The organism is Apilactobacillus xinyiensis, from assembly GCF_019656235.1.
GTDB lineage: Bacteria > Bacillota > Bacilli > Lactobacillales > Lactobacillaceae > Apilactobacillus > Apilactobacillus xinyiensis.
In genome coordinates this window covers 1-54156 of the sequence record NZ_BPLL01000008.1, presented here as the reverse complement: position 1 = coordinate 54156, position 54156 = coordinate 1, and the positions used below count along the sequence as shown (strand labels likewise).

Here is a 54156-nt window from a genome sequence, read left to right as displayed (position 1 = left end):
TTAGTTGAATATTTTGACATAAAAAAACCGCCTTAAAAAATTAGATATTATGTCTAACTTTTTTAAGGCGGTACAAATTCATTGCTTCTTTTTTATTAGTAATTATTTTCTTGGGCCGTTTTAAAATCAATAAATAAAATTATTATGAAGACAAACAGTACTCTAAAAATCTTTATAGGATCAATACTTTCATCAATTAAAGAAAAGAGATCATTTAAAATTAATGAGATGGCAAATATATTCGTAATTAGTATAAATGTGATTCTTATTTTTCTAGCCAATATAAAACATCCTTAAGAAAGTTAAATTTTGTATAATCATATATCTTTTGATTGTAAAATTCAAGTTTATCTGTTACATAATGTTGTTTTAGTATATTTATTTTTTATCTTTTATTAATTGCTGCATGGGGCTTTACGAGTGATTTTATATTTAATTAGTGTAAAATCAATGAAAAATATTGTTAATACATTTATTATATAGTTAGAAAATAAATAACGGGGGACTATTACGTATGATTAAAATAGTTACTGATTCGACTGCTTTGTTATCCAAAGAAAAACAAGATGAATTTAACATTAATGTAATTCCATTAAACATTAATGTAGGTGAAAAATCTTATAAAGATGGAATTGACATTAATGGACAGACATTAATTGATCAAATTGAAAATAATCCTAAAGATCCTTTTCCAATTACTAGTCAACCATCAATCGGTGATTTTGTTGATTTTTATAATAATTTAACTAATGATGGTAGTGAAATTCTTTCAATTCATATGACTGATTTATTAAGTGGAACTGTAAATTCAGCTAGCCAAGCGGCAGAGATTGCCGATGGTAAAGTTACCGTGGTTAACAGTCATTTCATTGATCAAAACTTGGGTCACATTGTCTTAGAAGCAGCTAAGATGGTGCAAGCTGGTGAAGATGATGTTTCAAAAATTGTTAGTGCTATAAAAGATATGGTTAATAAAAGTAAATTGTTTATTGGAGCCAGCACTTTAGACAATTTAGTAAAAGGTGGCCGTATTGGTAGAGCTAAAGGTTTAGTTTCTAAATTAATGAATTTGCATGTTTTATTCCAATTACAAGAAACCGAACTTGTTCTTCAAGTAAAAGGTCGTGGTAAAAAAACCTTTACCAAATGGTTTGCTAGTGAGTTAGAAGACATAAAAAATAAAGATTTATCATTTATTGGAATTAGTTATACTGGAAGTGATGAATGGCCTAAAACTATGCAAAAAGAGCTACAAGAAGTCTTTCCCAATTTAGAAATTCCGTTGATGTATACTTCAGCAATCGTTTCTACCCATACTGGTAATAATGCCTTTGCAATTATGATGTGTGAGAAGTAGTTATAAGAAACTAGCAACAATTAAACCAATAATACCGCCAACAATTGGTCCAGCTATGGGAATGATTGAATATTCCCGCTGGGCCATTTTTTTATCATAAGTTTTTGTAAAAAATAGTCTTGGTACTATGTCTCGAGTAGGATTTAAAGCTGCTCCAGTAATTGGTGCAACAGTAGTAATTACTGCCGTAATAAGAATTGATGACCAGATAGTTTTAATCCACCAAGCTAGTCTAACGTCATCCATAATTTGAGAATTAATTACGATTGTAAAAGTTCCAATAGCTTCCCAAGTGAAATTATTTAGCCACTTATTCAGATGACGGGGGACTGTTGCAAAAAAGTTAAGATTGACCGGCATGGTATTTAAATATTTAGACCAAAGTTTTTGAACAGTTGCTGATGCTAACCAAGCACCTAAAATTTGAGTAAGTACTTCGCCTAACATAGTTAACCATGATATTTGATGATTAAAAGCCTGTAAGAATGAAAAAATAGGGTTGAAGTTAGCAGTACCAAAGATTGCTGTACTAATAATTGAAGCTATAAAAATACTTAATCCCCAGTATGCACCAGTCAATAAACGATTCTGTGGTTTAGGATATAAATTATAATTAATGAAAATACTACTAACTAAACCTAGACCTAGCATTAAATATGTACCAACTAACTCACCAATTATCATAATCAATTTAAAAATCTCCTTTGACGTCTAAAATAAAAATGGCCATTGGAGGTCAGTTTTATTCTGCTTTCCAGTGGTCAAATTTTTCAATGTTATTTCCTAAATATATCATAGCTTCTTTAGCTAATTTATCAGATTCAGTACTAATATTTTCGGGATCTTCATGATATAGATCAGATATGTATCCCTCACCTATATCATAGCATTTTTCTTTACGTCCAAATCCATTATCCTTAAATAATTTATCCAGATTTTCTAAATTATCTTTTCCTGCTTCGTATACTCGTTTAGCGATGTCTTTGTTTTCATCGCCTAAAATCGAGGTACCATAAGTAATTAGAAAATCATTCATATCGATAATGATATCTTCACGTGACTTACGTTCTAATTTTTTATTCATATAAAAACACCTCAAATATAATTTTAGTTCAAATGAATTTAAATTAAAAAAAATTTGATTAAAAAAAGCCCATTCTTTTAAAAGAATAGGCTTTTAATTAATCTTTTTTATTTAGCATTTGGAAAGCTAAATTCATAACGACAGCTAAGAAACCACCAACCACAATTCCGTTATTAAGAATAATTTGAGCAGCTTGTGGTAAAGCATTGAAAATACCAGGATAAACTGTAACTCCAATTCCAAAACCAATTGATACCGCTACAATTAATAGGTTGCTGTTTTCGTTAAAGTTTACTTGTTGTAAAATTCTAATTCCTTGAACTCCAACCATTCCAAACATAACTACCATGGCTCCACCTAATACGGGACTTGGAATTACCGTAGCGAATGCACCAACTTTTGGTAATAATCCTAATAATAGTAAGAAGAAACCAGCATAGTAGATTGGACGCTTAGTTTTGATACCAGATAGTTGTACAACTCCAACATTTTCAGAGAAAGTAGAGTATGGGAAAGTATTAAAAATTCCACCTAACATGGCAGCAATACCTTCTGAACGATACCCTCTAGCTAGATCTTTACTGGAAATTTTACGGCCAGTAATATCACTTAATGCCAAGAATACACCTGTTGATTCCACCATAGTGGTTAATGAAACTAGAATCATAGTTATAATTGCAGACCAGTCAAACTTAGGAACCCCAAAGTAGAAAGGTTCTGGGAAATGTAACCAACTGGCTTGCGCAACTGATGCAAATGAAATCATACCCATCATAGATGCGATAATTGTTCCACAAGCCATTCCAATTAATACTGAAATAGACTTTAAAAATCCTTTTCCAAAAATATTAATTAAAATAATAATAGCCATGGTAGAGAAACCAATAATTAAATTATTAGCATCTCCAAATGATTTGGCTGCAGCATCACCACCACCCAAATCTTGAAAAGCCACTGGAACCAATGAAAATCCAATAATGGTAATCAATGAACCGGTAACTACTGGTGGAAATAGTTTTCTAATTTTAGAGAACAAGCCAGATATTAGGAATACAAATAAACCTGAAATAATAATAGCACCGTACATATATCCTAAACCTAACGTTCCACCAATTGATTTAAGTGGAGCCACAACTTGGACTGCACATCCTAAAACTACTGGTAAGCCAATTCCTGTTATTGGAGTTCGCTTTAATTGTAGTAGGGTAGCAATTCCACACATAAAAATATCAGCTGAAACTAAATAAGTTAACTGAGCAGCTGACAAGTGTAAGAAAGTACCAATTAATAAGGGTACAATCACATCGCCAGAATACATTGCTAACAAATGTTGAAAACCTAAAATAGCAGATCTCCCATGGGAAACTTGTTTGAGACCATCTTCTGAACTATTTTGCACAATAATCCTCCTAAATATTTTAAGTTTTGTTTATACAAACTAAAAAAGACCTTTTGCAAAACTAAAAGCAAAAAGTCCTTAACCTTATGCTTATAGTCTAGGATTAACGGTCCTAGGTAGAAACTAACCAACCATATTTTGGTATTATATAAACAAATACTATTTAACTTGATAAATAATATATTAGCATTAGAAGGAACTAAAAACAATCTATCATTTTAATATTAGATTGTTTAAAGGTGAAATTTTAATGTACAATTAAGATAAAATTAGGTTCTTAGGGGGATTAAAATCTTGAAAAATATTTTAGCTATTCATACTGGCGGTACCATTTCAATGTCACAAAATGAAAATGGTGAAGTCATTCAAAATGATGAAAATCCGATTGCTAAACAAACTATTAATCTAGGACAAGATATAAATATAATAAATGATAATTTATTTAATTTGCCTTCTCCGCATGTAACACCAGAAATTATGCTACAAATAAGTCAAAGAATAAGAAAAGCATACAATGAAAATATTGATGGGGTAGTTATCACACACGGAACAGATACACTAGAAGAAACCGCATATTTCTTAGATTTAACGTTACCTAGTAATATTCCGGTAGTAGTAACTGGCGCTATGCGTTCATCTAATGAAATTGGTTCAGATGGTCTGTATAATTTTATGAATGCCTTAGCGGTTGCCGCATGTGATGATGCTGCTGATAAAGGGGTTTTAGTAGTTATGAATGATGAAATTCATACTGCACGATATGTAACTAAAACACACACTACAAATGTTGATACATTTAGAACTCCAACCTTTGGTCCAATTGGAATTGTTAGCAAACATCAGCCAGCTTTTTATCAAGAATTAATTCAAAGTGAAGTTTGCGAAATTAATCACACTGTAGATGGGGTTTATTTAATTAAAGCATTCGCAGGAATGGATGGAACACTTTTTGATGCATTGAATAATGTTGATACTAAGGGGATTGTTATTGAAGGTTTAGGTGCTGGAAACTTACCACCTGCCACTTTGCCAGCAGTTCAAAGATTACTTGATGCTAATATTCCTATTTTCTTAGTGTCACGTTGTATTAATGGCTTTGCTCAAGATATTTATGACTATCAAGGTGGTGGAATTGAGCTAGAAAAAATGGGAATAGAAATTTGCCGCGGCCTTAACGGTCAAAAAGCTCGAATTAAGTTAATTGTGGGACTTAGTGCGGGTAAATCTGGAAAAGATTTAAATAAGTTTATGGCTAACGCTATATCATAATGTAAAGTGAGGAGTTTATGAACACTATTTATAGTGATTTGCAAAATGCATTTGAAAATCGAACATTAATCAATGTTTATCAAGAAGATGAAGATGTATTTTATACAGGTTATGTTAACCGTATTAATGATGATGAAACCTTATTAAGCACCTACGATAGTCTAGGTTTAGCTGATGGGATGGTATGTTTAAAGAATTCAGTTATTACGGAAGTTGAATTTGAAAGTGATGATTTAAGTGATATTAAATTAAGAATGTCAATTTCTGAAGATGATAACTTTATTGATTTTTATCCTAATTCACTATCTTTTGCTACTAATATAAATTTATTTGAGCAAATTATCATTCAATCGATGCTCGATAAACAAGTTATTTTAGTACAAGACTTAAGTTCTAATCATTTTATTGAAGGTCTAATTACTCATGTGAGTGATAATGATTTTCAGATTAAAAACGTTGATAAATTTCATTTTAGCAATAAAAAAGAAACTAAAATTAACTTTGCCAACATTAAATTGGTAGAGTTTCAAGGTCGCGAATTGACTATTTTAAGTCGTTGTTTAGATGTTTTTAAAAGAGATAGTTTACCAACTATAATAAAACGTGAACATCACGATATTTTAGATGGCTTAAAATTTGCTTATGATAATCAACAATTAGTTGAAATTAGATCTAGGTATAATAAACGATACTTTTATGTTGGCCAAATTATCTCATTGTCTGATTCACAATTAGTAATTAAAGTGGTTGATATGGCAGGGCAATTTGGTGGTTATGTATTAATGAAAAATTTTGCTGTACACAACTTAATTGTTCAATCTGATTATTTATTTTTAATTCAAAAATTTATTGATATGAATAAGCACTATCATATGGAATCGCAACCGGTTTTAAACTTTGAACGCGAGTTTGACTCACAAGATGATTTATTTTTAGATATTATTAATCAGTCTAAAAAATTAAAATATTTAATTCGCTTGCAATTAAGTAATGGTAATAATTTTATGGGATATCCAGTTAATTTAGATGACGAAAATGTCTACATTAATCAATTAGATGAGACTAAAACGTTTTTGATTTTGAATAAAAAAATTACGTTAACAGATATTGTTGAACTATCTTTTGGGTATGTTGATGCTTATTTAGTTAGGGAAATATTATCATTACGTGGTGAAATATAAAAAGCCTAATAACTTATTGTTATTAGGCTTTTTTTACATTCTACTTTTTATTACTCTTAATTCGTCTCTGGTGGGTCTTCGTTCCATGGATTTAATATCATGCAATTCTTCGACACTAAAATGTAAATTAAATGCTAATTGAGTATCTGTAAGATCATTATTTTTTTGGTAATCAACAATTTTTTCTGAAACATTACTTAATCTACGATTCATATAAAGCCTCCAAAATCTTATATAAAACATTACGACCCAATTCCATTATATACGTAATTGTATAATCTGGATAAATTCATGTTTATAAAATCATGATTAAATAAAAACGATTGATATTTGTAAAATCAGCAATATAAAAGTAGCTTTGGAATAATCTGATTTGTTTAAAGCAATTTTTTTATAATGAGTTCGGTAAGCTTGTTCACTAAATCCATGTGATTCCATGCCTTCAGATAGTAGTTCAGCATATCTAATTGCTGATAAAATAGCCTTGAAATATAAACTAGGTGACCAAAAATGTAAATTAATATTACGAAAATGAGCTGCCTGTTTAATATCTGCAATATCTTGTTTTACATAATTTATTAGATTAAACCCACCCATAAATCCATAAACAAACTTAGTAGGCATTTTTAAATTTTGTTCAAGTGATAGACCTAATTCTTGGATAGTAGTTGTTTTAGTAAAAGTTAGACCTAAAGTTATATAAGCATATAAACGAGTTACTAAAATATTTCCCATTGCAGCAGTTCCATACATGTTTTGTGACATAAAAATTCCGACTGTGGGAATGATAGCTAACAATAAAATTAATAGGGCATTCCATGTTATTTTATTGTTAATTAATAAATATAAAAATCCAATTAGGACAATTAAGATATTGGTAATGGTACTTTGAGTAAATGATATTTCTAAAGCAATAATTAAAACCGTAATCAGTTTAATTGAGGGGTTAATTAGAATCACTTCCTATTTCAATTAATTTATGATTTTTTAATTGAACTTGTTGATCAACTAGTTTTTCTAAACCTTTTGTTTGATGGCTTATAATAATCATATTTTGATTAAAATGATTTTTTGCATATGTTAATATGTCAACCATTTGATTAAATGATGTGTCATCTAATCCATTGAATGGTTCATCTAGTAACAAGATAGGATTTGACATGATTAGCATACTTATAATTTGAACTTTCTTTTTTTGACCTTCACTTAAAGTGTAGATAACACGATTTAGTATTCCATCCAAACCAGCTTTTACTAGCATAGTTTGAATTTGTTTATCGCTATAAAAGCAGTTTTTAGTTTGTTTGCTAGATAATTCCATTTCTTCTTTAACAGTTATTTTTATAAATTGAGTATCAGATTGCTGAAAAATTAATCCAATAGTTTTATAAAATTTTTTTGAGCGTATTTTATTAATAGATACTTGATTTATTAAAACTTCACCAATATACTTTTGCCTCTTTAAGATAGCTTTGAAAAGTGAAGACTTACCGGTTCCATTGTCACCAGTTAATAGAGTGATACCATTTTTAAAACTAAAATGTTTGATATTTAATAAACTTTTAGTTCCACTGGATAATTGGAAATTGTCTAAAGTTATTAGATCATTTTTATTTTGATTGTTTCTTTTTATAGTAAAGTTTGATACTTTGTTCAATTCGCTTTGATTTAATTCAGTTATTTTAAAGTTTAAATTTTGTTCATCAAACTTATAATAATAATCCGCAATGTGATTATACTTTGCAGCATTATGATCAACGATGATAATTGTTTTAGTTTCTTTTAATTCATTTAATTTATGAATTATAAACTTTTGTGAATTAATATCCACATTAACAAATGGTTCATCAAGCAAAATGATGTTACTGTTCATGGCATATATGATAGCTAATGATACTTTTTGCTTTTCGCCACCAGAGAGGGTATTTATCTTACGTTTCTTTAACGATTCAATATTGCAAAATTTCAAAGCATTTATTATTTTAGTACCAATTAAATTTGGTTCAATCTGCAGATTTTCTAAAGTGAAAATTAATTCTTCTTCTACGGTAGACATTGCAAATTGATAATTAGGATTTTGAAACATAATACTAATTTCTTTACAGAAATTATTTACGGATAAATTATTAAAATTTTGTACGTTATTCAACTTGATATTTCCACTAATTTTACCGTTGCTATGTTTGGGATATAATTTAGCGATACACTTTAATAAAGTACTTTTACCACATCCGGATGGTCCTTGGATAATTGAAATACTATTTTTAGGAAACTTTAAATTAACATTTTTTAAAATCCAATTTTTATTAATTTGATAGTTTAAATTTTCGATTTGCAACATAATGATATAGATACTCCTATTTTAAAATAGTACTTTTTTCTAATAAGTTAGCAATTAACTTAGTTAAGATACCATTGAAGACAAAGATAGAAACTAATCTAGTTATAAATAAGAGAATTAACATTTGATAACTATAAGCGCTGTAGCCGTTTCTAAACCAATCCCAAATGAAAGTGATAATGGTAGTTGTAATGGTGGTAGAAATTATACTAACCCATCCATAAATTTTATATCCTAAAATAGTAAAACCTAATTCAGATGCAATTCCTTGTTCAATACCAGAAATAACAGTTGAAGCACCCCATTGTCCACCCCAAAACATTTCAACAAAGGAGCCTAGAACTTCAGCGATCAATGATGATCCAGCTTTTTTGATTATGTATCCTGATAATGGTCCAGCCATTGTCCATAGTCCAATTAATAAGTCATTAGCCAGTGGAGCCAGTCCCATTGGAGTTAAGGCGATAGTAACGATATTATATAAAAATCCGGCAATCCAAAAAATAGTTCCACATATAATCGAAATTAGAGTCATTAAAATAATATTTTTTAAATTTAAGCTTTTAAACATAGTATTACTCCTTTGATTTTTTTGTATATTAAAAAAGAGGAATCTCAATTACAAAGTTTGAGATTCCTCTAAAAATTTATGTAAAAAAGCATACAAAAATAGAAGACTAATGTTTTCCTTCGCAAGTATTAGCTTGATCAGGTTCCATGGGTATTATCTCAGCCTAAAGGGCACCCCAAACAATGTAAGTATATTTTTCAATATATTTGGATTATAAGACACATATTAAATAAAAGCAACAAAGATTACTTTGTTGTTACATTTTAACCAATTCTATTGTCGGGGTTCATAATAGATGTTAGTTTATATTTAGTAATAACATTAATAAATAAGAGGATGTAAATTCATGAAAAAAAACTTAAAACATCTATTTTTAGCTTTAGTAGCAGCTTTAGGAATTATGACATATGTTCAATATGAAACAACAAACGCTTCTTCAGTTAAGAATGTTGTGTCTAAAACTAAAATACCATCTGCTAAATCTTTTAAACCTAATTATGAATTAAATAGTAACGAGAATTATATTGACAACCTAATTAGTGACAACAATACCTTTAAAGGAACTAAAAAGGCTAAGGCTTCAGTAGCCTTGGATGTTGACAAAAATACTTTTGTGTATGATAAAAATGGTAACAAGAACATGCGAATTGCTTCAGTGGCAAAGTTAATGACCCTTTACTTAGTAATTCAAAAAGCTCAAAATACTAATGATGGTTGGAATCAAGTAGTTAATACTTCCAGCGCTAGTTTAAGACGAATGGGTCAAAGTGCTGCTGTAGGTGGTTTTAAATTTAAAAAAGGTTATAACTATACAGTAAAACAACTTTATCAAGCAGCTTTAATTCAATCTTCTAACAATGCTACAATTGCATTGGGTGAATGGGTAGCTGGTAGTAATAAAGCGTTTATTAATATGATGAATAATCAATCTAAGGCTTGGAATTTGAACGCTACTTTCGTTTCAGCTTCCGGTTTAGAGAATCACGACTTAAGTCCTTATGGATATTGGGTTAAGGGTAAATATCGTGAAGGAAATATGGTTTCGGCTAGAGCTGTAGCGATTATTGCTAGTCATGTCTTAAAAGAATATCCAAGAATTGTAGATGACGCTAGCAAAACTAAGGCTACAGTTGCGGGTCAAACGATTAGAAACGTTAATAGAATGTTGCCAGGACAAACCTATTACAAAAAGAGTTTATATGTTGATGGATTAAAGACAGGATATACTCCTGATGCAGGGCTATGTTTTGTAGCTACTGGTCAAAAACCGGGTAAAGATCGCTTGGTAACAGTGGTTTTAAATGATAATGATGAATTTTCTGAGACTAAATCATTAATGAAACATATATACAGTGTTTCTGATTTATTTAAATAAAATTATTAATTAAAAGAGCTTTTTAAAGCTCTTTTTTATTTTTATTAATGAATATGTTATATGTTTTATAAAATATAATTTTGAGTTTTGATTCATTTAGTGTAAAATGTCAAATATGTTAAAAAAACTTAACTATATCTTAAAGGAGTTTTTTGTATGAAATCAGCCTGGAATTTTGTTGGCTTGATTCTTTGGTTGTTTTTACTATTTGATTTATTAATTATATTATTTTACCTTTTTATAACTATTCGAGATAATAAAAAAGATAATCAACCAGTATTCGAAAATTGTTCTAAATATTTTACACATATTATATTAAATTTGTGTTTGAGTTTAGGCATGGCTTATTTTGCTTTTAATAATAAATTAATTTTGAATTCAGTAATAACTACTAAGGCTTATTCACCATTAATTCTAGACACTAACGGTTTTAAATCTTACTATATTAAGGTTAATGCAGAAAAAAATGTAAACCATTTAAATAGCTATTCATATTTATCTAATGGTAAGAAAAATGTAGTTAATAGTAATCAAGCAATGGTACTTGATAATAACTTTGATAATTACAAAAGTTTATATAAAATAAGTAATAAGTATAGTAATCACGATTTATATAAAAGCGTTATCATTCAAGAATTAGACGCTAAAACACAAAAGGCATGGGTCGTAACGATGCAAAATCAGTATAAAAACAATTTAGTTAATGGAATTGGTTTTAAAGCTGGTAAATTATATGATCAGTATACAGTGATTAGAGTGCCTAATAGTTCTTTTATATATAATGAAAATGAATAAAGGAATCTCCAATTTGGAGATTCCTTTATTTTTATAATTCATTAACGATTTGATGACTTATTTTTTGAGCCATTAAAATATTTTCGTCATTTTTTGATGGGGTGGGGAAGGCTGAAGGAATGAAGTATTTTCCAGCAGTACTTAGTCCCCATACATAAATGTTGTGATTTAATTTTCCACTACTATCTTTGATATTATTAGTTTTTAAATCTATATCAATGGAATCAGTAGTTAAGTTTTTACCATCATCTGTTTGCAATGTATCCAGATGAATTAATTTTGATTCTATTAAATTTTCTACTAAAATATTTTTAGAATATTTTGTGGAAGCCTTTGGAATTCTAGCTTCAATTAAGTTGTTGGCGCTAAAAATTTCTTTTTTATAAAACATCGAACAGGTTTTATAAGTTTTGTCAGCCCCAATTAGCATCATTTGTGGTCCTAATATTTTAACTATGTCAGCTCTAATTAAGGCAGCTAACTGTTCACTTCTAATTACAGGAGCTCCCATTGATAGAAAACTGATTGTTGACATAAATTGTTTTTGAAATTTATTAACATAATCCTCGCTGGATAATAGTTGATTAGCAACAATCCAACGAATATTAGACCTTAAATCTCTTAACATTTCAATGCTAGCAGTGATAGGACCAGTTTTAGAACCTAATTTAGCATCTTTAATAATAAAATCTAGCCATTCAAGCAAATCTTTTTGATAGTCGTCAGTGGTAGTTATTTTTACTCCAGCTACTGGATTTAGCATTTTTTCCCAGTCAAATATGTCTGACTTATCAATGTTATATTTTTGTTCAAAATTAATCGTTCCATTATTTTGAATAAAATCATTTTGAAAAGCCTTTAATTCAATTTTTGAATATTTTCTATTGATTAATAGTGTGTAGTAACGGTATTCAATATCTAATTTTAAAAGCCTTACTAAATCTTCATATTTTAACTTACCATCTGTAAGTTTTTTCTTAATTACTGATGGAATTAAGAAATGACCTTCAAACTTTTCATCGTATGTTTTTTGACTAAGTGCTTTAGGAAAGTATGGAACACCTCGACGAGATCCAGCAATTATCTTAGGTTCTTTTCCAGAAGGAATGTATTTTAGACTATCACCGTTTTGTATGAATTTACCGCCTCGACCAATTGTTAATAAGGATACATAATCATTAAAACTTAAACCTAATCCGCGGATAATGACGTTTTCATTTGCAGGTATTTTCTCTACTGGTTGTTCTGATGGATAACCTGGTAGGAAATAATTTAAGTTATAATCTTTTGCATATTTGTATAGTGAGGTTTCATTCTCGGTCAAATGATTTTCTTGTTGGCCTAAACTGATAATAATTTTGTTAAAATCAGTTATTTTATCTTGATTACCTAAAATGATTGTATATTTTTGATTGGTGCTTACACTGATATTATCAACTAAACTGTTTTTCATAAATTTTATGCTTAGATGCTCATTTTGTTGAGTTAAAATATAGTTTTGGAAAAACCATTTACAGTAAACACCCAATAGTGCACGATCAGCATATCCATTTGATGATAAATTTTTAGCTGCATCGATGAGTTGTTGCTTATGTTCAATGGATGCTGTTTCCATAAATTTTTGACTATCATCGCTTTTGCACCATTCATACAAACTCTTTTTATAAGGATCATCATAATTAAATAACGTAATTTCAGTTGCGGGAGTATTCATAATTAGGTATGGAGATTGGTTGGCATTCCAAACTCGACCACCAATATCTTTTTTATCAAATAAATTAATTTCTAAATTTTCTCCAGTTTTTTGAAAATCTTTTAATAGATTATATGAAGCTATAAGTCCACGAGGACCGGCACCAATAATTGCCACTTTCATAACATAAGCTCCTTTATTTTGTATTTATATACTATATTATAGTTTTTATACGCCATATTTAAAAATATAATAATTATTATATTCATTTAATAATGTTAAAATAGTTTTTGAGGTGATTTTCATGAGTGAATTAATTCCAGAAGACATGGATGAAGTACGTTCTAAAGTAAATGAATTATCTAAAAAAGGTAAACATGTTTCTATAGAAACAGTTATTGAAAAATCATTGAGTGATTTGTTCCAAATGTATTTAGATAGTGCTGAAGAAGGCCATTACGATACTGGTGAACTCGATAAAAATACAATTACTGTATATGGGATTGGTCATGTTAAACAATATTCATTTAATTCAAAGGGAACATCTTTTGTAGAAGATTTTAAAAATAACTCAATTGAATTACTTTTAAGATTAGAAGATGAAGCTGATAAAATAGCTAGAAACTAGTCCTTACTTGAAATTTGTATAATTAATCATTATGATTAATTACAGATGCGTTCCTAGTGTAATGGATAGCACATGAGATTTCGGTCCTCATGATCCGAGTTCGATTCTCGGGGAACGCATATTAAAAACACGCTAATTTTTAGGGTGTTTTTTTATTTATGGTTGCAAAAAAAATATTTTCTATTAAAATAGTTAGTTAGCTAACAATTTAAGGAGGGATAATGTATGAGAAATAATTTTGGTATGCTATTAAAAATTGCGTGTACTCAAATGGTCAAACGTTTTGATGCTTTTGCACATGAATACGGATTAACTTCAACGCAAATGTCAGTGATAGATTTTTTAAGTCATCGACAAGATGTTGAAACTTTTCAAAAAGATATTGAAGAAGAATTTTATATTCAGAAATCTACCGCATCAGTGTTATTAAAACGAATGGAAAAACACAATTTAATTTTAAGAACCGCATCTTCCAAAGATTCTAGAAAAAAACAAGTCACTTTAACTAATAATGCTATGGCGCTGCAAAAAGTTATTAGTGATTATATGAATGATACGCAAATAGCTTTTGAAAAGCATTTTTCTGATGAAGAAATTAAACTTTTAAATCGCTCAATGCACAAACTAATAAAATTTGAAAAGGGGAAATTATAAACAATGGATAATCAAAAAATGTCTGCAAAAGTTGTTTTAGCGGTAATTGCTGCTGGAATTATGTCTTTTGCCGGAGTTGTGATTGAAACTTCAATGAACATCACTTTTCCAACGTTAATGCGTGAATTTGGAATTAATACTAGTACTGTACAGTGGATGACTACGATTTATTTACTTGTAGTATCAATTATCATTCCATTATCTGCAATACTTAAAAGAGGTTTTAAAACTAAGCATTTATTTATTGCAGCTAATTTATTATTTATTTTAGGAATTATTTTAGACATTGTTGCACCTAGCTTTAGCTTTTTACTATTAGGTCGAGTAGTTCAAGGATTAGGAACTGGAATTGCATTGCCTTTGATGTTTAATATCATTTTAGAGCAAGTTCCACTTTCTAAAATTGGATTAATGATGGGGGTTGGTAATTTAATTACAGCCATTGCACCCGCAGTTGGACCTACTTTTGGTGGATTAGTGGTTTCATCAATGGGGTGGCGTTATATTTTTGTATTATTATTGCCACTTTTAATACTATCATTATTTATTGGATTATTTTCAATTGAACAAAAGAGTGAAGTTAATAAAGTTAATTTTGATATTATGAGTTTACTTTGGATTGTTGTAACGTTTGTGGGCTTAGTTATTGGATTTAGTAGCATGGGATCCGGTCAAATAATGTCTGTTAAAGTTATTTTTCCAATAGTGATTGGTATAGTTGGAATGATTCTTCTTTACCATCGTTCTACGCATAGTGACAATCCAGTTATTAATCTAAATGTGTTAAAAAATCGAAGCTTTGCAGGACATGTTTTAGTATTTTTCATTCTACAATTTGAGACTTTAGGATTGTCGTTTATCTTGCCTAACTATATTCAAATTGTAAATAATAAATCTGCCACAATTGCTGGATTAATAGTTTTACCAGGTGCAGTTATTGGTGCCTTCTTTGCACCATTTTCCGGTAAAATTTTAGATAATTTTGGACCTAAACCACCAATGCTAAGTGGAATTGGATTTGGCTTGCTTGCATTAATTTTATTTGTAGCCTTCGGTATGCATTTAAATGATAGTTTAATTTTAGTTTTTTATATTATTTATATGCTCTGCATTGGTTTATCATTTGGTAATTTTATGACAAATGGGTTAAAACATTTGAAGCAAACTGAAAATAGTGATGGAAACGCTGTATTAACTACCATTCAGCAAATATCTGGTGCTATATCCACCTCAATCATTTCAGCTATTATTACTCTTAGTCAAGTTAGTCATAATAATCTAGGAGAAGTGAAAAGTACAGCTTTAGGATCACAAAATGCGTTAATTGTACTCCTAATTCTAATGATTGTAGCTGTTGGTTTTACTTTTAAATTGTTATTATTCAAAAAAAATGCAAAATAAAAAAGACGGTTTAAACCGTCTTTTTTTATTTGATAAATTTTAAAATGTAGTATCCTTGACTATCAGAAGTAACTGTATAGTTAGTATATCCGTCTTTTAACCAAGAACTTTGAGTTGCAGTGGCCCAATTCTTAGCATCTTCAACGGAACCAAATGTATGAGTAACATTAAAAGTAGAATCATTATACTTTTGTGGTACTTCATCATTGTCTGGTGCATTGTTTTTATCGTTATTATTGTCAGCAGTGTTATCATGCTCATTTTTAGAATTGTTTGCGGTAGAGCTATTCTTTTTACTTTCACTCTTTGATGTTTTTTGAGTATCATTGGTGTTCTTTTTATTATTACTACTTTCCGTTTTTTTGTAGTTTTGAGAGTAGTAATCGCTCTTTTTAGTTCCTTGAACTTCTCCACTAAATAACTTAACACTGGCTACAATAAAAGCTGTAATTAAAACGATTGCTAATATTATTTGCCAAACCTTAACTTTGCTTTTATTGGGCTTATTATTTAATTCACTGCGTTTAAAGTTGTATCGACGAATTCTTGAATCTGAATCGTTATTATTCAATTATGTCCCTCCTGTAAAAGGTAAATTTCCCCATACAGTATTATAACAAAATTAAATTTAATTGTATCGTTAGTTAATTTAGTCACTATTTTTCACTAAAAAATTTATATAAATCTTCTTTAGATAATTTTTTCTTTTCATCACTATTAAAATCATAAGCAATTGTTCCTTTGTGTAACACAATTAAACGATTTCCATATTTAAGCGCATCTTCTAATTGATGGGTTATCATCAGACAAGTTAATTTTTCATCCGTAATGGTGTCATTAGTTATTTTCATTAGTTTTTCCGAAGTGTTAGGGTCTAGAGCAGCTGTATGTTCATCTAGTAGTAAAATATCAGGACGTTTAATTGTCGCCATTAGGAAACTAAGAGCTTGCCTTTGCCCACCGGATAAATTTCCAGTGGGGGTATTTAAACGTTTATCCAAACTGTTATTCATTTTAGCGGTGATTTTTTTAAAAAGTGGAATTTGTTTTTTTAATCCTCTAAGATTAAAAAGGCGATGTTCACCACGTTTTTCAGCTAATAAAAGATTTTCGGCCACAGTCATTCGCGGAGCAGTGCCTAATTTGGGATCTTGAAATACACGACTTAAGAATTTAGTTCTTTTAACAACTGACATTTTATTTATTTTACTATTTTTGTAAATAACATCACCAGAAGTAGGGGTTATGTTACCAGTTATACTATTAAATAAAGTTGATTTTCCGGCTCCATTAGAACCTAATACAGTTATAAAATCACCATCATAAATATCTAAATTTAAATGATCCAAGATATTTAATTCTTCTGGAGTTCCAGTATTAACAGTTTTAGTTACATTTTTTAATTGAAAGATAGGCTTAGTCATTATTTTAGCCCCCTTTGAATAATTCGTTTTAAGTTATATTTCTTTTCCAAAATTGGTAATGACATGAATAATGCTAGTATTACAGAGGAAATTAAATTAAAGTCATTAGCATTAAAGCCAAGTTGAAGCACAATCATTAAGATAATTCGATAAATAATACTGCCCAAAATAACAGCAACTAATCTTTGATTCATGGTTAAATTACCAAAAATAACTTCTCCAATAATGATTGAAGCTAGGGCAACTACAATAATACCAATTCCCATATTTACGTCTGAATAACCATTATTTTGCGCAATTAAAGCACCACCTAAAGCAATCAATCCGTTAGATACACTAACTCCCATAATTTTCATATTATCAGTATTGATGCCAAGTGATTGAGCCATAGCTTCATTATCACCAGTTGCAATAAAAGATTGACCGAGGTTAGTTTGTAAGAAATAAATTAAAATAGCTATAATAATGGCTACAATTAAAATTCCGATAAAAATGCTGTCAAAATAAGGTGGCAATTTAGCAAATAAAGGACTGTTAAAGAGCGTTTTTAAACCAAGTAGAGATTGATTTGGTTTGCCCATAATTCTTAAATCAATAGAATAAGATGCAGTCATAACTAGAATTCCAGCTAATAAAACTGGTATTTTAGCTTTTGTATATAATAATCCAGTTACTAATCCAGCTAGACAGCCTACAATAAAAGCTAAAATTGTTGCGTTAAGTGGAGATACTCCATGAGCGATAGCAGTCACAGCAGTTGCAGCGCCCATTGGAAATGTTCCTTCTACTGTCATATCAGGAAAATCTAAAATTCTAAAAGTTAGAAACAAACCAACTCCAATAATTCCCCATAATAAACCTTGTCCAATTGCAGATACTAATATACTCATTTGTAAATCACTCCTTTGTGTTTAGCTTCTTCAATGATGTTTTCTGGTAAGTGAATTCCTAACTTTCTAATTTGTTGCAAGTTTATAACTAGTTTTGGATGCTTAGTAAAATCAATTGGAGTGTTTTTAGGATCAATTTGTCCTCTTAAAATTCCAGCAGTAATTTTTCCAGTTTGCACACCCATTCCATATTGGTCCACAGTGTAAGTAGCAACTCCACCAGCTTTTACCATTGTGTCAGAACCAGGGAAAACGGGAATGTTTTTAGCGTTTGCATTAGCGATTAAGGTTTGGATTGAACTAGCAATTGTATTATCAACGGGGACGAATACGGCATCTACTTTTTGTAGCATTTGTTGTGATACTTGATTTAAATCATTACTATTGGCAATGGTATAAGCTTTTAAATTAATATGATTTTGTTTACATAGTTTTTTAAACATTTGATATTGTGTTGTAGATGAATTGTCACTAGATGTATAAATAATTCCCAAATTTTTTAAATGGGGAACAGAAGCTTTGATTAAATCTAAATTAGGCTGTAATGGTAGTAAGTCAGATACTCCAGTAACATTACGTCCGGGATGCTGATTACTATCCACTAAACCAGCTTTTTGAGGGTCAGTGATAGCACCTAAAACGATAGGAGCATTCTTGATAGTATTTGCTAATGATTGTGCAGCTGGAGTAGCAATTCCAATAGCTGCATCTACATTTTCATTGGCAAATTTAGTACTCATGGTTTGTAAATTACTTTGATCACCTTCAGCATTTTGAAAATCAATCTTTATATTTTTATTAGGTATATAACCAGATTCTTTTAACCCGTCAATAATACCTTTGTGAATTTCATTTAAAGCCGGATGGTCAGTTAGTTGTAAAATTCCTACGATAGGGGTACGATTTTTATCCATCTTTTTGGGATTGCTTTCTTGAAAAAAAGCATATGTTAAAACTAAAAGTAAGATTACGATGGTTCCATACATTCTTTTCATATTATGCTCCTTAAATATATTTAGTTAATGGCAATAAAAAAGCGGACATATCTGAATGCTCAGAACAGTCCGCTGTTAATTTTTTGTGGCCTGGCTGGCATTTTTAATAAAATCCGCACAGGCATTTATTCGTGAGAAGATAGCCAGCACAGATGCATATCGATAATGATTAAACATCTAATTATCAAAGCCGCATCCGTGAATTAACATACTACGACTTTAATATTGCCAGCCTTGCCAACTACTAATATTAACTTTCTTTATATTTAAATTATTCATTGACAACCTCTCCTTTCTTAATAAACCAATTCTAAATATATAAATTATAAAAGTCAACCTTTTATCAAATATATAAAGAAAAAAGAGTAAACATTATGTTTACTCTTTCGACCATATATTATATTAATAATATTACTTCATTTGAACTTTATCATTAACTTCCTTAGCATTATCTAAGTTCTTAGTTACTACATAAGTTGAAATACCCCAGTAGTAACAAATTAGTGAAACAATGATAATCACAACGAAATCAAATGGATATGGAATTAAGTTAATTCCACCAAAATCAGAACTACCTAGGTAAGATATGATTGAAATGAAAATTAAGTATCCAATCATCCATAAACTACCTTTAAATTGATTACCTGTCTTATTCCAGTTAGTTTTCCATTCAAAGTAGAAGTAGAATGGTAATCCTAACAAGATAACTCCAATAACCTTGATAGTTGTTGGCCACATTGCCCAATAAGTAGCTAAACTAGCTAGAACGAATGCAAGTGGTGCCATAAATTCTAGTAATTTAATTCTAATTGGACGTTTAAAGTTAGGGGCCATGGTTCTTAATGATTTAACTGTAACTGGACCGGTTAAGTATGCAATTAGCGTAGAAGTAGAAATAACACTAGCTAGTGTTCCCCAACTTCTAAAGATAGCTACTAACAAGATACTTACTATCATGTTGATTACCATTGCAATACGTGGAACGCCCCAACGTTTATTAATAATACCGATGAATTTAGGCATATGACCATTATCTTTCATAGCAGCTAAAGTTCTAGCAGTTTGAGCTACGAAAGAAACACCAGTACCAAAAGGCGAAACGAAAGCATCTAAATATAATAGTATAGCTAACCAGTGTATACCTAATAAAATAGCTAAGTCAGCGAATGGAGATTCAAAGTCAACACCATGCCAACCATTTGCTAAATCGGCTGGTATAACTGATCCAATAAATGTAAATTGAAGTAATACATAAATAACTATACTAATACCAAGTGAAATCACAATTCCACGTGATATGTTCTTTTTAGGGTTTTTGATTTCTTGTCCCATATTTATAACCACTTGGAAAGCGTTATATGAGAAGATAATACCTGATGCAGTAGTTGCAGAGAAAATAGCAGCACTACCATAAGGCATGAAGCCACCCGCAGAAGTGAAATTACCAGAATGGAAACCTGATAATAGCAACATGATAATTGTTAATAGTGGAACACCCAATTTAAGAATGGAGATAACACTAGTAAAGCGGGCTAATAAGTTAACTGACCAATAATTCAATAGTGTAAAGACTAATATGAAAACGAAAACTACTAATAAACCTTGGTTAGATATTTCACCTTTTTCCATAAATCCGTGTGTCCAACTTGCCCATTTCCAAGGCCAAGTGTTCATATATTGAACAGCAGCCACAGCTTCAATTGGAATTAATGTTACTAATGAAACCCAGTTGGCCCATGCTGCTATAAATCCTAGCAGAGAACCGTGAGAGTATTGAGCGTATTTACTCATACCTCCACTTTCGGGGAACATTGAACCTAGTTCAATATAGTTGAAAGCAATTGCTCCAATGACAATTGCACCTACAATCCAAGATATAATGGCAGCTGGTCCGGCAACTCTAGAAGCTTCCCAGGAACCAAATAACCATCCTGAACCGATAATTGAACTTAAACCTAACATTACAATTTGAAATAAACCTATTTTCTTTGTTTTATTTGTATTTTTCATAAAACTCCTTTCATGGTCTCAAAGTATATTACCAAAAATTTTTTTTGATGTAAAATGATTTGAAGCCCACTATGGCAGTATTTAAGCGCTTTCATGTTTATAATAATGCTTAATTGGGGAGTTTGTAAATAAAAAATAAAAAAACTAAGTATATCAACAAATACTTAGTTTTTTTATTTTTTATACTCACATATTTCAATTAAATTACCTTCAGGATCGGTAATGTGAATAGAATTCATTAAACCATTTGATCCATGAATTAATTTTGGACCATCTACAATATTTACTCCGTAGTTAGCTAAATGAGCTTGAATGTCTTTTAAGCTATCTTTAGCAATTACACAAAAACTAGCTGAAGCAGCGGTTTCTTTATTAGGTTTTAAATCGTTTTTATTTTGTAGTACTAACTTTATCTTTTGCTTGCCAATTTGTAATAAAATGCTTTGTTCATTTTGCTTAACAATTGGTAAGTCCAAGACTTCATGATAAAAACGCATGCATCTTTCTAAATTTTCTACAGCAATAGTTATATGATCAATATCTTTGATTTTCATTTAAACCATTCCAGCTTTCATTTATAATTTTAAGTATTGATATGATAATAGTATATCATTTTTATATAATTGACGTTATTACTGAAAATATGGTAATTTTAGTACTGTATATTTAAAAAAGGAAACGAACTAAGGAGAGAAAATTTTGGCTTTACTTGATGTTGAAAATTTAAGTATGGGTTTTGCTGATAAAATGCTATACGACGAAGCCAGTTTTCAATTAAACAAAGGCGAACATATGGGAATAGTTGGCCAAAACGGAGTAGGAAAAAGTACTCTTATTAAATTGATTACTGGAGTTGAATTACCGCTTTCTGGTTCTGTAAAATGGCAAAAAAATACCAAAATTGGTTATTTGGATCAATATGCTGATATTCCTGAGGGAATGACATTAATTAAATTTTTGCACACCGCATACAAAGATTTATATGATATGTCTGAACATATGGAAAAGCTTTACGAACAGTATGCTGAAACCATGGATGATAAGCTTTTAGAACAAGCGGGGAGAATTCAAGAAAATCTTGAAGCTCATAACTTTTATGATATAGAAACGGAAATTGAAAGAGTTATTACAGGGCTTGGCTTAGATGACGTTAAACGTGATCAAGCCATTGCAAACATGTCTGGTGGACAACGTTCTAAAATTATTTTAGCTAAATTGATTTTAGAAAATCCAGATGTAATTTTACTTGATGAACCAACGAACTATTTGGACACGGCACATATTGCTTGGCTAGTAGATTATTTGAATGCCTTTCAAGGCGCTGCAATGATTATTTCTCATGATTATGACTTTTTGGAACAAGTTACTAATTGTATTATCAATGTAGCTTTTGGAAAAATTATGAAATATCGTGGTAGCTTTAAACAAGCTATGCGTCAAAGACATGAACGTGAAAAAGCTCAACAGCGTGAATATGAAAAGCAACAAGTCCAAATTGAAAAAGCTAAAAGTTTTATTCGAAAAAACAAAGCTGGTTCTAAATCTACGATGGCTAAATCACGTGAAAAAATGTTATCGCATATGGAAATTGTGGAACCACCTTCGACTAATATTCATGCATCATTTGATTTTCCATATCAAGATACAGGTTCACAAAATGCTTTAAGCGTTGAAGAACTTTCAGTGGGTTATGATAAACCACTATTAAGACCAGTTAGCTTTTCTGTTAATACAGACCAAAAAATTGGTTTTGAAGGATTTAATGGAGTTGGTAAATCTACCTTAATTAAAACCATTTTGGGAATGTTAAAACCAAAAGGTGGTTCTGCTCATTTTTCACCTTCAGCTAAAGTTAGTTACTTTAGTCAAGATTTAGTTTGGAGTAATGATAATCAGACGCCTTTACAAATAGTTCAAGAAAAATATCCTAAGTTAACTCAAAAAGATATTCGAACTAAATTAGCTAAATGCGGACTAGATGCTGCTAATGCTATGAAACCAATTGGTGAATTATCTGGTGGGGAACAAACTAAAGTTAAACTTTCTATGATGGAATTTGTACCTAGCAACTTCTTGATTATGGATGAACCAACTAACCATTTAGATGATGAAACTAAAGAATCATTGAAGCGAGCAATTAAAGCTTTCCCTGGAAATGCTATTATCGTTTCACATGAGGCTAGTTTCTATAATGGTCTGGTGGATAAAGTCTTAGATGTTGAAAAATTAAGTTTAAGAGAACAACCTAAATAATAAAAAAACACTATCAAACTAATTGATAGTGTTTTTTTATTAATCATTTCTGAAATCATTATGACCAAAGTATTCATATCCTGCTAGTAGTGGGCGATTTACAATTTGAGGTAGGGTTACAAAATGATAACCACGACTTCTCAAACTATTAATAATTGAAGGAACTGCCTGTACTGAAGTAGGGTGAATATCATGCATTAAAATAATTGAACCAGGATAAACAGTTTTAATAACTTGTTGCTCTGTTTGTAGAGCATTCAAAAACTTCCAGTCCATTGAATCAACAGACCACATCACAATTGGACATTGTGCAACTTTGCTAACTGTGCTATTCGTTGCTCCATATGGAGGTCTTAAATAGCTAGGTATTTTGCCAGTTGCTTTGTAAATAGCTGCATTAGTGGATGCGATTTGTTTGTTTATTTGTTCTTTAGACAATGAGTTAAGTTGAGGATGACTCCATGAATGATTCCCAATTAAATTACCAGATTCAGCAACTTGTTTACTGATATTAGGATATTTAGAAACATTACTACCTAATTCAAAAAAGGTAGCAGGTACTTTATATCTACGTAATATTTTTAGTAATTTAGGAGTTAGTGTAGGATCAGGACCGTCATCAAATGTTAATGCAACCGTTTTTGCATTGTTATTAACGTTTTTAAAACGATATGGTTTAGGCAAGTAACGATTTAAAATAATTCCACTCATCTGTCTTAAAGGAATTGCGACTTTACCTAGCTTATACTCATTATTTTTCAAATAAACGGTAAAATAATTTTTACTGATTTCAAAACCTTTACTTTTAAAATTAGCTGGCACATTAAAATTAATAATATTTTGAGCTTGTTTATTGCTTAATTTATTTTTTTCAGCAATACGGTTTCTTAATAATTGCTTAATAGTAGTTAGTTTATGTTCATCATTACCGATAATCTGACCATAATTTAACTTACTAATTCTGTTAGTGGGTTTTGTTTTTTTAGGTTTTGATTTGTTACTTTTATTAGCTTTAGAACTACTGTTAACTTTAGAACTACCATTATTTTTAGTTTGTTTTTCAGTATTTATATTTTCTTTTTTTACATTTTCATTAGCTTGAATAGAAAATGCATTAATAAATAATAATGCGATACTGATTGTTAACAGTAGAGTTATTTTAAATGATTTTTTACACATTCTCATTCATAATCGCCTCGTTCAACTTCTCGAATGAATGTTGCTAAATGGTCATAGTATACAGGAGCGTTGTCAATCATGTGATGATGACCACCATTAGGAGTAGAAACAAATTTAGCTTTTGGAATCATTTCAGCCATGCGTTTTCCAGTTTCTAGTGGCATAGATTCATGTTCACCAAACGTTACTAGAGTAGGAACTTTGTCATCCTTTAGGTTTTTAGTATTATGCCATTCACCTAATTTTCCAGTAATAACAAATTCATTGTCACCTTGGAAAGCATTGTAAATATCAGTATTTGCAACGCTAACTAAATGATCTAGTTTTGAAGGTTGCTTACGGTCAATATAGTCTTTATTTAACTTATCAACACATTTTTGGTATCTTTCATTATCATAATCGTTGTTAGCTTCGCATTCTTTCATGAAAGCTAAGTCTTCTGGGGAAAATTCTTTTTCACGAATTTCATCTAAATGTTTTGTATAATCGTCAATTTCGTCAACCATTGATGAAATAATAGCACCCTTCAAATGATCTCCGTATTTTTGAGAATATAATTGTACTAATAATCCACCCCAAGATTGACCAATAAGGTAGAAGTCTTCTAAACCTAACTTTTGACGTACTTCTTCAACTTCATCAACAAAGTAATCATATGAAAGGATTTTTTTAGCAGTTTCAGGATCACTTAAGTCTGGAGTGTCAGAGTACCAGGAACCTAATTGATCATACATAGTAACTTGAACATCTAAGCCTTGTTTTTTTAATTCATCAGCGGTATTTTCCCAGTATTCATGAGTTCCACCGGGGCCACCATGTAATGCTAGTAAATTAATTTTTCCTTCACCGGATGTATGTGTCCATAAGTGATATCCATTATCTAAAGTGATTATTTTTGTACCTTGTTTCAAATTAATCCCTCATTTCGTATTTTTGTCATTAATAATCGTAACACTTTTTATACTAATATAAATTATTTTTCAAAAATTGGTATTTCAATTGAAGATTCTTTTAAGTCAATTGAATAATTAACGTCTTGATTACCTCGGTTAGTCATTTCAAAATCAGTTGCATAAACTACCAAACCAATTTGATGACCTTTTACTAAATGATAAAAAGTAGGTTGCAGTTCCATTTCAACATCATAGAAAGTATTTGCTTCCATATCGTCTACAGAGTAGTTATTAGTCCTGTTTTGTAAGTTGATATGACCTTCAGTAATTTTTTTGTAATCAGTGGTGTTTTTTTGTAATTTGAACTCTCTTAAACTATCTTCACGCCATAGATAACCTTCATTAATACGTTTATATTCGATACTTTGCGGAGTTTCAGTTAATCGTTTAGCTGTACCATAATCAACTAGCATGAAACTAAGCATACCAAAGTTTTGATCAGATGCAGCTTTAACTTTTACGTTAACTTTTCCATCAATAATGGTATCTTGTGTTAGCGGTTTAGTTTTAAAAATTAAGCGATTGTTTTGCATTGCACTTTGGTCAGTTAATAAATCTTTACGCCATTTAGTATAATTTTGAGTGTATTTTTCAAATGTGTTTGTGTCTAAATGGTCATTAAACGATAATTGACCATCATTAGCTACATCGGTTAATGAATTGTCATGACCTAAGCAATATTCTATATTTTCATCAGCATTAGCCCAGTCTTCATACGTGTTCCATGTTTCAGGTTTTACATTGTCTTGAATAGTTACATCTGGAATAAGTTCATTAGCGTTATTTTCAACGCCTAAAAGTTTATTAGTTAACCATAAATTCATCATGTCAGTAAAATCAATTGATTGAAAGGCATTAATATAAATATGTTGACCTTGATGTAAGAATAATTTCTTTTCAACTGGAACTTTTTTCAAAGCTTGCCATAAGTTTTCAACATTTCTTGGCTTTACATTCCAATCATTTAAACCGTGCACCATTATCATATCAGCTTTTATATTCTTAATATTATTTAAATAATTACGTGCATCCCAAAAGGTATTATAGTTACCAGTTTCACGGTCTTGATACTTTGTGATTTGCTTAAGTTGTTTTAACCACTGATCTTTAACCTTCATGTAATCACCGGCTTCTTGCTGACGACTAAACGTTTCTTCTGCTAATACATCAGCATCTTCACCTTGAAAACCACCAGGTGCGACGACCAAACCATTATCTCGATAGTAGTCATACCAACTAGAAATAGCAGCTTCTGAAATACAAGTTTTTAAGCCTTCCACACCAGTGGTAGCTGCAGCGGTTTGTAATGTTCCTAAATAAGATCTACCGGTCATAGCGATGTTGCCATTAGACCACCAAGCTTTGATTTCAGTATTATCAACTTTATTAGTAAAGGCTGTACGATTACCAGCTAACCATTCAATTACTGAAGTGGTGGCAATTGTTTCTTCTGGTGAACCGGTAGTTCTTAAACCATCAGACTCTTTTGTACCAATACCAGCAGAGTAGACTACTGCAAATCCACGTGCTAAGAAATAATCATTTAAAGTGTATGATGCTTCGCGGTCAAAAGTTTGTTCAGCCTTACGAGTTTTACCTTCAACGGTTCTTTGTGCAGGCAAAGCTTTCTTTTCATCCTTAAATTTTATTTGATCATATTTATATTGGACTGGTTCTTTATGTTTTAATGGTACATTTACTTCATGGGTTAATTTTTCACCACTATAATCGTTAGTACCTTGATTGTAAGGACTGGCAGTAAATAGTACTGGAACTTGATTTTTATTACTTTCCTTTGGTCTTAATACTTCAACTTTTAATAAGTCTAGCTTGCCATCAAAATCGGTATCTTGGGGTGATTCTACATAAACAACTTCACGAATTAATTCATTGGTATCGTAAACTGGCATTGATTTACCGTTGAAAATTAATGGTTTATCAAACTTATTATAGTTTTGTGCAAAATAACCTGTAGAAGCTAAATAATCTATGTAAGTTTGGCCATATTTATTGTGAGTATTTAATAGTAAATACCATGCTGAAATGACTTCATCAGTGGACATGGGGTCTTTGGATTTATCAATTGGTAAATTCCATTCTTTCATTTTAGAAATAGAGTCATCAATTTCAAAATCAAGGCCGACTTGAAATCCTAGAAGTTGAAGTGCAATATTATAAAATGCAATCTTAGATAATGGTTCATTATCATCTAAGTAGCTAAGTGCATCTTCATCTTCTGAAGCTAAGATAGCAGATATTTTTTGACCTTTAATAGCATTACTTTGTGTATCTAAAAATGCTTTAAGCAAAAATTCTTTTAATAGCGTACAAGGCTTGTCTATTTTTTCTGTATCTGAATCTAAAAAATTTAACTTTGCTAATTCTAATTTTTTAGTTTTTAAATTATTTGACACGATTGCAAATTGATTATTTTTCAATATATTCAGCCCCTTTAAATTATTTTAATTATATCCTAATTTTCATCAATGTTATAATGAACAGATATAATTAGTCAATTCTGGAGGGATGATATTGGTTACTGAAATTGATGGTGGAGCAATTGTATATCGAATGGTCAACGATAAACCACGTTATTTACTAGAAAAAAGTGCTACCAGTGATTTTTGGGGATTTCCTAAAGGGCATGTAGAAGCTGGTGAAAATTTAGTTCAAGCAGCTGTTCGTGAAATTAAAGAAGAAACGGGAATTGATGCTACGATTGATGAAAATTTTAATTATGTAGTTGAATACGATATGAAAAATGGACATCATAAAACGGTAACCTTTTATTCAAGTAAAGTTGATACAGAAACAGTTAAGCTACAAAAAGAAGAAATTAGTGAATATGTATGGTTAGAATATGACCAAGCACGTAAAATGGTAACTTTTGATAATTTAAAAGTAGCCTTAGATGCTATTAATTCATATTTATCTAAAAAACATTCTTAATTTTAAGGAGTATTTTCAATGTCCAATAAGGTGATTGTAGTTACCGGTGCCGCTGGTTCTGGCAAGACGACTGTTAGAAATTATTTAGCCAAACATTTCAATATGACTAAAGTAATTACACATACAACTCGTGAACCTCGTTACAATGAACGAAATGGAGTAGATTACTATTTTGAAAGCGACTCAACTTTTGCTAACAAACATTATTTAGAAAGTGTAGAATATTCTGGTGCTAAATATGGTTCTTCATACGAAGGCTTACAATTAGCTTGGGATAAGTCGGCTGAAGCGGTAATTGTGCTAGATACGAAGGGTGCTATAACATATAAACGTAAACTAGGTAAGCAAGCTATTGTAATCTTTTTACAGGTCAATAATGTTGAAATGCTAAAACACCGAATGGTTAAAAGAGGCGATTCGATGCGCAAAATTATTCAAAGAATTAATAGTTTAGAATATAAAAGAGATCAACAATTACCTGCTGAATTGAATGGTGCTATCGTAATTAATAATGACAATTGGGATGTTACTAAACAAAAATTAAATCAAATATTTGATAAATAAAAAGAGTTCCTTATATTAGGAACTCTTTTTATTTATTAATAACATACTTTTCAAAACGATTTAAATCAGCATCAGGTAATTCAACTTTTATTTCAGTACCTTCAGCATTGTAATCAGTACTAATTACATTGGCATTTGAATTTAGATATTCAACTACTGAACCATCGCTAAATGGAATTAATAGTTTAACGGTAGCATAGTTTTTAAAGATTTTTTCTTTAATTATTTTAACTAACTCATCTATTGATGATGATTCTAAAGCAGCCATTGTAAGATTATTTCCAGCTCTAATAGGGCGTGGTTCATCCGCTAAATCAGCCTTGTTAAAAATAGTTAACATTGGGATATTTTCAATACCAATCTCTTTAAGGGTTTCGTTAGTAGTTTCCATCATTAATTGTTTGTTTTCATCTGATTCATCAACGATTTGGACAAGTAAATCCGCATTAGCAGCTTCTGATAAAGTAGAGCGGAAGGCTTTGATAAGTTGATGTGGTAATTTACTTACAAAACCAACCGTATCAGATAGCAACATTTTCTTTTGGTCAGGAAATGCTAATTTTCTAACGCTAGTATCCAAGGTTGCAAATAACATATTTTTAACCATAACCTGTTTTTCAACGTTTTCACCATATCGACTAACTAATTGGTTCATAACAGTTGATTTTCCAGCATTAGTGTAACCAACTAATGCAACATTTGGAATGTCGGATTTGGAACGTTGCTTTCTTTGAGTTTGGTCAGACTTTTCGATGGCTTTTAACTCTTCTTTAATGTGTGTAATACTTTTTTCAATAACTCGACGATTTAATTCTAATTGTGATTCCCCAGAACCACGGTTAGTAAAGCCACCGCCACCAGAACCGGTTTGTTGATCTAAGCGCTGACTAGCACTTGTGTGCAGTCTTGGCAATTGATATTGAAGTTTAGCTAATTGGACTTGCAATTTAGCTTCGTGAGTACGAGCACGATTAGCAAATATTTCTAAAATCAATCCGGTACGGTCAATAATTTTAACTTCAGTTTTCTTTTCCAAATTTCTTAACTGACTAGGTGATAATTCATCATTCACTACGACTGTATTTACATCGTTAGCGGCAGCAGTTTCTTTTAGTAATTCGACTTTTCCCTTACCAAAGTAAGTTGCGGAGTCAGGATGGTCTAATTTCTGAACTAATTCTTGAACTACGTGCATATTGTTCGCTAATGCTAACGCCGATAGTTCTTTCATAGAGTATTCAAATCGTTCATTATTTAAATTTAAGCCGATAGTAATTACCGGTAATAATTCATTATTCAATCAATCAACCCCCTTATGGTTGCTAATATTATAACATTTATAATTATAACAACGAACTAATTTTATTTATTAAAAATGAGTATTAAATTTGAAACATGTTAAAAAAATTAAAAGAAAATATTGATTTTAATCTATTTTTAATGTTAATATATTTACAACTTTTATAAAAGCAGATTTTTCAAATACGCGATTTGAAAATAAAAAAGGTGGGGTTTATTTTATGAAGTTAAGTTCAGTTGTAAAACTTAGTACAGTTGGATTATCATCAGCTTTACTTCTAGCTGCTTGTGGTAATTCATCTCAAGAATCAAAGAGTAAAACAATTCAATGGCAAGAAAGTGCTAACTTACCAACTTTAGATGTTTCTAAAGCCACTGATCATGTTAGTGCTGAAACTTTAAGTAACAGTAATGAGGGGCTTTTGATTTCTGCCAAAGACAGTAAAGTAGCACCTGGGGTTGCTGAAAGTTATAAAGTATCCAAAGATGGTAAAACATATACTTTTAATTTGAGACATTCAAAATGGAGTAATGGCAAACCAGTTACAGCTAAAGATTTTGTTTATGGATGGCAAAGATCAGTTGCACCTAAGACAGCATCTCAATATTCATACTTGTTTGATCATGTGAAAAATGCAACTGAAATTAGTAAAAATAAAGCTCCAGTTTCTTCACTAGGGGTCAAAGCTGATGGTGATTACAAGTTAGTAGTTACACTATCTAAACCACAATCATACTTTAAATACTTAGTTACAATGACACCATTCTTCCCACAAAGTGAAAGTGCAGTTAAGAAGTTTGGTTCAGCTTATGGAACTAACAGTTCTAACATGATTTATAATGGTCCATTTAAGGTAACCGGTTGGACTGGTACTAATGACAGTTGGACACTTACTCGTAACAAAGAATATTGGAATAATAAAGCTACTAAGATTGATGGTGTTAAGTTTAATGTTCAAAAAACACCAAGTACTGCTTTAAATGAATATCAAGCTGGTAAATTAGATGCTATTAAACTTGTAGGTGCTCAACAAGTTGGTCAATATAAGAATAGTAAAGAATTCTATAATGCAAAACAAGCTTCCACTTTCTACTTGGAATTAAACCAACAAAAAGATCCAGCATTTAGAAATGTGAATATCCGTAAAGCACTTTCCTTAGCAATTAACCGTCAACAATTCACTAAGAATACGTTAGGTGATGGTTCACTTCCAGCTGTCGGATATGTATCTCCAGGATTAGCATCAAGAAATGGTAAAGACTTTACCAAGGATGCTTATGTAAAATCTGGTGTAGATTACAACATGGCTGAAGCTAAGAAACTATGGGCTAAAGGACTTAAAGAAGTTGGCAAGAAAGGCTTAAATATTTCATTACTCGCTGATGATACTGCTGCTGGTAAAAATACTACTGAATATCTACAAACTCAATTTGAACAATTACCTGGCTTGAAAGTTACTAACCAAAACCTACCATTCAAGAGTCGTTTATCACGTTCACAAAACGGTCAATTCGATATAGTAGCAACTGGTTGGAATGGTGACTTTCCAGATCCAATTACATTCTTAACGCTATTTACTTCTGATAATTCATACAATAATGGTAAATGGAAGAATGCTGAATACGATAAGTTCGTTAATAATGCAGAAGGTCAAGATGCTAATAACACTGACAAGCGTTGGAATGACATGGTTCAAGCTGAAAAAACTTTGATGAATGATCAAGGTATTATCCCAATCTACCATCAAGCTCAACCATACGCTATCAACACACGTGTTCAAGGAGTTCAATTCTACCCAACTGGTTCAGGACTAGACTTCCGTAATGCTAGTGTTAAATAATTAAAAAGTATTAATATAACACTTTTTAATTTAATCTTGATATCATAGAAACAATAACAAAAAGTAAGTAATTTTCATTACTTACTTATACATATTAAACAATTAAGTTTGGTATTAATAAAATACAGAATGTGAGGAATATCATGGTAAAGTATCTAGCTAAAAGAATATTTTATTTGGTATTAACGTTATTTATCGTTACTACCATTACCTTCTTTTTAATGAAACTTATGCCAGGGACACCCCTGACTAACCAAGCTAAGTTGTCTCCTACTGAGCAACAATTAATTTTGCAACAATATGGTTTAGATAAACCAGTTTGGCAACAGTACTTGAGTTACTTAGCTAACGCTGTACATGGTAACTTTGGAACTTCTTTCCAATTTAGTGACCAACCAGTTTCATATCTAATTAGTAGTCGAATTGGACCTTCATTGTTATTAGGTTTCCAAGCAATGGTAATAGGTGTACTTCTAGGAATTGTATTAGGTGCATTTGGTGCCATTAGAAAAAATACATGGGTTGATACTACTACTACAATTATTTCAATTTTAGGTATTTCAATTCCTTCATTTGTTTTAGCAATCTTACTTCAATATTTCTTTGGATTGAAATTACGTGCTTTCCCAATCGCTGGTTGGAGCGGATTTATGTACACTATTTTACCAACGATTGCGTTAGCGGCGATGCCGTTAGCTGAATCAGCTCGATTTGTTAGAACTGAAATGGTAGACGTGTTGAATTCAGACTATATCGAATTAGCTAGAGCTAAGGGATTAGGTAAATTAGGTATTATTTATCATCATGCTTTGAGGAATAGTTTAATACCATTAATCACAATTATTGGACCTTTAGCGGTTAATATTATGACTGGTTCACTAGTTGTTGAAAATATTTTTGCTATTCCAGGAATTGGGGAACAATTTGTTAACTCAATTACCACTAATGACTATCCAACAATCATGGGACTAACCATTGTATATTGTTTCATGCTATGTGTAGTGCTATTAATAACGGATATTGTTTATGGATTAGTAGATCCAAGAATCAGAATTACAGGAAAGAGGGATTAATCAATGGCAGATAATGCAAACAAGTTACCTAAAGATGCTTTTGAACCGTTATCAGATGGTTCACATTTAGATAATGAAAGAATTGCTGCTCCGTCTTTAACCTTCTTAAAAGATTCTTGGCGTCGTCTTAAGAAAAATAAAGCAGCAATGATTTCAATGTATATTTTAATATTCTTCATCGTGTTGGCTTTTGGGTCACAATTGATTCCTTCAGTTAGAAACATTGCTACCCATCCAAACTTGAATAACTTACCTCCACGAATTCCTGGAATTGATATTCCCGGTTTTAATGGAACCTTAGTTCAAGGTGGACAAAGAGTGAATGCTTATACTGGTGATGCCGCTAATGTTCATTACTGGTTGGGTAGTGATTACTTAGGTCGTGATTTATTAGCCAGAACACTATCTGGTACAAGACTTTCTTTAATTATTGCAATGGTAGCGACTTTCTTTGATTTAACCATTGGGGTTACTTATGGTATCGTTTCTGGTTGGAAAGGCGGCCGTGTTGATACCTTTATGCAAAGAATTATTGAAATCATGCTTTCAGTACCAAACTTGGTAGTTATGATTTTGCTATTATTACTTTTCAAACCAGGAATTGGTTCAATCGTATTAGTATTAGCTTTTACAGGTTGGATTAATATGGCGCGTTTAGTTAGAGCGCAAACCTTGGAACTTAAGAATCAAGAATTTGTTTTAGCCGCTAGATCACTAGGTCAAAAACCTTGGAAAATTGCTTTTAAGCATTTATTACCAAACCTTTCTAGTGTAATTATTGTTAATACAATGCTTACAATTCCTAATGCTATTTTCTTCGAAGCCTTCCTATCATTTATCGGAATTGGAGTTCCAGCTCCAGCTGCTTCATTAGGTACATTAATTAGTGATGGTCAAAAATCATTCCAATACTTACCATACCAAATGTGGATTCCAGCAATTGTTCTTTCATTATTAATGATTGCTTTCAACATTCTTGGTGATGGTCTTCGTGATGCCTTTGACCCTAGAACAAGAGAGTAGGTGAGAAACTTTGGAAAATAAAGATGACATTTTAGAGGTACGAAATTTAAAAATTAATTTCAATACTTATGCAGGTAAGATTAAAGCGATTCGAGATGTTAGCTTTGATTTGAAAAAAGGTGAAACACTTGCTATCGTTGGTGAATCTGGGTCAGGTAAAACCGTTACAACGCGAAGTATTATGGGGCTAAATGCTTCTAATACTGAAATTGCTGGCGGTAGTATTAAATTTAAAGACGAAGAAATTTTGGGTAAGACTGAAAAAGAATTAAGTAAGTTTCGTGGACAACACATTGCTGAAATTTTTCAAGATCCAATGACTTCTCTAGATCCAACCATGAAAATTGGTCGTCAAATTGCAGAACCCTTAATGATTCACCAAAATATGAGTAAGGATAAAGCATTAGATAAAGCACTTGAGATGATGAAACTCGTAGGCATTACTAATGCAAAAGAACGATTAAATGATTATCCTTATCAATTTTCTGGTGGGATGCGTCAAAGAATCGTAATTGCGATTGCATTAATTACTTATCCCGAAATTATTATTGCTGATGAACCAACTACTGCTTTGGATGTTACTATTCAAGCTAAAATTTTGAAGTTAATGAAAGAATTACAGGATAAAATTAATACATCCATTATCTTCATTACGCATGATTTAGGGGTAGTTGCGGGAATGGCTGATCGAGTTGCAGTTATGTATGCTGGTAAAATTGTAGAATATGGAACTGTTGACGAAATCTTTTATAATCCTAAGCATCCATACACTTGGGGATTATTAAGTTCAATGCCAACTCTTGATACCAAATCAGAGGTACTTCCTTCAATTCCAGGAACTCCTCCTGACTTGTTGGAACCACCAGTTGGAGATGCTTTTGCAGCTAGAAATAAATATGCTCTAAAAATTGATACCATTAAACAGCCACCATTCTTTAAAGTTTCTGATACGCATTATGCAGCTACATGGTTATTGGATGACCGAGCTCCTAAGGTCACTCCACCAGATGAAATTGTAAAACGTCAAAAACATTTTAAAGCGATTAATACGAAATAAGAAATAATAGGTGGTAAAAAATTATGGAAGATAAAAATGCTCCTAAGATTTTACAAGTCGAACATTTAAAACAGTTCTTTAATGTGGGGAAACCCGATGAAGTTAGGGCTGTCAATGATATTACCTTTGATATTTACAAAGGTGAAACTTTTGGTCTAGTAGGTGAATCTGGTTCAGGTAAAACTACTACTGGTAGAGCTATTTGTCATTTATATACTCCCACTTCAGGTAAAATTATTTTCGAAGGTGGAGATGTATCTAAGTTAAATAGCAAGGACAAGAAAGTTAAATTTAGAAGAGATATGCAAATGATCTTTCAAGATCCATATGCATCATTAAATCCACGAATGAAAGTTAAAGACATTGTAGCTGAAGGAATTGATATAAACCATTTAGCTAAAGACGATGATGATCGTAATCGTCAAGTCGAGGATTTATTGGAAACAGTTGGTTTGAATAAAGAACATGCTAACCGTTATCCACATGAATTTTCGGGTGGTCAACGTCAAAGAATTGGAATTGCACGTGCGTTAGCTGTTAAGCCTAAATTCATTATTGCTGATGAACCTATTTCAGCGCTAGATGTGTCAATCCAAGCACAAGTAGTTAACTTATTAAAAAAATTACAACGTGAACGTGGGTTAACATATTTATTCATTGCTCATGATTTATCAATGGTTAAATATATTAGTGATCGAATTGGTGTAATGCACTATGGTAAGATGTTAGAAATTGCTGATGCTGATGAATTGTATAATCATCCATTACATGACTATACAAGAAGTTTGTTATCAGCTGTTCCAGTGCCAGACCCAGAGTATGAACGTAAGCGTGAAATTGTTGATTATGACGCTTCTAAAGAAGATGATGGTCAAGAACGTAGCTTAGTTGAAATTGCACCTAGACACTATGTTAGAGCTACTAAAGAAGAAGTAGCGATGTATAAAGAACGATTAAATAATGGTAAATAAAAAAGAAGAGATGAGAATCTCTTCTTTTTTTAATCTACTTTATTGAAAAATTCGACTTTAATATCATTATCACCATTAGCAACTAATTTAGTAACGCCACCGTTTTTAGGGGAATCAGCTACATTAATACTTTTATCGAATTGACTTACTAACCAGCGAATTAAGGTACCGTGAGCAACAATTAGTACGTTGTCATTGTCGTTAGCTTTACTAATTACATCTTTTAAGCCCGGCATAAAACGATCATAAATATCTTGATTAGTTTCAGCATCACCATATGGATCTGCTGCAGCAATCATATCTACAACCTTTTCCATTGAAAATTTATCAATCATTTCATTGAAAGTGTTAGCACCTTTAGGTGATCCAATCATGTGCCAAACAGATTGATCATCACTACCTTCAAAATAACCAAAGTTTTCTTCACGAAAAGCAGTGCTTACAGTTGGAGTTTTAATTGCAGATGAGTTTTCTTTTAAAATATATTTAGCAGTATCGATTGCACGTTGCATGTCACTAGAATAAGCTGCATTAAATTCAATCTGACTTAAACGTTTACCAGCAGCAATTCCATCATTAATTCCTTTTTCAGTAAGTGGGGCATTGCTTAACCCTTGAATGCGATGATACTTATTTAAAAAAGTTTGTCCGTGTCTAACAAAGTATAAGTTGATAGCCATATTTTTCCTCCTAAATAAAATCATATCTGGTCTAATTTTAGCATATAATGGAAAATGTTAAATTTATTAGGTATAAATAGTTAAAGAATGTTTAAATTTTTGTTATAAGCAAATATGTATGCTAAAATAGTTGATTAAAATTCCAATAATTAGGAGAAATAAATATGGCTGATTCAATTAAACAATATGAACAGGCACATCTTGATGAAGTCGTTCAAAAGATTAAAACTGCTGAAAAAGCAGCTGCAAAAAAGATTAGTAAAACTGAAAAAGATAAAGCAGATATTAATAAAAACTTCTATAATGATGTTCGTTTGAATACCAGTACTTATAGTGGAATGATGGAAACTTCAGTTTCTATTAGACAACAGCAACAAATGTTGGAAGAACGTGAAAATAGTTGGCAACATGCTACCGATGAATATGCCAAACTAAAGAAGATGGAAGATACGCCATATTTTGCACGTTTGGACTTTGAAGAAACCGGTGAAAATAAGGCTGAAACCATTTATATTGGATTAGGATCATTTACTGATAGTCCAGATCATTACTTAGTTTATGACTGGCGAGCTCCAATATCTAGTATTTATTATGACAGTAAAATTGGACATGTAACCTATGAAACTCCTATGGGAACCCAATCAGTCAATGTAACTTTAAAACGTCAATTTCAAATTAAAAACAGCGAAATAAAAACTATTTTTGATACTGACCAAGTGGTTGGTGATCAAATGTTACTGGATAATTTGAACGGTAAATCCAGTACTAAGATGAAGAGTATTGTAACTACGATTCAAAAAGAACAAAATCAAATTATTCGTGATACTAATTCAGATTTGTTGTTTGTTCAAGGAGCGGCTGGTTCAGGTAAGACGGCGGCTGTATTACAAAGAATTGCATTCTTGTTATATCGTTATCGTGGCAAATTAACTTCTAGTCAAGTTATTTTATTTTCACCTAATCAACTTTTTAATGATTATATCAACCAAGTATTACCTGAACTAGGTGAACAAAACATGGTTCAGATGACCTACTATCAATATAGTAGTATTCGAGTTCCACATCTAAAGGTTGAAAACTTATCGCAACGTTTCTTAGAAGATAATTCTGAAGACATGAACTTGCGTAACATTAATACACTTAAAAACAGTTTGGACTTCTTTAGAGCTGAAACAGCTTACGCAAATCATCTAAATAAAGAGGATATGCGTTTTAAGAACATTATGTTCAATAAAGAAGTGTTCATTCCAAAAGAAAAAATTGCTGAAATTTACTATAGCTTTAATGAAAACTACAATTTAAGAAATCGTTTATCAGCGACTAAAGAACGTTTAATTAAGATGTTAAACCGTCGAGTTAAAGCTGAAATGAAAAAGAAATGGGTTGAAGATGCGGTTCAATCATTAAGTCGTGAACAGATTCAAGCCGTTCAATCTACCCACCCAGACGAATTCCAAAATGCTGATAAAGAGTTTGACTTTTTAGCTAAACATATTGTTATTGGAGCTTTCAAACGAGTTAGAAAACAAATTGTACATTCGCGCTTTTTAAGTATTAATAACCAATTTGTACACTTTTTAAAGAGTTTGCCACATATTTTAGACCTTGCCAAATACAATTTAACACTTGATGATTGGCAAGCTAACATTGATAAGACTGTTAGTGGCATTAAAAAAGGTTCCATTTCAATGGCTGATGTTTCAGCATACCTATACTTATTTGATAAAATTAGTGGTAAACGTGCTAAAACAGATATTAGATATTTATTTATCGATGAAGTTCAAGACTATACAGCTTTCCAAATGGCTTTTCTTAAGTTTACATTCCCACGAGCACGCTTTACCTTGTTAGGGGACTTAAATCAAGCCATCTTTACGCATGAAAATAGTCATCAGTTACTAAAAGAATTAGGAACGATGTTCGATGCAGATAAAACTAACGTAGTACAACTAACTAAGTCTTATCGTTCCACTGAACAAATCACTGACTTTACTAAGCATATTTTAGGTGATGGTGAAGCAATTGAATCATTTGCTCGTGAAGGCGAAAAACCACTAGTTGAGGTATATAATAACGACCATGAGGCAATCTTGAACCTTAAAGCTAAAATTGCTTCTGATAAGCAAAAACACGATACTACGACAATTATCTGTAAGACTTTAGCTGATTGTAAAAAGTTATATGAAGAATTACAGCAAAATGACGTAGAAGCACATTTAATTCAAACTGAAAATCAACGTTTACTAAAGGGAACTTTAATTATTCCTTCATACCTAGCTAAAGGTTTGGAATTTGATTCAGTTATTATGTGGGATGCTTCAGACAACGTTTATAGTGATGAAAGTGATCGTCAATTAGTATATACAATTTGTACACGTGCCATGCATGAATTAACAATTATGGCTAAAAATAAAGTAACTACAATTTTAGACCGCGTACCAAAAGATTTATATATAATGAAATAAAAATCAAAGAGTTTGTTCAAAGTGGATAAACTCTTTCTTTATTTAAAATAAATTAAAATGGGGATGTAAAGTTGACCGAACCAATTAATTATTATTCTTTTTCCCAAGATGAATGGAAAAATTTTTATCATACTAAATCAGTTCCAATCACTCAAGCGAGCTTACGACGAGTTAAGGCTTTTAACGATAAAATATCATTAGATGATGTTCACGATATTTATATTCCAATCGTGCATCTTTTAAAATTAAAAACTAGTCACTTCAATGAATGGCAAAAAACTAAAGCTGATTTTTTGTCGAAACCCACTCGTAAAGTACCTTATATTATTGGTATCTCTGGAAGTGTAGCCGTAGGTAAATCTACCACAGCTCGCCTACTTAAAGTTTTACTATCATATTTCTTTAGTGATAAAAAAATTCAATTAATTACAACGGATGGTTTTTTATATCCCAGCAAGAAATTACGTGAAATGAATATAATGGATCGAAAAGGATTTCCTGAGAGTTATGATATGGAGAAATTAATTAATTTCTTAAATGAAGTAAAATCAGGTAAAAATAACGTTAAAGCGCCCGTATATTCACATGATGTGTATGATATCATTCCTAATCGATATGATATTATTGATCAACCAGATGTATTGATTATTGAGGGAATTAATACTTTACAGCTACCTTCCAATCAACAAATCTATGTTAGTGATTTTACTGACTTTTCAATTTATATTGATGCTAAAGATGATTTAATTGAAAATTGGTATTTGGATCGCTTTAAAAAATTGATGGATACAGCTTTTCAAAGCCCATCTAATTACTATTATGAATTAGCCCATACCGATCGTGCTAAAGCAATTGAGATTGCTAAAAAAGTTTGGGAAACGGTTAATTTACCTAACCTATTAGAAAATATTAAGCCAACTAAGACGCGGGCAGATTTGATTTTGCATAAAACTGATAACCATGATATTGACCAGGTTTTACTTAGAAAATACTAAAAAAATTTGACCGTAGTATTGTGATAGTTTATGATAGTAACAATTATTAAAGAGGGGTGTATGGCGTGACAAACATTGATCTATCGTCTTTTGATAAAATTTTAGTGCTTGATTTTGGAAGCCAATATAATCAACTAATTACTCGTAGAATTAGAGATCTTGGAGTTTATTCAGAACTTAAGCCACATGATATGTCAATTGATGACATAAAACGTTTTAATCCAAAGGGAATCATTTTTTCTGGTGGTCCTAACAGTGTTTATGCAGATGATGCATTAACCGTTGACCCTGAAATTTTTGAATTAGGAATTCCAATTTTAGGAATTTGTTACGGAATGCAATTGATGGCTTATAAATTAGGTGGTCAAGTTGCGGGAGAAGAACACGGTCAATATGGACATGCTGATATTGAAGTTACAGCTGAAGATACTTTGTTCAAAGGTTTACCTAAAGAACAACCAGTATGGATGAGTCATGGTGATTTAGTATCTAAAGTTCCAGAAGACTTTGAAGTAGTAGCTAAAAGTAAAGACTGTCCAATTACAGCAATGCAAAATGTAGCTAAGAACTTCTACGCTATTCAATTCCATGCTGAAGTTAGAAATACTAAGTACGGAAATGATATTTTAAAGAACTTTGCTTTTAACGTTTGTCATGCCGAAGCTAATTGGTCAATGGAAGACTTTATTGACCTACAAGTTGAACACATTCGTGAAGTTGTAGGAGATAAAAAAGTTATTCTAGGACTATCTGGTGGAGTTGATTCAAGTGTTACCGGTGTTTTACTACACAAAGCAATTGGGAACCAACTAACTAGTATCTTTGTTGACCACGGTTTATTACGTAAAAATGAAGCTGACGAAGTTATGGACAGTTTAGCTGGTAAGTTTGGTCTTAACATCATTAAAGTTGATGCTAAGGATCGTTTCTTAGGTAAACTAAATGGTGTTACGGAACCAGAACAAAAACGCAAAATCATTGGTAATGAATTTATTGAAGTTTTCAATGATGAAGCCCGTAAGCTAAAAGATATTGACTTCTTAGCACAAGGAACTTTATACACTGATGTTATCGAAAGTGGGACTGATACTGCCCAAACTATCAAGTCTCACCATAATGTTGGGGGATTACCAGAAGATTTACGTTTCCAATTAATTGAACCACTACGTTCATTATTTAAGGATGAAACACGTGAATTAGGTGAAAAACTAGGCATTCCAGCTAACTTGGTATGGCGTCAACCATTCCCAGGTCCTGGTTTAGGAATCCGTGTAATTGGTGAAATTACTGAAGAAAAATTACAAATTGTCCGTGATAGTGATTACATTTTAAGAAAAGAAATTGCTAAAGCTGGTCTAGACCGTGAAATTTGGCAATACTTCACAGTCCTTCCAGGATTTAGAAGTGTGGGAGTAATGGGTGATGGTCGTACTTATGACTACACCATTGCAATCCGTGCCGTTAAATCAATTGATGGAATGACCGCTGACTTTGCACAAATTCCATGGGATGTATTATCAGACATTTCAACTAAGATTGTAAATGAAGTCGGCGGAATTAACCGAGTAGTGTACGATATTACAAGTAAGCCACCTTCGACAATTGAATGGGAATAATTATTTATATTCCTAAAAAAAACGTTATCCATTTTGGATAGCGTTTTTTATTTGTGTTTTAAATTTATAAAAACCAAAAAAGTAATATAGATTACTGTGAATATTGTTATAATTATATAAACTATTGTTATATTGGAGGATTAAAAATGGCTACTTTCAAAGAGCTTATTAATCAAATAGATTCTACTATGAATAATCAAAGAGATCGCGGGACCGCTTTTGAAGAAATGGTAGTTTCTTATTTAAAGAATGAACCATTATATAAGCAAAAATACAAAAATGTCTGGATGCTAAAAGATGTACCTGAGCAATATCATATTCCTAAAAAAGATACAGGTGTTGATATTGTTGCTGAAAGTTATGATGGCAAGCTAACAGCTGTGCAAGCTAAATATTATCGAGGAAAAATTGGAAAGGATACAATTAATTCTTTTGTAGCAGAAGCCGGAAAAGAATATTATTACGATGGTTTAATAGTTTCTACCACTGATGAATGGAACAAGAATGCTGAAAATGCATTGGAAAATAATTCCAAATCCTTTGCAAGAATTGGTTTGTCACAATTAAGTCATGCTAACATTAACTGGCAAATGTTTTCTTTTGGTGATTCAAATAAAGATTTATCTATTAAAAAGCCTAAAGAGTTAAGAAAATATCAAAAAGAAGCTATTGATAATTCTTTGAAATATTTTAAAAATAATAATCGTGGAAAATTAATTATGGCACCAGGAACTGGTAAGACATTCACTAGTTTAAAAATTGCTGAATCTTTAATGAATGAACAAAAAAGGAAAAATTTTTATGTTCTTTATTTGGTTCCAAGTATTCAATTACTCTCACAAACTTTATTTAATTGGAATGATGATAAATCTGATAGTTTACATATGACATCTTTTTCTGTAGTTTCTGATCGAAAGGCTAATAAAAAGTCATATGGAAAGGATGACCTAGGAGCAAAGGACATTGGTTTTCCAGCAACTACTAATGTTGATGAGCTTATAAATAACTTTAATAATATTAAGAATCTTAATTTAAATAACAATATGACAGTTGTATTTTCAACTTATCAGTCTATTGACGTTATTAAAGAAGCCCAGAAAAATGGTTATCCAGAATTTGATTTAATTATTGCTGATGAGGCTCATAGAACTACTGGTGCTACAAAACTAAATGAAGATAGTGTTTTTACTGAAGTTCATTCTGATACTAATGTCAAAGGTAAGTTACGTCTCTATCAAACAGCAACTCCTAAGTTGTATGATGCTAATGCTAAGAAAAAAGCTAAAGAAAATAGTATATTAGTATCTTCGATGGACGACGAAGATAAGTATGGTAAAGAAATATTTAGGCTAGGCTTTGGAGATGCTGTTGCCCAAGGATATTTAACTGATTATAAAGTTACAGTTTTAGCGGTCAATGAATCTTATATAAATAAAGATATGCAAAAACTTATGGCAGCGGATAATCAATTAAAAGTGGATGATATTGGTAAAATAATTGGTGTATGGAACGCTATGGTTAAACGTGATGGAATTACTGGTGAAATTAAAGGTGCTCCAATGAAAAGAGCAATCGCTTTTACTGATACAATCAAGCATTCTAAAATTATTTCCAATGAATTTGAAACGGTAGTTAATGAGTACTTAGACGCCAAAGCAACAGGTAGTTTTCAAGTTGATGTTCATCATGTTGATGGTGGCCTTAATGCACTTCAAAAGAAAGATGAAATTGATTGGTTAGGCGATAATAATATTCAAGAAAATCATTCTAGAGTTTTATCTAACGTTAGATTCTTAACAGAGGGGATTGACGTTCCTAACCTTGATGGAATAATCTTCTTTAGCCCAAAAAAATCACAAGTTGATATTGTGCAAGCTGTTGGACGCATTATGCGTCGAGCTGAAAATAAAGAGTATGGTTACATCATTTTACCAATTGTTGTGTCCGATGGAGTTGATCCACACGCAGCTTTGGACAATGATTCAAAGTACAAAGAAATTTGGCAAGTGTTAAATGCATTGAGATCTATAGATGAAAGATTTGATGCTGAAGTTAATAAACTAGACTTGAATAAAAATAAATCAAAAAAAATTGATTTAATTGGTGTCAATTCTTCTCCTGATAATAAAGTGGATGAAAGTACTTCTAAAAATGAAGAACAAAATACAAAACAAATGGAATTACCATTGAATTTTCAAGAAATGCGTAACGCTTTCTATGGAAAAGTAGTTCAACATGTTGGTGATCGTCGATACCTAGAAGACTGGTCCAAAGATGTTTCTGATATTGCTAAAAGACACATTAGAAAAATCAATGATTTAATTGATAGTAATGATGGTGCTAAGATGGCATTTGAAAATTTTCATACCAGTTTGAAACATAATATTAACGATTCTATCTCAAGAGAACAGACTGTTGAAATGCTAGCTCAACATCTTATTACTGAACCTGTTTTTGATGCTTTATTTGGTGAATATAGCTTTGTTAAAAATAATGTTGTATCAAAATCTATGAATGATGTTATTTCTGCTTTTAAGGTTTTTGGTTTTTCTAAAGAACAGGAAGATTTAAAACCGTTTTATGATTCTATTAAATTAAGAGCTTCTGGTATTGATAACGCAGAAGGTAAGCAAAAATTAATTTTATCATTATACGATAATTTCTTTAAAAAAGGTTTTAAAGAAACTACAGAACAACTAGGAATTGTATTTACTCCAACTGAAGTGGTTGATTTCATTATTCATTCTGTCGACGATGCTATGCATAAATATTTTGGTAAAGGTTTAGCTGATAAAGGTGTTCATATTTTAGACCCATTTACTGGAACGGGTACCTTTATAACCAGAACTTTGCAATACCTTAAACAAGAAATGGATGCTGAAAAAATTACTTTTGATGATATTTTATATAAATATATGCATGAATTACATGCTAATGAAATTGTTTTATTAAGTTATTATATTGCAGCTATTAATATTGAATCAGTATTTGATGAAGTAAACGGTCCTGATAGAGGATACAAACCATTCAATGGAATTGTTTTAACTGATACATTTGAAAGTACCGAACGTAAAGATTCTTTTATGGATGAACTACTTGGTCAAAATAATGAACGTTTAAAGAAACAACAGGAAAACCCTATAACTGTTATTATGAGTAATCCACCTTATTTTGCTAAACAATCAAATGAAGACGATAATCAAACAAAAAGTAAATATGAATTACTTGATAATTCTATAGAAAAGTCTTATTCAAAACTATCTTCAGCACAAAATAAAAATGGATTAACCGATTCTTATATTAGAGCTCTTAGATGGGCATCTAATAGAATTAGTAATAATGGGGTTATTGGCTTTATTACCAATAATTCTTTTATAAACAGTTCTTCCGCAGATGGAATTAGGAAATCACTTATAAATGAATTTTCTGATATTTATATAATTAATTTAAAAGGAAAAAGTAGAGGTCTTACTAGTTTACAGGCAAAAAAAGAGGGTAAAAATATATTTAATATACGTGTTGGAGTTGCGATTACAATTTTAGTCAAGAAACAAAGTAATGATTATTCTGGAAAATTACATTATTTAGATATAGATAATTATTTGAATAAATCGGAAAAGTTAAAAAAAATACAAAAATGGCATAGTATTTTTAAAATTGATAATAAATTAAAAAAAATCATTCCCAACCACAAAGGTGACTGGATTAATCAGAGAAATACTAATTTTGATCAGTTTGTTAAAATTGGTTCTAAAAAAGAAAATAATACTCTATTCAATGATTATACTGGAGGTATAACTACGGGTAGAGATAATTGGTCTTGGGGATTTAGTAAGAAATCAGTTGAAAATAAAATAACTGAAAGTATAAATTACTATAATGATAATTTAGGTAATATAGAAGTTTATAATAAAAAAACTTCTAAAATTTCTTGGAATAAATCTTTAAAAAAACTTTTTGAATCAAAAAAACATATTAATTATGATTCTTCCAGAATTTATTTAGGCATGTATCGCCCATTTACTAAAAAATATGCTTATTATGAAGCAGACATGATTGATAGGCAGTATCAAATGTCTAAAGTTTTGCCTAAAAGCAATTCTAAAAATTTAATGTTATCAATGCCTAATAAAGCACATAATTTCAAGTTTACAACGTTAATAATAAATGTTCTTCCAGATAGAAATATCTTTTCTGGTGGATCTCAAAATTTTCCAAAGAAAATGTACGATAATATTGGAAGCTATTCTTCTATTAATTTTTCAATATTGAAAAATAAATATAGAATTTCTGAAGATGAAATTATTTATTACGTATATGGGCTTTTACACTCTAAAGATTATATAAATATGTATGATAAAGATCTTTCTAAGTCTTTACCTCGAATACCATTAGTTAAAAATAAAGAAAAATACATTGAAATTGGTAAAAAATTATCTTATTTGCATCTTAATTATGAAAATATCCCAACATATAAAAAATTATATATCAAAAATAATGATAAAAATTATATAGTCAATAAAATGAAATTTGATAAAGTTAAAGACAAAAATGGTAAATTAGTTAGAGACAAAAAGGGGAATTCCATTAAAGATAAATCTACAATCATTTTTAATGATGATATTACTATTAGTAACATTCCATCTAAAGCTTATGAATATGTTGTTAACGGTAAATCTGCTATTGAATGGATTATGGATCAATATCAATTTAAAACTGATAAAAAATCAGGTATAACTGATGATCCTAATGAATATAGTGATGATCCTAAATACATTTTTAATTTATTATTGAGAATTATTAATGTTTCTGTACAAACAGTTGATTTAGTTAATCAATTACCTAAATTTGAAGTTGATGAATAAATTAAATATATAATTAAATGTAAAATGCTCCTAAAACTTATTTAATAAACATATAAGTTTTAGGAGTATTTTTTAACTTTGTTAATAATTCATTGCATATCATGACATTAATCTAAAATAATACTTTTAATTTTTGTTTTATATTTATTAATATATGTAATATAATATTTATACTACTATAAAAAATAATGATAAAAGGTGTAGATATGTTTTATAAAAAAATAATTGTACTTACAGTTGCTACTTTAGGGATTTTTTGTGGTTTAAATGTTTATGCGGATGAAACACCAAGTGGAGACAATAACATTGTTAATCCGAATAATACCTCATCTGATGTTTCTAATGATACTAATAATCAAACTAACAGTTCTAATGATAATCAAAATAATGGTTCTGGTAGTCAAGGAAATAGCTCCAGCAGTGATCAAAATAATAATTCTAATAATCAAGGAAAAAGTCCTTCTGATAATAATGAACCAAATAATGGAAATCAAAATCCTAATGGGAATAATAATTCAACTCCCAATAATAATAAAGAACACTCAAATGGAGACAACAATAATAAAGAAATAGTTTTTGATAACCAAAAAACATTAAATTATAAAACTAGATTTAAGCGTAAATGGCACAAAAAGTATGTTAAGGGATATAAAGATAATTCTCAAAACAAATATGAGATTAATAGTAATGAAAATATTTACATAAATCGTCAAGGTCAGCTTAAATCAAAAACTTATTATCAAATTTCTTCTGGGGAGTGGATTAATGCTGATTATTTTGACCATAATGTTAGGTATATAAATAAAGTGCCTCTAATTGCTCAACGTCCACAACTTCCAACTGGATGTGAGATTACAGCCCTAACGATGATGTTAAAATATGCAGGTGTTCACAAAAATAAAATGCAATTAGCAAAAGAAATGCCTCGTTCATCTAATCCTAATAAGGGTTTTGTTGGAAGCCCATATTCTAAAAGTGGATGGTATATTTACCCTAAAGGTTTAACCAAAATTGTTAAAAAATATTTAGGGTCAGTTAAAAATATGACGGGATGTTCTATTTATAAGATTAAAAAGCAAATTAATATTAATCATCCGGTTGTTGTTTGGTTAGCACATATTGATGGATTTCCTAATCATGCATTAACTGTTTATGGATATGATGAAAACTATCTATACATGAATGACCCTTGGAAATATAAGCGTATCAAACTAACGTATAATAATTTTAAACAACTTCACAAAGCTGATGCAAAACGAGCTTTAAGTTACTAAATTTGGAAGGAAGTTAAGTATATGAAAATAAGAAAAATTTCAATTTTTTGTTTATCTTTTTTGGCTGTTTTAGTTTTAGGTATAAAAGTTAATGCTCAAAATTATCAAAACCCTAAAAAGTATTATCAAATTCAAAGTTCACAAATCAAACCATATGGAAAGGTTGGTTATAACTTAAATATTGGTTACGAGGGAATTAAGACATATAAAGTAATGCGCAGGTTAGGTACTTATGGTGGTTATAATAAATATAACTATGCGACTAAGTATGCTGTAAAGAATTTTCAGCGTAAGCATCATTTAAAAGCCAACGGAATCGTAGATGAACAAACATGGGTAAAATTGGGTTTCTCTAAATCAGATTGGTCTAATATTGACAGTTACGTAGCTCCTTTAGGCGCTAAAGATAACCAAGGTCGCAAAGCTCATATTGAAGCTGCTATTAAGCAAGCATACAAGTATTTGGGTAATCCATACATTTATGGAGCTTCTTCTAGTCCTAAATATGGAACAGACTGTTCTGGTTTGGTAATGCAGGCTTTATACGCTGGCGGAATTGATCCTAAACCAATTAGTTCAATTCATCATGCTTATCCTGGAAATGAATGGAATTCTCGTAACTTATTCGCTAGTCATAAGTTTAAACATGTTGCTTATAAAAATCGTAAACGTGGAGATTTAATTTTTTACTATCAACCAGGAACACATACCATTTGGCATGTTGCACTATACTTAGGCCGCAACCGAGTAATTGAAAGTTGGCCTCCTCGTATTATGGTGGCAGCTATTAGAAATGGTCAAAGATCAGATGTTGCTGGTGTAGCTCGTCCATGGAATTAAGGTAAGTTAGATTTGCTTAATGATATTTACAAGCTTTTGGTAGTTTTATGAAATATAGATATAAAATATTGATTCAAGTTGCTATGTTATTTTATCCTTTTTTCTTAATTATTAATGGTGCCATCGGCGTTGCAGAAAATGTTTCCTTACATCCAGATGATTTAATTTTTTTTGGAGTATTGATAATTGGAATAATTAGTATGTGCAACATAATAGCATTTTTAATTAGAATGTTTTTATTAGGTTGGCATAGTATAGATGTGTACTATAAAATATTTTTCTTTATTCATATAATTCTATTTATACCTAGTTTGATATCGTGGTTATTGTTTTTAGAAATCATTAATCTATAAATATTTTAATATAAACTTTTTGGTTAGACATTAGGTAATTAATTTCCTGTTTTACAGGTTTTTGATTACCTAATTTTACGTTATACTCATAAAAGTGTGTAATACAATGTTTATGTAATTATGTAAGAATTAAGGAGTTATATGAAATATAGATATAAAGTATTAATTCAAATTGCTGTTTTATTTTTACCATTTTGGTTAATGATTGAGGGAATTATAGGATTAATAAATAAAGAACTTTTTCATCCAGATGCGTTTGTGTTACTGGGACTTTTAACAACTGGAATAATTAGCACAATTAATATATTAAATTTTATTAATAGATTAAGAAATTCAGGCTGGCATGATTTGAATATATATTATAAAATCTTTTTCTTTTTTCATTTAATCTTATTTATCCCCAGTTTTATAGCATGGCTATCCTTCTTTGACATTGTTAATCTATACAGCTTTTTTTGATATACGATATTTAACTAATATTTAGGTAATTGATTACCCAATTGTACTTTCTTGTGGTTACATGTAATAAAACATTCATGTTAATTTGTAATTTTTAAGGAGTTATATGAAATAATATAGATACAAAGTATTAATTCAAGTTGCTATTTTATTTTTACCGTTTCTGTTAATTATTGATGGAATTATAGGATTATCAAATGGAGATCCTTTTCATCCAGATGTACTCGTTATATTTGGCTTTTTAATAACTGGGATAATCAGTGTATTTAATATATTAGATTTTATTACTAGACTAAAAACTTCAGACTGGCGTAATTTAGATATATATTACAAAATATTTTTTTGCTTTCATCTAATCTTATTTATACCTAGCTTTATGGTATGGTTATACATCTTTGGTATTGTGAATATATACAAGTTTTTTTGGTAATTATTTAATCAAGTTTTTATAAAAGTTAATACTAAAAAGTACTGCATAACTGTCTTAGCAATTATGCAGTACTTTTTTATTTATATAATTCTACTTTGCGTTCAAATAATGGCTGTATTTTACGATTGTTGTGTTTAAAATTATTATGAAACCACTGCAATTGACTTTCACTTACGGTGATTGCAGCATTGGTGATTACTAACCATTCAACACCTTCAGTTAGTGGGGGAGTAGTTAATGAACCTAGATAATGAAAGCCTTTGGCCAAAGATGGAATCCATTGATTAGTTGAGATATTAACTGGTTGTTCAACGTTATTATTGAAATGATTGATGATGGATTGAATGTCTGGATTACTATTACCTTTATTAACCATTATAGCGACCACAACGGTTTGACCAATTTCATTAGTGTGCACTAAGTGAATTTCTAAAGGATGCGTTTTACCATCAATAGTGTGTTCTGATGGTAAATGAAAATGCAATTGTTGAAAGGTAAACTTACGATTAAAAATTGTAGCATTACCATGTCCTAGTAATCTAATTGTGTTTCCATCATTAATTTCCTCGGTTAGTTGGTAGTACATATCACTACTAATCGCCAAATTATCATCATAATTAATACTATCAGTTGAGCTTAAATCTATTGGCGATTGATAGTGACCGAGTTTGTTAGGCCAACCATTTTGATTATCATAATTAAACATTATAACAACTCTTTTCCATTCAATTTGAAATGTTTTTAATTCTATATGTTAATATATCATAAGATTGGTAAATTATTAGAAATGAGGAATCAAGATGCAGTTTACCTTTTTAAATGACAAAGATGAAACCTATGGACTTAAAAAATTTTTAAATAATCATGGTATTAGTCATCGTATGTATAATGAACTAAAAAACTCCGGTGAAATTTTAATTAATCAACGTCCGCTGACTTCAGATGGTAAAATTCATCCCAAAGATGTGGTGAAGGTTACTTTTCCAGATGAAGGAAGCGATGATAATGTGCCAATTAGTAATAATCCACTTGAAGTGGTCTATGAAGATAGTAATTGGCTAGTCGTTAATAAGCCGGCTGGGTTAACCAGTGTACCAGGCCCTAGCAATCGTGATGATACTTTGGTTAATCGAGTTAAAGGATACTTAAAAAAACATGGTAGTAATGATTTAAAACCGCACATCATTACCCGCTTAGACCGTTTTACCAGTGGCTTAGTATTAATTGCCAAACATCGATTAGCTAATAGTTTAGCTAATCAACAATTAGCTAATCATCAAATTCAAAAGCAATACCTAGCCGTTATTTCTGGTAATTTGGATAACAATCATGGCATTATCGATGAACCAATTGGTCAAGTTAACAATGAATTTAGACGACAAGTAATTCCGGATGGGAAACCATCAGTGACTGAATATTGGGTTCAAAAAAACTTAAATCATAAAGCATTAGTAAAAGTTGAATTGCATACTGGCAGAACTCATCAAATTAGAGTTCACTTTACTTATTTAAAGCATCCCTTGTTAGGTGATCAATTATATAATGGACCTTTAGATAAAGGGATTGAACGTCAGGCTTTACATGCTTATTATTTAAAATTTTATGATGCTTTTTCTAATCAATATTTAGCATTTAAAGCTGCGCTACCTATCGATATGCAACAAATTGTGGAATAAATATAAGGAGTGTTGAAGATGGACAGAAATAAATCAGTTAAATGTTTAGTTGATGGTGATGTTTTCATGGAAGATGAGGGGTTATTCTTATCCGATTTGCATCCTGCAATCGTTAATTTGATAAAACATGATTATCCTAAAGCCAAGATTAATAGTTTTATTTGTAGTCATCATCTTTTAAAATATCGAATGGCTAGGGTAGATGCCATGATTAATTCGGATTTAAAGCAAAGTCAAAAAATTAATCGAAAACTAACTAAAGCACTACAAAATGATGATTATGAAATTACCGATGTGAACGTAGCGTTATCTAAAACTTTAACTTTTGGTCAACGTGTTTCCGATGCGGTAGCTCGTTTTGGCGGTAGTTGGAGCTTTATCTTTATTTTCGTAGGTGTGCTGTTGGGATGGATGTTGATTAATGGTTTATCATTGTTCGGTTTGCACTTTGACCCATATCCATTTATACTTTTAAACTTAGCGTTAAGTTGTATTGCAGCAATTCAAGCTCCTATTATTATGATGAGTCAAAATAGATCCGCTGATCGTGACCGCTTAGATGCTGAAAATGATTTTCACGTTAACCTTAAATCAGAACATGAACTAAGAATTTTACATGCTAAATTAGACCATTTGACTCAAAATCAATTACCACATGATTTGGAAATTGAAAAACTGCAGTTGCAAATTTTAGGTGAAGTGAGAACTGAATTGACTAACCTAAGAACTGAAAATGCCAAATTACGTTTAGAATTAAAAAATAAAGAACAGGAGATGTAATATTTATGGATGACAATATAAAATTGGGTAACGCCAGTTTTGATAACATGATGTTTGTATTGAAAAATGAAATTACGCAAAAAAACCACAAGGACTACAAATTCATGAATAATGAAATGCAAGAAATTGCCGATGATATTTGGGCAATGCCAGCCTACATGAAGGAAGACGATGACTACAGTTCATTTTTTATGTTCACTAAAATTGAATCTGGTGATACGGTAGTTGCATTTTCTGAAGGACAATTAGATGATGGTAATTTTGCATTAAGTAACCCAATGACTTCTGGTAAAGGGTTGAATCGTTTATTTAAACATGATGAAAAACGTGCACATTCGGTTTTACATTTCTTAAATATGATTTCAAAAGCCAATGAAGGTGACTGGCGAATCGTTGAATAAAAAAGAATTTCTGTTTTTATGCAGAAATTCTTTTTTATTTTAATTTTATTATTCAAATATGAACATATATGTATATAATAGAAGTGTAGATAGGAGTGAGTTAAATGCATAATGATCAACTATCGGGACAACGATTTTTAATCGTTACCGTTTTGAATGTTTGTATTACAGTTGCTGAGCTATTAGGTGGACTAATTGCAGGAAGTTTATCTTTAGTATCAGATGGTTTACATAATTTAGGTGATTCAGCTTCGATTGTTGGAAGTTACTATGCGCATCGAGTTAGTCAGCGTCCACAAACGCAAAAGAACACCTTTGGTTTTAAGCGAGCACAAATTATATCAGCTTTTTTAAACTCGTTATTTTTAATTGTAATTTCCGTATTTCTAATTATTGAAGCAGTACAGAAATTCTTTAAGCCCGAGCACGTTGATGGTGGCTTAATGATTGTAGTAGCAATTCTTGCTACGGTAGCTAATTGTATTGCAACCTTATTATTGAGTAAGGGTTCTAAACATAACCTAAATATGCGTGCTACATATTTACATCTTTTAAGTGATGCGTTGGCATCAATTGGGGTAATTATTGCCGGAATTTTAATTAAGTTGTTCAATTGGAATATTGTAGATCCAGTTATAACTTTAGTAGTAGCCGTATATATCATGTGGGAAACTTATCCCATCATTAAGAAAACTGTTAACATCTTAATGCAAGCAGCCCCACAAGTCGACTGTTATGCTATTCAAAAAGACTTAATGCAAGTTAAAGGGGTAACTGGTGTGCACCATGTGCATGTGTGGTCAGTAGACGAAAATAGCATTATTTTTTCAGCGCACATTAATATGCGAGATATGATGATTAGTGATGCTGAAAAAATATATGATCCAATCAGTAAGTTACTTAAACAAAAATATCATGTAACGCACGTTACGCTTCAGGCTGAAGTTGAGCGTGGTAAAAAAGAAGATTTATATTTTGATACTGGTAAAGATATAAAATAAAAAAGAGATGATTTTAATGTACCGCCTTAAAAAAGTTAGACATAATATCTAATTTTTTAAGGCGGTTTTTTTATGTCAAAATATTCAACTAA

48 protein-coding genes and 2 riboswitches are annotated in these 54156 nt (G+C 30.7%); of the genes, 28 read left to right on the top strand and 20 right to left on the bottom strand.

The features are described 5' to 3' along the window. Positions 1-514 precede the first annotated feature (514 nt). Positions 515-1357, top strand: a complete 843-nt coding sequence (gene fakB, locus K5Q11_RS03050) for a DegV family protein (protein WP_220728367.1) — start codon at positions 515-517, stop codon at positions 1355-1357. Here fakB and K5Q11_RS03045 read toward each other — a convergent pair whose 3' ends face one another. From K5Q11_RS03045 to K5Q11_RS03035, 3 genes are all read right to left on the bottom strand, one after another. Further along, positions 1358-2041, bottom strand: coding sequence for an aquaporin (locus tag K5Q11_RS03045; RefSeq protein ID WP_251067901.1), 684 nt, complete (start codon positions 2039-2041; stop codon positions 1358-1360). 58 nt (positions 2042-2099) lie between these two features. Beyond that, a complete protein-coding gene (locus K5Q11_RS03040; protein ID WP_220751186.1) occupies positions 2100-2441 on the bottom strand; it encodes a hypothetical protein in 342 nt (113 codons plus the stop codon). 97 nt (positions 2442-2538) lie between these two features. Beyond that, positions 2539-3840: a nucleobase:cation symporter-2 family protein gene (locus K5Q11_RS03035; protein WP_285289887.1), complete on the bottom strand. Its 1302-nt coding sequence runs from the start codon at positions 3838-3840 to the stop codon at positions 2539-2541. A gap of 73 nt (positions 3841-3913) precedes the next feature. Further along, a riboswitch (purine riboswitch) is annotated at positions 3914-4012 on the bottom strand. 122 nt (positions 4013-4134) lie between these two features. Here K5Q11_RS03035 and K5Q11_RS03030 point away from each other — a divergent pair. Beyond that, positions 4135-5109, top strand: coding sequence for an asparaginase (locus tag K5Q11_RS03030; RefSeq protein WP_220751185.1), 975 nt, complete (start codon positions 4135-4137; stop codon positions 5107-5109). Positions 5110-5126: 17 nt separating this feature from the next. Further along, entirely contained in the window at positions 5127-6290 is a 1164-nt protein-coding gene (locus tag K5Q11_RS03025; RefSeq protein ID WP_220751184.1) for a hypothetical protein, read from the top strand. Positions 6291-6323: 33 nt separating this feature from the next. Here K5Q11_RS03025 and K5Q11_RS03020 read toward each other — a convergent pair whose 3' ends face one another. The 4 genes from K5Q11_RS03020 to K5Q11_RS03005 form a co-directional block, all read right to left on the bottom strand. Continuing rightward, complete coding sequence (locus K5Q11_RS03020; protein ID WP_220728362.1) at positions 6324-6503, bottom strand: LBP_cg2779 family protein; 180 nt, start codon at positions 6501-6503, stop codon at positions 6324-6326. A gap of 96 nt (positions 6504-6599) precedes the next feature. Further along, positions 6600-7250, bottom strand: a complete 651-nt coding sequence (locus K5Q11_RS03015) for an energy-coupling factor transporter transmembrane component T family protein (protein ID WP_220751183.1) — start codon at positions 7248-7250, stop codon at positions 6600-6602. After that, positions 7237-8631 (bottom strand): ABC transporter ATP-binding protein, encoded by a 1395-nt coding sequence (locus tag K5Q11_RS03010; RefSeq protein WP_220751182.1) that lies wholly within the window; start codon positions 8629-8631, stop codon positions 7237-7239. Before K5Q11_RS03010 ends, K5Q11_RS03015 begins: the two co-directional genes overlap by 14 nt. Before the next feature lie 16 nt (positions 8632-8647). Beyond that, entirely contained in the window at positions 8648-9202 is a 555-nt protein-coding gene (locus K5Q11_RS03005) for an ECF transporter S component (protein ID WP_220751181.1), read from the bottom strand. A 97-nt stretch (positions 9203-9299) separates the two neighbouring features. Continuing rightward, positions 9300-9390: riboswitch (TPP riboswitch) on the bottom strand. Between the two features lie 158 nt (positions 9391-9548). On the opposite strand from K5Q11_RS03005, the gene K5Q11_RS03000 reads away from it, so the two are divergent. Further along, a complete protein-coding gene (locus K5Q11_RS03000; RefSeq protein ID WP_220728358.1) occupies positions 9549-10577 on the top strand; it encodes a D-alanyl-D-alanine carboxypeptidase family protein in 1029 nt (342 codons plus the stop codon). A 156-nt stretch (positions 10578-10733) separates the two neighbouring features. Further along, positions 10734-11372, top strand: coding sequence for an LVIS_2131 family protein (locus K5Q11_RS02995; protein WP_220728357.1), 639 nt, complete (start codon positions 10734-10736; stop codon positions 11370-11372). Positions 11373-11403: 31 nt separating this feature from the next. On the opposite strand, the gene K5Q11_RS02990 is transcribed toward K5Q11_RS02995, so the two are convergent. Beyond that, positions 11404-13248: an FAD/NAD(P)-binding protein gene (locus tag K5Q11_RS02990; RefSeq protein WP_220728356.1), complete on the bottom strand. Its 1845-nt coding sequence runs from the start codon at positions 13246-13248 to the stop codon at positions 11404-11406. 121 nt (positions 13249-13369) lie between these two features. Between K5Q11_RS02990 and K5Q11_RS02985 the strand changes: the two genes are divergently transcribed. From K5Q11_RS02985 to K5Q11_RS02975, 3 genes are all read left to right on the top strand, one after another. Beyond that, positions 13370-13693, top strand: coding sequence for a hypothetical protein (locus tag K5Q11_RS02985; protein ID WP_220728355.1), 324 nt, complete (start codon positions 13370-13372; stop codon positions 13691-13693). Between the two features lie 225 nt (positions 13694-13918). Then, complete coding sequence (locus K5Q11_RS02980; protein WP_220728354.1) at positions 13919-14347, top strand: MarR family winged helix-turn-helix transcriptional regulator; 429 nt, start codon at positions 13919-13921, stop codon at positions 14345-14347. 3 nt (positions 14348-14350) lie between these two features. Beyond that, positions 14351-15748, top strand: coding sequence for a DHA2 family efflux MFS transporter permease subunit (locus K5Q11_RS02975; protein WP_220728353.1), 1398 nt, complete (start codon positions 14351-14353; stop codon positions 15746-15748). A 25-nt stretch (positions 15749-15773) separates the two neighbouring features. Here the strand turns inward: K5Q11_RS02975 and K5Q11_RS02970 are convergent, their stop codons facing one another. From K5Q11_RS02970 to K5Q11_RS02945, 6 genes are all read right to left on the bottom strand, one after another. Next, positions 15774-16319: a hypothetical protein gene (locus K5Q11_RS02970; protein WP_220728897.1), complete on the bottom strand. Its 546-nt coding sequence runs from the start codon at positions 16317-16319 to the stop codon at positions 15774-15776. Positions 16320-16404: 85 nt separating this feature from the next. Beyond that, positions 16405-17172, bottom strand: a complete 768-nt coding sequence (locus K5Q11_RS02965; protein ID WP_220728898.1) for an ABC transporter ATP-binding protein — start codon at positions 17170-17172, stop codon at positions 16405-16407. Further along, entirely contained in the window at positions 17172-18062 is an 891-nt protein-coding gene (locus K5Q11_RS02960) for an ABC transporter permease (protein WP_220728899.1), read from the bottom strand. The genes K5Q11_RS02965 and K5Q11_RS02960 overlap by 1 nt, the downstream gene beginning before the upstream one ends. Continuing rightward, positions 18059-19057: a tryptophan ABC transporter substrate-binding protein gene (gene trpX, locus K5Q11_RS02955; protein WP_220728900.1), complete on the bottom strand. Its 999-nt coding sequence runs from the start codon at positions 19055-19057 to the stop codon at positions 18059-18061. The genes K5Q11_RS02960 and trpX overlap by 4 nt, the downstream gene beginning before the upstream one ends. Before the next feature lie 411 nt (positions 19058-19468). Next, positions 19469-21067 carry an APC family permease gene (locus tag K5Q11_RS02950; RefSeq protein ID WP_220728901.1) on the bottom strand — a complete coding sequence of 533 codons (1599 nt, stop codon included), beginning with the start codon at positions 21065-21067 and terminating at the stop codon, positions 19469-19471. Positions 21068-21240: 173 nt separating this feature from the next. After that, on the bottom strand, positions 21241-21621 hold the full coding sequence (locus K5Q11_RS02945; RefSeq protein ID WP_220728902.1) for a VOC family protein: 381 nt from the start codon (positions 21619-21621) through the stop codon (positions 21241-21243). Between the two features lie 145 nt (positions 21622-21766). On the opposite strand from K5Q11_RS02945, the gene K5Q11_RS02940 reads away from it, so the two are divergent. After that, positions 21767-23320: an ABC-F family ATP-binding cassette domain-containing protein gene (locus K5Q11_RS02940; RefSeq protein ID WP_506256434.1), complete on the top strand. Its 1554-nt coding sequence runs from the start codon at positions 21767-21769 to the stop codon at positions 23318-23320. A gap of 39 nt (positions 23321-23359) precedes the next feature. On the opposite strand, the gene K5Q11_RS02935 is transcribed toward K5Q11_RS02940, so the two are convergent. The 3 genes from K5Q11_RS02935 to K5Q11_RS02925 all read right to left on the bottom strand — a co-directional run bounded on the left by K5Q11_RS02935 (position 23360) and on the right by K5Q11_RS02925 (position 27890). Beyond that, complete coding sequence (locus K5Q11_RS02935) at positions 23360-24505, bottom strand: polysaccharide deacetylase family protein (protein ID WP_220728903.1); 1146 nt, start codon at positions 24503-24505, stop codon at positions 23360-23362. Next, on the bottom strand, positions 24502-25410 hold the full coding sequence (locus tag K5Q11_RS02930; RefSeq protein ID WP_220751180.1) for a proline iminopeptidase-family hydrolase: 909 nt from the start codon (positions 25408-25410) through the stop codon (positions 24502-24504). Before K5Q11_RS02930 ends, K5Q11_RS02935 begins: the two co-directional genes overlap by 4 nt. A gap of 62 nt (positions 25411-25472) precedes the next feature. After that, positions 25473-27890, bottom strand: coding sequence for a Xaa-Pro dipeptidyl-peptidase (locus K5Q11_RS02925; protein ID WP_220728905.1), 2418 nt, complete (start codon positions 27888-27890; stop codon positions 25473-25475). 88 nt (positions 27891-27978) lie between these two features. Here K5Q11_RS02925 and K5Q11_RS02920 point away from each other — a divergent pair, with 88 nt between their 5' ends. Both K5Q11_RS02920 and K5Q11_RS02915 read left to right on the top strand, forming a co-directional pair. Next, on the top strand, positions 27979-28401 hold the full coding sequence (locus K5Q11_RS02920; RefSeq protein WP_308442916.1) for a bis(5'-nucleosyl)-tetraphosphatase: 423 nt from the start codon (positions 27979-27981) through the stop codon (positions 28399-28401). A gap of 18 nt (positions 28402-28419) precedes the next feature. Continuing rightward, positions 28420-28965, top strand: coding sequence for a guanylate kinase (locus tag K5Q11_RS02915; RefSeq protein WP_220751178.1), 546 nt, complete (start codon positions 28420-28422; stop codon positions 28963-28965). A gap of 28 nt (positions 28966-28993) precedes the next feature. Here K5Q11_RS02915 and hflX read toward each other — a convergent pair whose 3' ends face one another. Then, positions 28994-30265: a GTPase HflX gene (gene hflX, locus K5Q11_RS02910; protein ID WP_220751177.1), complete on the bottom strand. Its 1272-nt coding sequence runs from the start codon at positions 30263-30265 to the stop codon at positions 28994-28996. Between the two features lie 220 nt (positions 30266-30485). Here hflX and K5Q11_RS02905 point away from each other — a divergent pair, with 220 nt between their 5' ends. The 5 genes from K5Q11_RS02905 (at position 30486) to K5Q11_RS02885 (ending at position 36229) form a co-directional block, all read left to right on the top strand. Continuing rightward, positions 30486-32105: a peptide ABC transporter substrate-binding protein gene (locus K5Q11_RS02905; RefSeq protein WP_220751176.1), complete on the top strand. Its 1620-nt coding sequence runs from the start codon at positions 30486-30488 to the stop codon at positions 32103-32105. A gap of 143 nt (positions 32106-32248) precedes the next feature. Then, positions 32249-33178, top strand: coding sequence for an oligopeptide ABC transporter permease (gene opp3b / locus K5Q11_RS02900; protein WP_220728910.1), 930 nt, complete (start codon positions 32249-32251; stop codon positions 33176-33178). 3 nt (positions 33179-33181) lie between these two features. After that, a complete protein-coding gene (locus K5Q11_RS02895) occupies positions 33182-34201 on the top strand; it encodes an ABC transporter permease (protein WP_220728911.1) in 1020 nt (339 codons plus the stop codon). Between the two features lie 10 nt (positions 34202-34211). Next, positions 34212-35258: an ABC transporter ATP-binding protein gene (locus tag K5Q11_RS02890; protein WP_220728912.1), complete on the top strand. Its 1047-nt coding sequence runs from the start codon at positions 34212-34214 to the stop codon at positions 35256-35258. Between the two features lie 23 nt (positions 35259-35281). Continuing rightward, on the top strand, positions 35282-36229 hold the full coding sequence (locus tag K5Q11_RS02885) for an ABC transporter ATP-binding protein (RefSeq protein WP_220751175.1): 948 nt from the start codon (positions 35282-35284) through the stop codon (positions 36227-36229). 29 nt (positions 36230-36258) lie between these two features. On the opposite strand, the gene K5Q11_RS02880 is transcribed toward K5Q11_RS02885, so the two are convergent. Beyond that, positions 36259-36909 (bottom strand): histidine phosphatase family protein, encoded by a 651-nt coding sequence (locus tag K5Q11_RS02880; protein WP_220728914.1) that lies wholly within the window; start codon positions 36907-36909, stop codon positions 36259-36261. Positions 36910-37073: 164 nt separating this feature from the next. On the opposite strand from K5Q11_RS02880, the gene helD reads away from it, so the two are divergent. From helD to K5Q11_RS02840, 8 genes are all read left to right on the top strand, one after another. Further along, positions 37074-39374 (top strand): RNA polymerase recycling motor HelD, encoded by a 2301-nt coding sequence (gene helD / locus K5Q11_RS02875; protein WP_220751174.1) that lies wholly within the window; start codon positions 37074-37076, stop codon positions 39372-39374. Positions 39375-39445: 71 nt separating this feature from the next. Further along, entirely contained in the window at positions 39446-40369 is a 924-nt protein-coding gene (gene coaA / locus K5Q11_RS02870) for a type I pantothenate kinase (protein WP_220751173.1), read from the top strand. Between the two features lie 65 nt (positions 40370-40434). Continuing rightward, entirely contained in the window at positions 40435-41985 is a 1551-nt protein-coding gene (guaA, locus tag K5Q11_RS02865) for a glutamine-hydrolyzing GMP synthase (RefSeq protein ID WP_220751172.1), read from the top strand. 146 nt (positions 41986-42131) lie between these two features. Further along, positions 42132-46850, top strand: a complete 4719-nt coding sequence (locus K5Q11_RS02860) for a type ISP restriction/modification enzyme (RefSeq protein WP_220751171.1) — start codon at positions 42132-42134, stop codon at positions 46848-46850. Positions 46851-47056: 206 nt separating this feature from the next. Then, entirely contained in the window at positions 47057-48124 is a 1068-nt protein-coding gene (locus K5Q11_RS02855) for a C39 family peptidase (RefSeq protein WP_220728919.1), read from the top strand. Between the two features lie 21 nt (positions 48125-48145). Next, a complete protein-coding gene (locus tag K5Q11_RS02850; protein ID WP_220728920.1) occupies positions 48146-48964 on the top strand; it encodes a C40 family peptidase in 819 nt (272 codons plus the stop codon). A 47-nt stretch (positions 48965-49011) separates the two neighbouring features. Next, entirely contained in the window at positions 49012-49317 is a 306-nt protein-coding gene (locus K5Q11_RS02845) for a hypothetical protein (protein WP_220751170.1), read from the top strand. Positions 49318-49458: 141 nt separating this feature from the next. After that, positions 49459-49776, top strand: coding sequence for a hypothetical protein (locus K5Q11_RS02840; RefSeq protein WP_220751169.1), 318 nt, complete (start codon positions 49459-49461; stop codon positions 49774-49776). Between the two features lie 506 nt (positions 49777-50282). Here the strand turns inward: K5Q11_RS02840 and K5Q11_RS02835 are convergent. After that, positions 50283-50912, bottom strand: a complete 630-nt coding sequence (locus K5Q11_RS02835; RefSeq protein ID WP_220751168.1) for a carbonic anhydrase family protein — start codon at positions 50910-50912, stop codon at positions 50283-50285. A gap of 94 nt (positions 50913-51006) precedes the next feature. Between K5Q11_RS02835 and K5Q11_RS02830 the strand changes: the two genes are divergently transcribed. From K5Q11_RS02830 to K5Q11_RS02815, 4 genes are all read left to right on the top strand, one after another. Continuing rightward, positions 51007-51882, top strand: coding sequence for an RluA family pseudouridine synthase (locus K5Q11_RS02830; protein WP_220751167.1), 876 nt, complete (start codon positions 51007-51009; stop codon positions 51880-51882). An 18-nt stretch (positions 51883-51900) separates the two neighbouring features. Further along, the gene (locus tag K5Q11_RS02825; RefSeq protein ID WP_220728925.1) at positions 51901-52662 is read left to right on the top strand and encodes a DUF1003 domain-containing protein; all 762 of its coding nucleotides are present in this window, start codon (positions 51901-51903) and stop codon (positions 52660-52662) included. A gap of 5 nt (positions 52663-52667) precedes the next feature. After that, positions 52668-53063, top strand: coding sequence for a hypothetical protein (locus tag K5Q11_RS02820; protein ID WP_220751166.1), 396 nt, complete (start codon positions 52668-52670; stop codon positions 53061-53063). A gap of 104 nt (positions 53064-53167) precedes the next feature. Beyond that, entirely contained in the window at positions 53168-54064 is an 897-nt protein-coding gene (locus K5Q11_RS02815; protein WP_220751165.1) for a cation diffusion facilitator family transporter, read from the top strand. The last annotated feature ends 92 nt before the right edge of the window (positions 54065-54156 follow it).

Excerpts from the sequence above, each read along its gene's own strand:
- K5Q11_RS02840 (WP_220751169.1), top strand. The coding sequence starts at position 49,459 with ATGAAATATAGATATAAAGTATTAATTCAAATTGCTGTTTTATTTTTA.
- K5Q11_RS02950 (WP_220728901.1), bottom strand. The coding sequence starts at position 21,067 with ATGAAAAATACAAATAAAACAAAGAAAATAGGTTTATTTCAAATTGTA.
- K5Q11_RS02850 (WP_220728920.1), top strand. The coding sequence starts at position 48,146 with ATGAAAATAAGAAAAATTTCAATTTTTTGTTTATCTTTTTTGGCTGTT.
- K5Q11_RS03040 (WP_220751186.1), bottom strand. The coding sequence starts at position 2,441 with ATGAATAAAAAATTAGAACGTAAGTCACGTGAAGATATCATTATCGAT.
- K5Q11_RS03020 (WP_220728362.1), bottom strand. The coding sequence starts at position 6,503 with ATGAATCGTAGATTAAGTAATGTTTCAGAAAAAATTGTTGATTACCAA.
- K5Q11_RS02920 (WP_308442916.1), top strand. The coding sequence starts at position 27,979 with ATGATATTGGTTACTGAAATTGATGGTGGAGCAATTGTATATCGAATG.
- K5Q11_RS02860 (WP_220751171.1), top strand. The coding sequence starts at position 42,132 with ATGGCTACTTTCAAAGAGCTTATTAATCAAATAGATTCTACTATGAAT.
- K5Q11_RS03025 (WP_220751184.1), top strand. The coding sequence starts at position 5,127 with ATGAACACTATTTATAGTGATTTGCAAAATGCATTTGAAAATCGAACA.
- K5Q11_RS02905 (WP_220751176.1), top strand. The coding sequence starts at position 30,486 with ATGAAGTTAAGTTCAGTTGTAAAACTTAGTACAGTTGGATTATCATCA.
- K5Q11_RS02985 (WP_220728355.1), top strand. The coding sequence starts at position 13,370 with ATGAGTGAATTAATTCCAGAAGACATGGATGAAGTACGTTCTAAAGTA.
- K5Q11_RS03005 (WP_220751181.1), bottom strand. The coding sequence starts at position 9,202 with ATGTTTAAAAGCTTAAATTTAAAAAATATTATTTTAATGACTCTAATT.
- helD (WP_220751174.1), top strand. The coding sequence starts at position 37,074 with ATGGCTGATTCAATTAAACAATATGAACAGGCACATCTTGATGAAGTC.
- K5Q11_RS02945 (WP_220728902.1), bottom strand. The coding sequence starts at position 21,621 with ATGAAAATCAAAGATATTGATCATATAACTATTGCTGTAGAAAATTTA.
- K5Q11_RS02990 (WP_220728356.1), bottom strand. The coding sequence starts at position 13,248 with ATGAAAGTGGCAATTATTGGTGCCGGTCCTCGTGGACTTATAGCTTCA.
- opp3b (WP_220728910.1), top strand. The coding sequence starts at position 32,249 with ATGGTAAAGTATCTAGCTAAAAGAATATTTTATTTGGTATTAACGTTA.
- K5Q11_RS02995 (WP_220728357.1), top strand. The coding sequence starts at position 10,734 with ATGAAATCAGCCTGGAATTTTGTTGGCTTGATTCTTTGGTTGTTTTTA.
- K5Q11_RS02880 (WP_220728914.1), bottom strand. The coding sequence starts at position 36,909 with ATGGCTATCAACTTATACTTTGTTAGACACGGACAAACTTTTTTAAAT.
- K5Q11_RS02935 (WP_220728903.1), bottom strand. The coding sequence starts at position 24,505 with ATGAGAATGTGTAAAAAATCATTTAAAATAACTCTACTGTTAACAATC.
- K5Q11_RS02885 (WP_220751175.1), top strand. The coding sequence starts at position 35,282 with ATGGAAGATAAAAATGCTCCTAAGATTTTACAAGTCGAACATTTAAAA.
- K5Q11_RS02825 (WP_220728925.1), top strand. The coding sequence starts at position 51,901 with ATGGACAGAAATAAATCAGTTAAATGTTTAGTTGATGGTGATGTTTTC.
- K5Q11_RS02835 (WP_220751168.1), bottom strand. The coding sequence starts at position 50,912 with ATGTTTAATTATGATAATCAAAATGGTTGGCCTAACAAACTCGGTCAC.
- K5Q11_RS02820 (WP_220751166.1), top strand. The coding sequence starts at position 52,668 with ATGGATGACAATATAAAATTGGGTAACGCCAGTTTTGATAACATGATG.
- K5Q11_RS02975 (WP_220728353.1), top strand. The coding sequence starts at position 14,351 with ATGGATAATCAAAAAATGTCTGCAAAAGTTGTTTTAGCGGTAATTGCT.
- K5Q11_RS02965 (WP_220728898.1), bottom strand. The coding sequence starts at position 17,172 with ATGACTAAGCCTATCTTTCAATTAAAAAATGTAACTAAAACTGTTAAT.
- K5Q11_RS02830 (WP_220751167.1), top strand. The coding sequence starts at position 51,007 with ATGCAGTTTACCTTTTTAAATGACAAAGATGAAACCTATGGACTTAAA.
- K5Q11_RS03000 (WP_220728358.1), top strand. The coding sequence starts at position 9,549 with ATGAAAAAAAACTTAAAACATCTATTTTTAGCTTTAGTAGCAGCTTTA.
- K5Q11_RS03010 (WP_220751182.1), bottom strand. The coding sequence starts at position 8,631 with ATGTTGCAAATCGAAAATTTAAACTATCAAATTAATAAAAATTGGATT.
- K5Q11_RS02915 (WP_220751178.1), top strand. The coding sequence starts at position 28,420 with ATGTCCAATAAGGTGATTGTAGTTACCGGTGCCGCTGGTTCTGGCAAG.
- K5Q11_RS02960 (WP_220728899.1), bottom strand. The coding sequence starts at position 18,062 with ATGAGTATATTAGTATCTGCAATTGGACAAGGTTTATTATGGGGAATT.
- K5Q11_RS02855 (WP_220728919.1), top strand. The coding sequence starts at position 47,057 with ATGTTTTATAAAAAAATAATTGTACTTACAGTTGCTACTTTAGGGATT.
- trpX (WP_220728900.1), bottom strand. The coding sequence starts at position 19,057 with ATGAAAAGAATGTATGGAACCATCGTAATCTTACTTTTAGTTTTAACA.
- K5Q11_RS02845 (WP_220751170.1), top strand. The coding sequence starts at position 49,012 with ATGAAATATAGATATAAAATATTGATTCAAGTTGCTATGTTATTTTAT.
- K5Q11_RS02815 (WP_220751165.1), top strand. The coding sequence starts at position 53,168 with ATGCATAATGATCAACTATCGGGACAACGATTTTTAATCGTTACCGTT.
- K5Q11_RS03045 (WP_251067901.1), bottom strand. The coding sequence starts at position 2,041 with ATGATAATTGGTGAGTTAGTTGGTACATATTTAATGCTAGGTCTAGGT.
- K5Q11_RS02895 (WP_220728911.1), top strand. The coding sequence starts at position 33,182 with ATGGCAGATAATGCAAACAAGTTACCTAAAGATGCTTTTGAACCGTTA.
- K5Q11_RS02980 (WP_220728354.1), top strand. The coding sequence starts at position 13,919 with ATGAGAAATAATTTTGGTATGCTATTAAAAATTGCGTGTACTCAAATG.
- fakB (WP_220728367.1), top strand. The coding sequence starts at position 515 with ATGATTAAAATAGTTACTGATTCGACTGCTTTGTTATCCAAAGAAAAA.